General features: G+C 73.0%; 37 protein-coding genes. 9 read left to right on the top strand and 28 right to left on the bottom strand.

Annotated elements, in window-relative coordinates:
- Window positions 1-180 precede the first annotated feature (180 nt).
- On the bottom strand, window positions 181-786 hold the full coding sequence (locus tag ACZ4U4_RS30265) for a dienelactone hydrolase family protein (RefSeq protein WP_467880952.1): 606 nt from the start codon (window positions 784-786) through the stop codon (window positions 181-183).
- A 170-nt stretch (window positions 787-956) separates the two neighbouring features.
- Between ACZ4U4_RS30265 and ACZ4U4_RS30260 the strand changes: the two genes are divergently transcribed.
- The gene (locus ACZ4U4_RS30260; RefSeq protein ID WP_467880955.1) at window positions 957-2,039 is read left to right on the top strand and encodes a mechanosensitive ion channel family protein; all 1,083 of its coding nucleotides are present in this window, start codon (window positions 957-959) and stop codon (window positions 2,037-2,039) included.
- 43 nt (window positions 2,040-2,082) lie between these two features.
- Here the strand turns inward: ACZ4U4_RS30260 and ACZ4U4_RS30255 are convergent, their stop codons facing one another.
- From ACZ4U4_RS30255 to ACZ4U4_RS30240, 4 genes are all read right to left on the bottom strand, one after another.
- Window positions 2,083-3,690, bottom strand: coding sequence for a Na+/H+ antiporter (locus ACZ4U4_RS30255; protein ID WP_467880949.1), 1,608 nt, complete (start codon window positions 3,688-3,690; stop codon window positions 2,083-2,085).
- 114 nt (window positions 3,691-3,804) lie between these two features.
- Window positions 3,805-4,746 carry an RluA family pseudouridine synthase gene (locus ACZ4U4_RS30250; RefSeq protein ID WP_467880946.1) on the bottom strand — a complete coding sequence of 314 codons (942 nt, stop codon included), beginning with the start codon at window positions 4,744-4,746 and terminating at the stop codon, window positions 3,805-3,807.
- A 78-nt stretch (window positions 4,747-4,824) separates the two neighbouring features.
- Window positions 4,825-5,427: a signal peptidase II gene (lspA, locus tag ACZ4U4_RS30245; protein ID WP_467880943.1), complete on the bottom strand. Its 603-nt coding sequence runs from the start codon at window positions 5,425-5,427 to the stop codon at window positions 4,825-4,827.
- Between the two features lie 219 nt (window positions 5,428-5,646).
- On the bottom strand, window positions 5,647-6,462 hold the full coding sequence (locus ACZ4U4_RS30240; RefSeq protein WP_467880940.1) for a TraR/DksA family transcriptional regulator: 816 nt from the start codon (window positions 6,460-6,462) through the stop codon (window positions 5,647-5,649).
- Between the two features lie 514 nt (window positions 6,463-6,976).
- Between ACZ4U4_RS30240 and ileS the strand changes: the two genes are divergently transcribed.
- Window positions 6,977-10,132, top strand: coding sequence for an isoleucine--tRNA ligase (ileS, locus tag ACZ4U4_RS30235; RefSeq protein WP_467880937.1), 3,156 nt, complete (start codon window positions 6,977-6,979; stop codon window positions 10,130-10,132).
- 361 nt (window positions 10,133-10,493) lie between these two features.
- Here the strand turns inward: ileS and ACZ4U4_RS30230 are convergent, their stop codons facing one another.
- The 16 genes from ACZ4U4_RS30230 to rsmH form a co-directional block, all read right to left on the bottom strand.
- Window positions 10,494-11,603: a DivIVA domain-containing protein gene (locus ACZ4U4_RS30230; protein WP_467880934.1), complete on the bottom strand. Its 1,110-nt coding sequence runs from the start codon at window positions 11,601-11,603 to the stop codon at window positions 10,494-10,496.
- 49 nt (window positions 11,604-11,652) lie between these two features.
- On the bottom strand, window positions 11,653-11,946 hold the full coding sequence (locus ACZ4U4_RS30225) for a YggT family protein (protein WP_405741102.1): 294 nt from the start codon (window positions 11,944-11,946) through the stop codon (window positions 11,653-11,655).
- A gap of 68 nt (window positions 11,947-12,014) precedes the next feature.
- Window positions 12,015-12,635 (bottom strand): cell division protein SepF, encoded by a 621-nt coding sequence (locus ACZ4U4_RS30220; protein WP_467880930.1) that lies wholly within the window; start codon window positions 12,633-12,635, stop codon window positions 12,015-12,017.
- 124 nt (window positions 12,636-12,759) lie between these two features.
- Window positions 12,760-13,479, bottom strand: a complete 720-nt coding sequence (locus tag ACZ4U4_RS30215) for a YggS family pyridoxal phosphate-dependent enzyme (RefSeq protein WP_467880927.1) — start codon at window positions 13,477-13,479, stop codon at window positions 12,760-12,762.
- The gene (gene pgeF, locus ACZ4U4_RS30210; RefSeq protein ID WP_467880924.1) at window positions 13,476-14,213 is read right to left on the bottom strand and encodes a peptidoglycan editing factor PgeF; all 738 of its coding nucleotides are present in this window, start codon (window positions 14,211-14,213) and stop codon (window positions 13,476-13,478) included. The genes ACZ4U4_RS30215 and pgeF overlap by 4 nt, the downstream gene beginning before the upstream one ends.
- Before the next feature lie 13 nt (window positions 14,214-14,226).
- Window positions 14,227-15,453, bottom strand: a complete 1,227-nt coding sequence (ftsZ, locus tag ACZ4U4_RS30205) for a cell division protein FtsZ (protein WP_467880922.1) — start codon at window positions 15,451-15,453, stop codon at window positions 14,227-14,229.
- A 283-nt stretch (window positions 15,454-15,736) separates the two neighbouring features.
- Entirely contained in the window at window positions 15,737-16,561 is an 825-nt protein-coding gene (locus tag ACZ4U4_RS30200) for a cell division protein FtsQ/DivIB (protein ID WP_467880919.1), read from the bottom strand.
- A 21-nt stretch (window positions 16,562-16,582) separates the two neighbouring features.
- Complete coding sequence (murG, locus tag ACZ4U4_RS30195) at window positions 16,583-17,674, bottom strand: undecaprenyldiphospho-muramoylpentapeptide beta-N-acetylglucosaminyltransferase (RefSeq protein WP_467880918.1); 1,092 nt, start codon at window positions 17,672-17,674, stop codon at window positions 16,583-16,585.
- A gap of 6 nt (window positions 17,675-17,680) precedes the next feature.
- On the bottom strand, window positions 17,681-19,042 hold the full coding sequence (ftsW, locus tag ACZ4U4_RS30190) for a putative lipid II flippase FtsW (RefSeq protein WP_467880915.1): 1,362 nt from the start codon (window positions 19,040-19,042) through the stop codon (window positions 17,681-17,683).
- A 54-nt stretch (window positions 19,043-19,096) separates the two neighbouring features.
- Window positions 19,097-20,542, bottom strand: coding sequence for a UDP-N-acetylmuramoyl-L-alanine--D-glutamate ligase (murD, locus tag ACZ4U4_RS30185; RefSeq protein ID WP_467880912.1), 1,446 nt, complete (start codon window positions 20,540-20,542; stop codon window positions 19,097-19,099).
- Window positions 20,539-21,603, bottom strand: a complete 1,065-nt coding sequence (gene mraY / locus ACZ4U4_RS30180) for a phospho-N-acetylmuramoyl-pentapeptide-transferase (protein WP_030281734.1) — start codon at window positions 21,601-21,603, stop codon at window positions 20,539-20,541. The genes murD and mraY overlap by 4 nt, the downstream gene beginning before the upstream one ends.
- Before the next feature lie 5 nt (window positions 21,604-21,608).
- On the bottom strand, window positions 21,609-23,096 hold the full coding sequence (locus ACZ4U4_RS30175) for a UDP-N-acetylmuramoyl-tripeptide--D-alanyl-D-alanine ligase (protein ID WP_467880908.1): 1,488 nt from the start codon (window positions 23,094-23,096) through the stop codon (window positions 21,609-21,611).
- A 62-nt stretch (window positions 23,097-23,158) separates the two neighbouring features.
- Window positions 23,159-24,871 (bottom strand): UDP-N-acetylmuramoyl-L-alanyl-D-glutamate--2,6-diaminopimelate ligase, encoded by a 1,713-nt coding sequence (locus tag ACZ4U4_RS30170; protein WP_467880905.1) that lies wholly within the window; start codon window positions 24,869-24,871, stop codon window positions 23,159-23,161.
- A gap of 18 nt (window positions 24,872-24,889) precedes the next feature.
- Complete coding sequence (locus tag ACZ4U4_RS30165) at window positions 24,890-26,926, bottom strand: peptidoglycan D,D-transpeptidase FtsI family protein (protein WP_467880902.1); 2,037 nt, start codon at window positions 26,924-26,926, stop codon at window positions 24,890-24,892.
- A 97-nt stretch (window positions 26,927-27,023) separates the two neighbouring features.
- Window positions 27,024-27,644 (bottom strand): cell division protein FtsL, encoded by a 621-nt coding sequence (gene ftsL, locus ACZ4U4_RS30160; RefSeq protein WP_467880900.1) that lies wholly within the window; start codon window positions 27,642-27,644, stop codon window positions 27,024-27,026.
- Window positions 27,641-28,600, bottom strand: a complete 960-nt coding sequence (gene rsmH, locus ACZ4U4_RS30155; RefSeq protein ID WP_467880897.1) for a 16S rRNA (cytosine(1402)-N(4))-methyltransferase RsmH — start codon at window positions 28,598-28,600, stop codon at window positions 27,641-27,643. Before rsmH ends, ftsL begins: the two co-directional genes overlap by 4 nt.
- Window positions 28,601-29,087: 487 nt before the next feature.
- Between rsmH and ACZ4U4_RS30150 the strand changes: the two genes are divergently transcribed.
- From ACZ4U4_RS30150 to ACZ4U4_RS30135, 4 genes are all read left to right on the top strand, one after another.
- Window positions 29,088-29,645, top strand: a complete 558-nt coding sequence (locus ACZ4U4_RS30150; RefSeq protein ID WP_467880894.1) for a beta-class carbonic anhydrase — start codon at window positions 29,088-29,090, stop codon at window positions 29,643-29,645.
- 282 nt (window positions 29,646-29,927) lie between these two features.
- The gene (locus ACZ4U4_RS30145; RefSeq protein ID WP_467880891.1) at window positions 29,928-30,950 is read left to right on the top strand and encodes an AAA family ATPase; all 1,023 of its coding nucleotides are present in this window, start codon (window positions 29,928-29,930) and stop codon (window positions 30,948-30,950) included.
- On the top strand, window positions 30,950-32,347 hold the full coding sequence (locus tag ACZ4U4_RS30140) for a DUF58 domain-containing protein (RefSeq protein WP_467880888.1): 1,398 nt from the start codon (window positions 30,950-30,952) through the stop codon (window positions 32,345-32,347). Before ACZ4U4_RS30145 ends, ACZ4U4_RS30140 begins: the two co-directional genes overlap by 1 nt.
- Before the next feature lie 121 nt (window positions 32,348-32,468).
- The gene (locus tag ACZ4U4_RS30135; protein ID WP_467880885.1) at window positions 32,469-34,868 is read left to right on the top strand and encodes a transglutaminase TgpA family protein; all 2,400 of its coding nucleotides are present in this window, start codon (window positions 32,469-32,471) and stop codon (window positions 34,866-34,868) included.
- Window positions 34,869-35,182: 314 nt separating this feature from the next.
- On the opposite strand, the gene ACZ4U4_RS30130 is transcribed toward ACZ4U4_RS30135, so the two are convergent.
- The 3 genes from ACZ4U4_RS30130 to ACZ4U4_RS30120 form a co-directional block, all read right to left on the bottom strand.
- On the bottom strand, window positions 35,183-35,602 hold the full coding sequence (locus ACZ4U4_RS30130; protein WP_467880882.1) for a DUF3040 domain-containing protein: 420 nt from the start codon (window positions 35,600-35,602) through the stop codon (window positions 35,183-35,185).
- Window positions 35,603-35,859: 257 nt separating this feature from the next.
- On the bottom strand, window positions 35,860-36,615 hold the full coding sequence (locus ACZ4U4_RS30125; RefSeq protein WP_467880879.1) for a class I SAM-dependent methyltransferase: 756 nt from the start codon (window positions 36,613-36,615) through the stop codon (window positions 35,860-35,862).
- 265 nt (window positions 36,616-36,880) lie between these two features.
- Window positions 36,881-37,366, bottom strand: coding sequence for an SAV_6107 family HEPN domain-containing protein (locus tag ACZ4U4_RS30120; protein ID WP_467880876.1), 486 nt, complete (start codon window positions 37,364-37,366; stop codon window positions 36,881-36,883).
- Between the two features lie 187 nt (window positions 37,367-37,553).
- On the opposite strand from ACZ4U4_RS30120, the gene ACZ4U4_RS30115 reads away from it, so the two are divergent.
- The 3 genes from ACZ4U4_RS30115 (at window position 37,554) to ACZ4U4_RS30105 (ending at window position 40,762) form a co-directional block, all read left to right on the top strand.
- Window positions 37,554-38,168, top strand: coding sequence for a TetR/AcrR family transcriptional regulator (locus tag ACZ4U4_RS30115; RefSeq protein ID WP_467880873.1), 615 nt, complete (start codon window positions 37,554-37,556; stop codon window positions 38,166-38,168).
- Window positions 38,169-38,587: 419 nt separating this feature from the next.
- A complete protein-coding gene (locus ACZ4U4_RS30110; protein ID WP_467880871.1) occupies window positions 38,588-39,208 on the top strand; it encodes a DUF4126 domain-containing protein in 621 nt (206 codons plus the stop codon).
- Between the two features lie 57 nt (window positions 39,209-39,265).
- Window positions 39,266-40,762 carry a phytoene desaturase family protein gene (locus ACZ4U4_RS30105; protein ID WP_467880868.1) on the top strand — a complete coding sequence of 499 codons (1,497 nt, stop codon included), beginning with the start codon at window positions 39,266-39,268 and terminating at the stop codon, window positions 40,760-40,762.
- 40 nt (window positions 40,763-40,802) lie between these two features.
- Here the strand turns inward: ACZ4U4_RS30105 and ACZ4U4_RS30100 are convergent, their stop codons facing one another.
- The 4 genes from ACZ4U4_RS30100 to thiE form a co-directional block, all read right to left on the bottom strand.
- Window positions 40,803-41,237 (bottom strand): nuclear transport factor 2 family protein, encoded by a 435-nt coding sequence (locus ACZ4U4_RS30100; RefSeq protein WP_467880866.1) that lies wholly within the window; start codon window positions 41,235-41,237, stop codon window positions 40,803-40,805.
- Between the two features lie 185 nt (window positions 41,238-41,422).
- A complete protein-coding gene (locus ACZ4U4_RS30095) occupies window positions 41,423-42,457 on the bottom strand; it encodes a hypothetical protein (RefSeq protein ID WP_467880863.1) in 1,035 nt (344 codons plus the stop codon).
- A 35-nt stretch (window positions 42,458-42,492) separates the two neighbouring features.
- Window positions 42,493-43,410, bottom strand: coding sequence for a methylenetetrahydrofolate reductase [NAD(P)H] (metF, locus tag ACZ4U4_RS30090; protein ID WP_467880860.1), 918 nt, complete (start codon window positions 43,408-43,410; stop codon window positions 42,493-42,495).
- Window positions 43,411-43,568: 158 nt separating this feature from the next.
- The gene (gene thiE, locus ACZ4U4_RS30085; RefSeq protein WP_467880858.1) at window positions 43,569-44,234 is read right to left on the bottom strand and encodes a thiamine phosphate synthase; all 666 of its coding nucleotides are present in this window, start codon (window positions 44,232-44,234) and stop codon (window positions 43,569-43,571) included.
- Window positions 44,235-44,385: the final 151 nt, after the last annotated feature.

Raw genomic sequence — 44,385 nt, 5'->3', positions numbered from 1 at the left:
AAAAGTGGGCCACGGCGACAACAACAGGCTGGGTTCCCTCCCAGGGGGCGGGTGGGCACCCATGGGGGGGGGGGGGGAGGGGGGGGGGGGGGGGGGGGTCGGGGGGGGGGGGGGGGGGGGCCCCCCCCCCCCCCCCCAAGGCCGCGCGCCCGCCCCGGGCGCGTCTTCCGGCCTCTCTCCTCAGAGCGTCTCCAGGAAACCGAGCGCCGTCCGCCAGGCGCTCTCCGCCGACTCCTCGTCGTGGTCGGGCAGGTCCGGGTCGGTGAAGAGGTGGCCGGCGCCCGGGTAGCGGTAAATCTCGACGTCGGCGCCGGCCCGCTGCATCTGGAGGTACCACGCGGTCAGCCAGTCATGCGGCTCGAACGGGTCCGGGTCCGCGACGTGCAGCTGGACCGGCAGGTCGTCGGCGGTGGCGTCCTCGGCGATGTCCGAGGTGCCGTGCATCAGCAGCAGCCCGCGGGCCTTCTCGTCGGCGAGCGCCAGATTCTGCGCCACCGCGCCGCCGAAGGAGAAACCGGCGTAGACCAGACCGCGGTCGGAGTACGGCGCCGCCGCCGTGACCGCGCGCCGCAGCAGCGTCTCCTTGCCGATCTCCTCCTTGATCTCCATGCCGTCACCCACCGAGTCCGCGGTTCGTCCCTCGAACAGATCGGGGACGATCACCTCATGGCCCGCGGCCCGCAGCCGGTCGGCGGCCGCATGGACCGCAGGGCGCAGCCCGCACACCGAGTGGAACAGCACAATCGTCGAGGAACCGCTGGTGGCGGGCTCGGTGGTGAGCGGCACGTACATCACTTCCCTGTCGTCGGACGGCAGCCTCCCATCCTGCCAGGCCGAGTCGCGGCCCCCGTCACAGCCGCCCCGCGCCGGGTGCCGTACCGTGCCCTGATGCCGTACGCCGACCACCGGGGTACGGCGGACGGGCACCCGAGCCGAGGAGGAATCGCGACGTGTCCCTGGAGGACGTCCTGCGCCCGCTGAGCGTCATCGGCGGTTCGGTCGTCGTCACGGCCGTCCTGGGCTGGCTCGCCGACCGCGTCCTGCGCCGGATCGACGCCGCCCACCCGGAGACCCCGCTGTGGAACGCGCTGCGGCGCTGCCGGATACCGCTGCAGGTGCTGCTCTGCGCGGCGCTGCTGCGCGGGTCGTACAACGCGACCGGCCTCGACCTGGTGCGCGACCACCGCGTGGGCATCGGCCGGACGCTGACCCTGGTGCTGATCGCGGCCTCCGCGTGGCTGACGGTGCGCGCCGCGGCGGCCATCGTCCAGTCGTCGTACTCGCGCTACGCCGCCAATGCGCACGACGCGGCGCGGGTGCGGCGGGTGCGGACGCAGATCACGCTGATCCAGCGGGTGGTCACCGCGATCGTGATCATCGTGGCGGCCGCGGCGATGCTGCTGACCTTCCCGGCGATGCGGGCGGTCGGCACCTCCGTCCTGGCCTCGGCCGGACTGCTGGGCATCGTCGCCGGTGTCGCCGCCCAGTCGACGCTGGGCAATCTCTTCGCCGGGCTGCAGATCGCCTTCGGCGACATGGTGCGCATCGGTGACACGGTCGTGGTCAACGGTGAGATGGGCACGGTCGAGGAGATCACCCTGACGTACCTGACCGTGCGGACCTGGGACGAGCGGCGGATCACCATGCCGGTGTCGTACTTCACCGGCACCCCGTTCGAGAACTGGTCGCGCGGCGGCGCCCAGCTGACCGGCACGGTCTTCCTCCACCTCGACCACTCGGCGCCGCTGGAGAAGATGCGCGAGCAGCTGCACGAGATCCTCCAGGAGTGCCCGGAGTGGGACGGCCGCGCCTGGAGCCTGCTGGTGACGGACACGACGCCGTCGACGCTGGTGGTCCGTGCGCTGGTCACCGCGCGCGACGCGGACGCGCTGTGGCAGGTGCGCTGCCGGGTCCGCGAACGGCTGGTCGCCTGGCTGGCGGCCGAGCACCCCTACGCACTGCCGAGGATCACCACCACGGCGGCGCCCGACGGCCGTCCGCCGGCGCCGGTCCGCCAGCGCACCCGCGAGGAGCGCTGACCGCGCGGGGCCCGGCCCGTTCCCGGACCGGGCCCCGCGGGGATCAGTCGTGGACCTCCGGCGTACCGCGCAGGCTGCGCATGTCGAGCTGGCGCAGCACCCGGTCGACGATCTCCGGGTCCGCGCCCGGCTCGTTGCGGGCGGCGAGCACCTCGTGGCGGGCGGCGGAGAGCATCTCGTTCTGGATGCGCTGCACCTTCTTCATCCGGGTGATGCGCTTCTCGAAGTGCTCGCGCCGGTCGTCGTCGACGATGTCCGGCGAGATCCGCGCCCCGATGTCGTACGCGCGGCGGGCCAGCTGCTCGTTGACCTCCTCGGGCAGCTCCTCGACCTCCAGGATCTCCTTGAGGCGGTGCTTGGACGCCTTGATGACGCGGAGCGCCAGCGCCCGCTCCTGCTCCTCCTCGGCCTCCGTGTCGGCCTTCACCCGCAGCTTGCGCACCAGCCACGGCAGCGTGAGGCCCTGCACGATGAGGGTGGTGAGGACCACCGCGAAGGCGATGAAGAGGATCTCCTCGCGCGCCGGGAAGTCCCCGCCGTCGTCGACGGTGTACGGAATGGCCAGCGCCAGCGCGACCGACGCCACCCCGCGCATACCCGACCACCACATGATGATCGTCTCCCGCCACGACATCGGGATGTCCTCGTCGATGTCGCGCCGCTTGTGCATCCGCTTGGCCAGCCAGGCCGCGGGAAGCAGCCACACCAGCCGGACGACGACCACCACGGCGACGACGGCGGCACCGGCCCGCAGCAGTTCGGTCCAGTGACCGGAGGCGGCGCCGACGACGTTGTGCAGCTCCAGGCCGATCAGCCCGAAGGCGACACCGGTGACGAGGGTGTCGACGATCTCCCAGAAGGTGTAGCCGGCCAGCCGGCCCATCACGTCGTCGGCGTCGACCGCGTACTCGGCGAGGAAGAGTGCGCAGGTCAGCACAGCCAGCACACCGGAGCCGTGGAACTCCTCGGCGACGACGTAGCCGACGAACGGGACCAGCAGCGTCAGGCCGATCTGCAGCGTCGGGTCGCCGAGTATGCCCATCAGCTTGTTGGCGACCCAGCCGATGACCAGGCCGACGGCGACGGCGACGACGGCGGAGAGCACCAGGGAGCTGACGGCGCCCGGTGCGGAGAAGGTGCCGCTGACGGCCGCGGCGAGGGCGACGTGGTAGAGGACGATCGCGGTGACGTCGTTGAAGAGGCCCTCGCCCTCCAGGATGGAGACCATACGGCGGGGCAGCCCCAGCTTGCCGGCGACCGCGGTCGCGGCGACCGGGTCGGGCGGGGCGACGAGCGCGCCGAGCACCACGGCGGCGGCCAGCGGCATCCCCGGCACGACGGCCTGCGCGACCGCCGCGACCGCCGCGGTGGTGGCGAAGACCAGCGCGACGGCGAGCAGGAAGATCGGGCGGATGTTCGCCGTGAACTGGCGCCAGGAGGTGCGCTGGACCGCCGCGTAGAGCAGCGGCGGGAGCACCAGCGGAAGGATGTACTCGGGCGGGATGTCGACGTTCGGGACGAACGGCAGGAGCGCGAGGACACCGCCGGCGAGGGTCATCAGCACCGGCGAGGGCAGGCCCAGCCGGTCACCGAGGGGGACCGTGACCACCGCCCCCAGGAGAAGCACGAACAGCAGGGCGAGCTGGTCCACGGGGTTACGCTCCGGGGTCGGGATCAATCACTTTTCGCCCCAAGCCTGCCATGCCCGGACAGAAAGCGGATGATCACATTCCACCGCTGACCGGGCCCGGCACCCGTCGGACCGTCAGGAACTCTCGTCCCGCACGGTGTCCAGCGCCCGCTGGAGATCCTCGGGATAGGCGCTCTCGAATTCGACCCGGCGGCCGTCCGAGGGGTGCTCGAACCCGAGCCGCATCGCGTGCAGCCACTGCCGGGTCAGCCCCAGCCGCTTGGCCATCGTCGGGTCCGCGCCGTACGTCAGGTCGCCGACGCAGGGGTGGCGGTGGGCGGACATGTGCACCCGGATCTGGTGGGTGCGGCCGGTCTCCAGCTTGATGTCGAGGAGGCTGGCGGCGCGGTACGCCTCGATGAGGTCGTAGTGGGTGACCGACGGCTTGCCCTCGGCGGTCACCGCCCACTTGTAGTCGTGCTGCGGGTGACGGCCGATGGGGGCGTCGATGGTGCCGCTCATCGGGTCCGGGTGGCCCTGCACCAGCGCGTGGTAGCGCTTGTCGACCGTCCGCTCCCGGAACTGCTGCTTGAGCAGGGTGTAGGCGCGCTCGGACTTGGCGACGACCATCAGGCCGGAGGTGCCGACGTCCAGGCGGTGCACGATGCCCTGGCGCTCGGCGGCGCCGGAGGTGGAGATGCGGTAGCCGGCGGCGGCCAGCCCGCCGATGACGGTGGTGCCGGTCCAGCCGGGGCTCGGGTGCGCGGCGACGCCGACGGGCTTGACGATCACCACGATGTCGTCGTCGTCATGGACGATCTCCATGCCCTCGACGGGCTCGGCGACGATCTCGGCCGGCGCCGCCGCCTGCGGCATCTCGACCTCCAGCCAGGCGCCGCCGTGCACCCGCTCGGACTTCATCACCTCGGAGCCGTCGACCCGGACCTTGCCGGCGGCCGCCAGCTCGGCGGCCTTCGTACGGGAGAAGCCGAACATGCGGGCCAGCGCGGCGTCGACGCGCTCGCCCTCCAGGCCGTCCGGTACGGGCAGGGTGCGGATATCGGGAAGCGTGCTCACCCCACGAGTATGGCAGTCCGACCGGGGTGGCCCGCCCGGCGGCCGGGGGCGGGCGCCGAGGCCCCTTCCGCAGGGGGTTCAGTCCTTGTGGACCGTGCCGTCCGGGTCCAGGCCGCGGAAGGAGAGGATCACGATCAGGATGCCGCCGCAGACGATCGCGGAGTCGGCGAGGTTGAAGACCGCGAAGTGCGCCGGGGCGATGAAGTCGACCACCGCACCCTCGAAGACGCCCGGCGAGCGGAAGAGCCGGTCGGTGAGGTTGCCGAAGGCGCCGCCGAGCAGCAGGCCCAGCGCGATGGCCCAGGGCAGGCTGTAGAGCTTGCGCGCGATCCGGAAGATCACCACGATCACCGCCACCGCGATGATGGTGAGGAAGATCGTCAGCGCCTCCCCCATGCTGAACGCCGCCCCGCGGTTACGGATCACCGTGAGCTGCAGCAGCGTCCCGATGACCTCGACCGGCGCATGGTGCTCCAGCTTCGCGACCACCAGCAGCTTGCTGCCCAGGTCCAGCAGGTAGGCGACGAGCGCGACCAGCAGCAGGGCCGGGATGCGCCGCTTGCCGCGGCTCTCGGCCTGCTCCGGCTCCGCCGGACGTCCCCCCTCCGAACCCGCGTCGGACTCCGTCCCGGAACCCGATCCGGATTCCGGTGTACCGGTGATGCGTTCCGCCTCTGCCACTGTGTGCGTCCCTCAGCCCGTAGCGTCCCCGCCAGGCCACGCCTGGCTGAGGAACGAGGGTACGACACACACCTGGACCGGCGCCGGGGCCGGGGGCATCGGGCGACAGCCCTGCGCGGGACGGGACGGACGGGGGCCGGGCGGCCGGTACGGGCAAGGGCCCCGGCCCCGCTCGCGCACCGCGAGGGACGGCGCCGGGGCCGCCCGGCCCGCGCCCCGTCAGCCCCGCCGCTCCTGTTTCTGCTTGCACTCCACACAGAGGGTGGCCCGGGGGAACGCCTGCATCCGGGCCTTGCCGATCGGGTTGCCGCAGTTCTCGCAGAGGCCGTACGTGCCCGCGTCCAGGCGGCCCAGCGCGCGTTCGGTCTGGAGCAGCATCTCGCGGGCGTTGGAGGCCAGCGCCAGCTCGTGCTCGCGGGTGATGTTCTTGGTGCCGGTGTCCGCCTCGTCGTCGCCCGCACCGTCCCCGGAGTCGCGCATCAGCCCCGCGATGGCGTCCTCGGAGGCGGCGATCTCGGCCCGCAGCCGCACCGCCTCGCCCAGCAGCCCGGTCCGCGCCTCGTCGACCTCCTCCGGTGTCCAGGGCTCCTCGCCCGGCCGGACGGCCAGGTCGTCGGGGGCGGCCACGAGTGCCGTGGGTACCGCCGGTTCCGTGCCGTGCGCCGCGGCCGCGGTCTTCTTCGCCACCACCGTCTTGGCTCCCGTCTTTTTCGCCGTCGCCTTCGCGGCGGTCGCCTTCTTCGCCGGGGCCTTGGCCGCGGCCGTCTTCCGCGCCGTGCTCTTACCGGCCGCCGCCTTCCGGGCAGGGGCCTTCGCGACCGCGGTCTTCTTGGCCACCGCCTTCTTGGCGGGGGCCTTCTTCGCCGCGGTCTTCTTCGCCGTGCTCTTCCTCGCCGCGGCCTTCTTGGCCGGGGCCTGCTTCTCCGGGGTGCCCGAAACGGGCGCACCGGCCTCCTGGGGAGCGGCGGTACGTGCCGTACCGGGCTCCTCGGCGGGTGCCGTGCTCTTCTTCGCGGCGGACTTCTTCGCCACCATGGCCGCGACCCCTTCACATATGTGATTTAGTTCGCGAATCGTGACGGGAACGATAAATCGCCACACGAGCCGCGGCAATGGGACGCACCGCCCGTACCCCCGCTCCGCCCCGCTCCCACCCCGCCGCCGCCCGGTGCGCCAAGGGGCCCGGCCGCCCGCCCGCCCCGGCCGCGTTCGGGTGGCCCCCGCGGCCGGGGCCACCGGAAATCCGGTCGGTCACCGTTCCGGTCGCCCCGTACACTGGGCGCAGCGACAGGCGTCGATGGGACGAGTAGCGTCGTAGGCAGCCAGCAGCGATCCGGGGACGGTGGGAGCCCGGAGGCGTGCGCGACGTGAAGATCACCCCGGAGCCGCCGGAAGAAAGCCCGCGCAGTGCCGTGGGTGAGTAGAACCGGCAGCGCGACCCCAATGAGGGGGCGGTGGCAGGGCCACCGCCAAGGAGGGTGGTACCGCGGGAGCAGCGCTCTCGTCCCTCCGGACGGAGAACGCAGCAGGTGTCCGCCGGAGGAACCCGATGAGTGAGCAGCCGCAGTACCGCCAGGTGCCCGCGCAGGTCGACCTACCCGCCCTTGAGCACGCCGTGCTCGATTTCTGGCAGGAACAGAAGGTCTTCGCCCGCACCCTCCAGCAGTCCGAGGGCCGGCCCGAATGGGTCTTCTACGAGGGCCCGCCGACCGCCAACGGCATGCCCGGCGCCCACCACATCGAGGCCCGCGTCTTCAAAGACGTCTTCCCCCGCTTCCGCACGATGCAGGGCTACCACGTCGACCGCAAGGCCGGCTGGGACTGCCACGGCCTCCCCGTCGAGCTGGCGGTCGAGAAGGAGCTGGGCTTCAACGGCAAGAAGGACATCGAGGCGTACGGCATCGCCGAGTTCAACGCCAAGTGCCGTGAGTCGGTGACCCGGCACACCGACGCCTTCGCCGAGCTGACGACCCGCATGGGGTACTGGACCGACCTCGACGCCCCGTACCGCACCATGGACCCCGACTACATCGAGTCGGTGTGGTGGTCGCTGAAGGAGATCTTCTCCAAGGGCCTGCTGGTCGAGGACCACCGCGTCGCCCCCTGGTGCCCCCGCTGCGGCACCGGCCTGTCCGACCACGAGCTGGCGCAGGGCTACGAAACGGTCGTCGACCCGTCCGTCTACGTCCGGCTGCCGCTGACCTCCGGCCCGCTCGCCGGCGAGGCCGCACTCCTGATCTGGACGACCACGCCCTGGACGCTGGTCTCCAACACCGCGGTCGCCGCCCACCCGGACGTCACCTACGTCGTCGCCACCGACGGCTCGGAGAAGCTGGTCGTCGCCGAGCCGCTGCTGGAGAAGGCGCTCGGCGAGGGCTGGACCGCCACCGGCCAGTCGTTCACCGGCCGCGAGATGGAGCGCTGGGCCTACCAGCGCCCGTTCGACCTCGTCGATCTCGAAGGCGCCAACTTCGTCGTCAACGCCGAGTACGTCACCACCGAGGACGGCACCGGCCTCGTCCACCAGGCCCCCGCCTTCGGTGAGGACGACCTCAAGGTCTGCAAGAGCTACGGCCTGCCGGTGGTGAACCCGGTCCGCCCCGACGGCACCTTCGCCGAGGAGCTGCCGCTCGTCGGCGGCGAGTTCTTCAAGAAGGCCGACGAGGCGCTCGTCGCCGACCTCGACGCCCGCGGCCTGCTCTTCCGTCACCTCGCCTACGAGCACAGCTACCCGCACTGCTGGCGCTGCCACACCGCGCTGCTCTACTACGCGCAGCCCTCCTGGTACATCCGCACCACCGCCGTCAAGGACGCCCTGCTCCGCGAGAACGAGAACACCAACTGGTTCCCGGACTCCGTCAAGCACGGCCGGTTCGGCGACTGGCTGCAGAACAACATCGACTGGGCGCTGAGCCGCAACCGCTACTGGGGCACCCCGCTGCCCATCTGGCGCTGCGAGGAGGGCCACCTCACCTGCGTCGGCTCGCTCGCCGAGCTGACCGAGCTGACCGGCGCCGACCAGTCGGGCCTGGACCCGCACCGCCCGTTCATCGACGCCGTCACCTTCGGCTGCACCCACGAGGGCTGCACGCTGACCGCCACCCGCGTCCCCGAGGTCATCGACGCCTGGTACGACTCGGGCTCGATGCCGTTCGCGCAGTGGGGCTACCCGTACCGCAACAAGGAGCTCTTCGAGAAGCGGTACCCGGCGCAGTTCATCTCCGAGGCCATCGACCAGACCCGCGGCTGGTTCTACACGCTGATGGCCGTCGGCACCCTCGTCTTCGACAAGTCGTCGTACGAGAACGTCGTCTGCCTGGGCCACATCCTCGCCGAGGACGGCCGGAAGATGTCCAAGCACCTGGGCAACATCCTCCAGCCGATCCCGCTGATGGACCAGCACGGCGCCGACGCGGTCCGCTGGTTCATGGCGGCCGGCGGCTCGCCCTGGTCCGCCCGCCGGGTGGGCCACACCACCATCCAGGAAGTCGTCCGCAAGACCCTGCTGACGTACTGGAACACCGTCGCCTTCCAGGCGCTCTACGCCCGCACCTCGAACTGGGCGCCCTCCGCCGCCGACCCGGCCCCGGCCGAGCGCCCGCTGCTCGACCGCTGGCTGCTCGGCGAGCTGAACACCCTCGTCGAGGGCGTCACCGAGGCGCTGGAGGCGTACGACACCCAGCGCGCCGGCAAGCTGCTGTCGTCCTTCGTCGACGACCTCTCCAACTGGTACGTGCGCCGCTCCCGCCGCCGCTTCTGGCAGGGCGACCCGGCCGCGCTGCGCACCCTGCACGAGGTGGTCGAGACGGTGACGCGGCTGATGGCGCCGGTGACGCCGTTCATCACCGAGCGGGTCTGGCAGGACCTCGTCGTGCCGGTCACCCCGCAGGCGCCGGACTCCGTGCACCTGGCGTCGTGGCCGCTGGCCGACCCGGGGCTGATCGACCCGGAGCTGTCCACGCAGATGCAGCTGGTGCGCCGGCTGGTCGAGCTGGGCCGGGCCACCCGCGCCGAGTCCGGGGTGAAGACGCGTCAGCCGCTGTCCCGCGCACTGGTCGCGGCGCACGGCTTCGCCGCTCTCTCCGACGACCTGCGCGCGCAGATCGCCGAGGAGCTGAACGTCACCTCGCTCGCCGCCCTCTCCGACATGGGCGGTTCGCTGGTCGACACCTCCGCCAAGGCCAACTTCCGCGCGCTGGGCAAGCGGTTCGGCAAGGGCGTCCAGGCGGTCGCCAAGGCCGTCGCCGCCGCCGACGCCGCGGCGCTCTCGCTGGCGCTGCGCGACGGTGAGGCCACGGTCGAGGTCGACGGCGAGACCGTCACCCTCACCCCGGACGAGGTGATCATCACCGAGACCCCGCGCGAGGGCTGGTCGGTGGCGTCCGACGCCGGTGCGACCGTCGCCCTGGATCTGGAGATCACCCCGGAGCTGCGCCGCGCCGGTCTGGCCCGTGACGCGATCCGGCTCATCCAGGAGGCGCGCAAGAACAGCGGTCTGGACGTCTCCGACCGGATCGCCCTGCGCTGGGAGTCCGCCGACGAGGAGCTGCGCACGGCCCTGGCCGAGCACGCCACCCTGATCGCCGACGAGGTGCTGGCCACCGCCTTCACCGCCGAGCAGGAAGCGGCCGACGACGCCGCCACCTACGGCGAGCTGTTCACGGACGAGCCCCTGGGCCTCTCCTTCCGCCTCCGCAAGGCGTAACCCTCCGGCGGCACCGCCCGCCGTACGCCACCGGGCCCCCGGCACACCGCGCGTGTGCCGGGGGCCCGGCGCATTTCCCGTCCGGCAGGGCTGGACCCGCCGGTGCGATTTCCGGCCCGGCGAGCCCGTGACCGGTGCGATTTCCCGCCCGGCGTCGCCGCGCCACCCCGGGCCACCGCCCCCCGAAAGAGCGCCGCACGAACGGGGGACGGCAGACAGCCACCGGCTGACGGCGCCTCGGCCGAGCGGTGTTCAGGGGGCTTCAGGGCCACGCAAAAGGGCCGGGCCCCGGGGGAACATCTCCCTCGGGGCCCGGCCCTGATTGCCGAACGTGTAGTGCGACGCGGCGCGCCGGTCTACGTCAGTTGTCGTCCTCGTCGATGAGGAAGCCGCGCATCGGCGACGGCGCCTGCCCCATCGGCTGCGGGCTCTGCGGCCGGACCGGAGCCATCGGCTGCGTCATCGCGGGCGCCATCTGCTGCTGGCCGCCGTAGGACGGGCCGTTGCCGGAGCCGCCGCTGTGGCTGCCCATCGACTGACCGCCACCCATGGTGTGGTTGCCACCGCCCATGGAGCCCGCACCGGCCGACGCCATCGAGGGCGACGGCGGCAGCGACGCGGTCGCCGGGGTCCGCGGCGGGGCCAGCGAGTCGTCCGCCTGGTTCTCCAGCTGACGCAGCTGGCTCTCCAGGTACGACTTCAGGCGGGTGCGGTACTCGCGCTCGAAGCCGCGCAGGTCCTCGACCTTGCGCTCCAGCGTGGCGCGGGCGGACTCCAGCGAGCCCATCGCGACGCGGTGCTTCTCCTGCGCGTCCCGCTCCAGCGCGTCGGCCTTGGCACGGGCGTCCCGCTCCAGGCCCTCGGCGCGCGAACGCGCCTCGCCGACAATCTTGTTGGCCTCGGAACGGGCCTCCGCGATCGCCTGGTCAGCGGTCTGCTGCGCCAGCGACAGCACGCGTGCCGCGCTGTCACCGCCGGGACCGCCCTGCTGCTGCCCACCCTGGGGCAGCTGCTGCTGCGGACCGCCGGGGCCGCCCATCGGGCCGCCACCCATCGGACCGCCGGGGCCCATCGGGCCGGGGCCGTGCGGACCGGACTGCGGGCCGTGTCCACCGGGACCTGCGGGCAGCTGGGGTGCGCCACCGGGAAGCTGGGGAGGGCCACCCATCCCCGGCTGCTGCGGCTGCACCGGCTGCGGACCCGATATGGCGGCGGGCACCGGTGCCCCTCCGCGCTGCTGCTGCTCCTGCTGCTGGTCGGGTCCCTTACGGAGACCCTGCTGCTGGTTCTGGGCGGCGGCTCGCGTGGCGGCGGCCAGCTTCGCGCGCAGATCCTCGTTCTCCCGCAGCAGACGGGTCAGTTCAGCTTCCACCTCGTCGAGGAAGGCATCGACCTCGTCCTCGTCATAGCCTTCTCGGAGGCGGACGGTTGTGAACTGCTTGTTCCGCACGTCCTCGGGGGTCAACGGCATCTCTACTTCACCTCAACGTAGTCGTCGGCAATCGGCAAGACCGTATCGTTCACACCAACAACACCGACCTCACGACGGTGATCAGGATGTATACGATGATCATCAATACGAAGAAGGACAGGTCAAGCGCCACGCCCCCGAGACGCAGCGGCGGGATGACCCGCCGCAGAAGCTTGAGTGGCGGATCAGTGATGGTGTAAGCGGCTTCGAGAATGACGACCATTGCCTTGCCGGGTTGCCATGAACGGGCGAACTGGAACACGTAGTCCATCACCAGCCGGAAGATCAACACGATCAGGAAGCAGTACAGCGCGATGTAGATCACCTGCCCAAAGACACTCATCTTCGCGCGTCCCTCTCCCCTGATCCCTCGTGTCGGCCTCGCGGCCTCGGTGTGCCCGGTGTTGCGTCTCAGCTCTGGTTGAAGAACCCACCCTCTGCGATACGGGCCTTGTCCTCCGCCGTGACATCGACGTTAGCAGGCGACAACAGGAACACCTTCTGCGTCACGCGCTCGATGCTGCCGTGCAGACCGAAGACTAGCCCGGCGGCAAAGTCGACAAGTCGCTTCGCGTCGGTGTCGTCCATCTCCGTGAGATTCATGATCACCGGAGTGCCCTCACGGAAGTGTTCCCCGATGGTACGGGCTTCGTTGTAGGTCCGGGGGTGCAGTGTGGTGATGCGGTAAGGCTCCCGCTCGGACACAACTTTGGGCATGATCACCGGTGCGTTCTTCTCCAGATTCGGACGGTCGGGTGTGATGGATGCCACGGGGGCGATTCGGGCGGGTCGTCCGTTTTCCACGGGCAGCGGAGTGGGCTCACGCTGCGCGGGCGGCTGAACGGATCTGACCGGCTCCTCCCGCTCCGGGCGTGTCTCCGGCTGCACTTGCTGCTGTTGCCGCCGTCCGCGGTCGGGCTCCGGGTCGAGCTCGGGCTCGAATTCGTCATCGGGGTCGAACCCCCGGCCGTCGTACCCATCGTCCTCCACGAGGCCGAGGTAGACCGCCATCTTGCGCATCGCGCCGGCCATTCTCTGCGTCCTCCGCTCTGTGGTGGATCGGCTCCGTCACCGGGCGCCCTGGATCCACTGGGCCTGTCCCATTTCTTACGGGAATGACCATATTTTGTGCTGTGGTCCGACTTGCTTGGCGACGTTACCCGAGGCGTGGACGGACTCCGAGTACCGCAGTGCCGACGCGCACATGTGTCGCTCCGGCCGCCACGGCGTCCTCCAAGTCCGCGCTCATGCCTGCCGACACCATGGTGGCAGCAGGATAAGCGGCGCGCAGGTCGGTTGAGATTTCCATGAGCCGCTCGAAAGCGGCCCGTTGGCGCCCGGCGTACGGCCCCGCCAGCGGTGCGACCGTCATCACACCGTCCAGGCGCAGCCCTTGGGCGCCGTCGACCGCCGCGGCCAGCGCCGCGACGCCGTCCGGCGCCACCCCGCCACGGTCGCCCCGCTCCCCCGCCTCGGCGTCGAGCGCCACCTGGATCAGGCACCCCATCTCCCGCTCCGCGCGCACCGCTTCCCTCGAGAGCGCGGTGACCAGACGGGCGCGGTCGACGGACTGGACGAGCCCGGCGTACCCGGCGACCGATCGGACCTTGTTGGTCTGCAATTGACCAACAAAATGCCAAGTCAGTGGCAGATCGGCACATTCGGCGGCTTTGGGTGCCGCGTCCTGATCGCGATTCTCCGCCACCTGACGCACACCCAGCTCGGCGAGGAGCCGTACATCGCTCGCCGGGTAGGTCTTGGTGACCACGATCAGCGTGACCTCGTCCCGCCGGCGCCCGGCGGCGTCGCAGGCGGCGGTGATGCGCTCCTCGACCCGCGCCAGATTGGCGGCAAGTTCCGTCTTCCGGTCCGTCACAACGCGCCGTCCAGCCATACGTAGCTCGCGAGCCGCCCGGTGGTGCGGTCGCGCCGATAGGAGAAGTGGTCCGCCGATTCCATGGTGCAGATGTGGGAATCTTCACGGGCCGGTACGCCGGCGGCGGCGAGTTGGGCCGCGACGCCCGCGGTGACGTCCACCGCCGGAGTGCCCCACGAGGTGGTGGCCCATGCCTCGGGCACCACGGCCGCGACCTCGTCCCGCATCGCGGCGGGCACTTCGTAGCAGCGGCCGCACACGGACGGTCCGGTGTGGGCGACGATCCGGTCGGGGCGGGCGCCCAGTCCGGTCATGGCGCGGACCGTTTCGGGCACCACACCGGCCACCATCCCGGGCCGTCCCGCGTGTGCGGCGCCCACGACCCCGGCGACCGGGTCGGCGAGGAGTACGGGGGTGCAGTCGGCGGTGAGCACCGCGAGGGCCAGGCCCCGACGGGTGGTCACCACCGCGTCCACGCACGGGACGTCGCCGTCACGCCACGGTCCGTCGACCACGGCGACGTCCTTGCCGTGCACCTGGTTCATCCAGACGACGGAGTCCGGGGCGAGGCCCAGCTCCCGGGCCGCGCGGGCGCGGTTCTCGTGGACGGCCGCGGGGTCGTCGCCGACCGCGCCGCCGAGATTGAGCTGATCGTACGGAACGGCGCTCACCCCGCCCCACCTGTCGGTGAAGGCGAAGTGCGCGCCGCTCGCGTACCGCTGGTGCCCTATCACTGCTGTGCTTCGGCTACTTCAGGAAGTCCGGGACGTCCAGCTCCTCGGCCGCGGTGTCCGAGTACGGGCGGGCCGGGGGCACCTGCGGGGTGGTGGGCTGCGACGACAGGACGTCACTGAACGAGGACGGCTCGGCCGGAGCCGGCTCCTCGTCCCGCGCCGGGACCGCGCCGAGGCCGCCGAAGGACGACGAACGCGGCTCGGGCGGGGTGACCGGACGGCTCGGGGCCGGGGCCGGCTCCTCGCGCTTGGTCGAGGAGGAGCCGATGACCGTGTCGCGGCGGGCCGGCGGCTGACCGCCGTCGAAGCCCGCGGCGATGACGGTGACGCGCACCTCGTCGCCGAGCGCGTCGTCGATGACCGCGCCGAAGATGATGTTCGCCTCGGGGTGGGCCGCCTCGCTGACCAGCTGCGCGGCCTCGTTGATCTCGAAGAGACCGAGGTCCGAGCCACCGGAGATGGAGAGCAGCACGCCGCGGGCGCCGTCGATGGACGCCTCCAGGAGCGGCGAGGAGATCGCCATCTCCGCGGCGGCCACCGCGCGGTCGTCGCCGCGCGCCGAGCCGATGCCCATGAGCGCCGAACCGGCCTCCGACATCACGGACTTGACGTCGGCGAAGTCGAGGTTGATCAGGCCGGGCGTGGTGATCAGGTCGGTGATGCCCTGGACACCGGAGAGCAGCACCTGGTCGGCCGACTTGAACGCGTCCAACACGCTCACCTGGCGGTCCGAGATGGACAGCAGGCGGTCGTTGGGGATGACGATGAGGGTGTCGACCTCTTCACGGAGGCTGGCGATGCCGTCCTCGGCCTGGTTGGCCCGCCGACGGCCCTCGAAGGTGAACGGCCGGGTGACCACACCGATCGTCAGGGCGCCCAGCGAACGGGCGATGTTGGCGACGACCGGGGCGCCGCCGGTGCCGGTGCCGCCGCCCTCGCCCGCGGTCACGAAGACCATGTCGGCCCCCTTGAGGACCTCCTCGATCTCCTCGCGGTGGTCCTCGGCCGCCTTGCGGCCGACGTCCGGGTTGGCGCCGGCGCCGAGTCCGCGAGTCATTTCGCGGCCGACGTCGAGCTTGACGTCGGCGTCGCTCATCAGCAACGCCTGCGCATCGGTGTTGATCGCGATGAACTCGACGCCCTTGAGCCCGACCTCGATCATCCGGTTGATGGCGTTCACGCCACCGCCGCCGATGCCGACGACCTTGATGACTGCGAGGTAGTTCTGCGGTGCTGCCACGTCGAAGGCCTCTCGCCTCGAGTTACGTGTCGCCGCCTCACATTCCTTGTGGACGCCGACTGATGCCGATGGGACGGTCCGTTTCGCCGACCCGAACCCTAACGTTGAAGTTTAGGGTTACTTGTATCCGTGTTCCTTGGAAGCAAAGTCCCTTTGGAACGAGACACTAAGTCGACAAGTGGCGCACGTTCAACGAACACGCCGAACCTCCCGTTTTTCTTTTCACCCTATGTGATCACCCGCGGTGATAGCCATCCAGGGTGCTGGCCTGCGAGAACGGCCGTCAACTCCCGGACACCGCAGGCGCACTGGGAACGGACACATCGAAGTGGTGTGCGTCACGCGCGGCTTTGAGAAGAGCGGTCAGTACCGCTGCCTTCCGGTGACCGTGTTCACCGCTCCCCCACACCACCGTGCGCTTCCCCGTCAGTTCGAGCGTGATCGCATCGTACGACGTCACGCGCAGGGTTTTGACCTGATTGTGAATGCTTTTGGGAAGATCTGACGCCACCTCGACCGCGGCCCGGCGCAGCCGTGCGGGGCCGAAACGGTCCAGGCTCGGGGCCTTGTCCGCCACCAGCTGAAGTGCGGGAACGCCCTTGGGCGGCGCGGGCACGGTCGCGAAACGGACACCTTCGGCGTCGACTTCGACGTACTTGCCGCCCTCCGGCATGACCAGTTCCGGCTCCCTCTCGGTCACCTTCAGGGCGATCGTGTGCGGCCAGGAACGGACCACGTCCACGGACTTGATCCGGGGCAGCCGGTGGCGCAGCCGGGCGGCGATGGCGTCGGTGCCGACCGATGCGAGGGGGGTGTGCAGCGGAACCTCGGCCGCCTCGACGACCTCGCGGGAGGTCAGCACCCGGGTGCCGGACGTCTTGACGCCCGTCACCCGCAGCCAGTCCGAGCCGTAGAGGGCCCAGATGCCGAAGCCGCCGAGGAGGAGCACCAGGATCGAAGTGATGATCAGACCGCGGCGTCCGGGACGGCGGAAGCGGAAGGGGAGGCGTGGCCACAAGCGCCGTCCGGCGCGGGCCGGTTCGGCGGGGGCCCGGCCGGATGCCGGCGCCCCCTTTCTGCCACTGCGGGTGGCGGTCGGTCCGGCCACGCTCCCCCTGCCTTTCGTCGTCTAGCTGTTCCGCTGGGCAATCGCCTCGTACACCATGCCGACGAGGAGTTCATCGGCGTCCCGGCGGCCGAACTCGGCGGCCGCGCGGGACATCTCGAACAGCCGGTGCGGGTCGGCGAGGACCGGCAGGACCGTGGACTGCACCCACTCCGGGGTCAGCTGGGCGTCGTCGACGAGGAGTCCGCCGCCGGCGTTGACCACCGGCTGGGCGTTGAGCCGCTGTTCGCCGTTGCCGATCGGCAGCGGGACGTAGGCGGCGGGGAGCCCGACGGCGGAGAGTTCGGCGACGGTCATCGCACCCGCGCGGCAGAGCATCATGTCGGCCGCGGCGTAGGCGAGGTCCATCCGGTCCACGTACGGTACCGGGACATAGGGGGGCATGCCCGGCATGTTGTCGACATGCGGCAGTTCGTTCTTCGGGCCGACCGCGTGCAGGACCTGGATACCGGAGCGCTGGAGCGCCGGGACCGCGGCCTGGATGACCTCGTTGAGGCGGCGCGCGCCCTGGGAACCGCCGGAGACCAGCAGCGTCGGGAGGTTGGGGTCGAGCCCGAACGCCGCGCGCGCCTCGGGGCGGACCGCCGCCCGGTCGAGGGTGGCGATGGTGCGGCGCAGCGGGATGCCGACGTAGCGGGCACCGCGCAGCTTGCTCTCCGGGGTGGAGACCGCGACGTACTTGGCGTACCGGGAGCCGATCTTGTTGGCCAGACCGGGGCGGGCGTTGGCCTCGTGGACGACGATCGGCACGCCCAGACGCTTGGCGGCGAGGTAGCCGGGCAGCGCGACATAGCCGCCGAAGCCGACGACGCAGTCCGCCTTCGTCCGTTCCAGGATCTGCTCGGCCGCCTTGATGGTGCCGCGCAGCCGCCCGGGGACGGTGATGAGTTCGGGGGTGGGCTTACGGGGCAGCGGCACGGCCGGGATCAGTCCCAGTTCGTAGCCGCGCTCCGGGACGAGCCGGGTCTCCAGACCGCGTTCCGTGCCGAGTGCCGTGATCCCCACGGTCGGGTCCTGCCTCCGCAGTGCGTCCGCGAGGGCGAGCGCGGGCTCGATGTGGCCGGCGGTCCCCCCACCGGCGAGTACGACATGCACCGAAATTCACCGCTCTCCGGACGGTCGCCTCGTGACGCGCCGTCTCATCGTCTTCCATCTCACCCCGACCGATTTCCTTCCGGAACCCGGTCGCCGCGTGGCCTGTGCGGCCAGTGCCGCCCGTGCCGCGGGCTCGTCACGCGCGAAGGCGATCAGCAGCCCGACGGCGAACATCGACGGCAGCAGGGCGGAGCCTCCGTAGGAGAACAGCGGGAGCGGGACGCCGGCGATCGGCAACAGGCCGAGCACCGCACCGATGTTGACCATGGTCTGGGCCATGATCCAGGTGGTCACACCTCCCGCGGCGTACCTCACGAAGGGGTCCTCCGTGCGTCCGGCCACGCGGATACCCGCATAGCCTAGAGCCGCGAACAGGGCGAGTACCGACAGCGTCCCCGCCAGTCCCAGTTCCTCCCCGGTGATGGCGAAGATGAAGTCGGTGTGCGGTTCAGGGAGTTCACCCCATTTTTCCATACTCGCGCCGAGCCCGGAACCGAAGAGTCCGCCGGAGGCCAGCGCGTAGATGCCGTGCACCGCCTGCCAGCACTGGTCACTGGGCCCCGGATCGGTCGCGCCGAGGCAGGCGAGACGGGACATCCGGTTGGCGCTGGTCTTGATCAGCAGGGCGCCGATGACCGCCGCGACGCCCAGCACCCCGGCGAACAGCCGGGTCGGGGCGCCCGCCAGCCACAGCAGTCCGAAGAGGATCGCCGTGAGAATGATCGCGGTACCCATGTCGCCGCCGAGCATGATCAGCCCGAGCAGCAGGAAGGCCACCGGGATCAGCGGCACCAGCAGATGCTTCCACTGCGCCAGCAGCTTCTTCTCCTGCTTACGGGCGAGCAGATCGGCGCCCCACAGGACGAGCGCCAGCTTCCCGAACTCGCTCGGCTGCATCTGGAAGGCGCCGCCGAGGTTGATCCAGTTCTGGTTGCCGTTGACCGCGACCCCGATCCCCGGCACCTGCACCAGGCACATCGCGAACACCGAGACGGCCAGCAGCGGATAGGCGAACGCCCGGTGCAGCCGCACCGGCAGCCGGGCGGCGAGGAGGAGGAGCACCCCGCCGATGACCGCGGCCATCAGCTGTTTGCGGAAGAAGAAGCTCGGTGCGAGACCGGACTGCAGCGCCTTGATCTGCGAGGCCGAGTAGACCATCACCAGACCGAGGACGATCAGCAGCATGCTGCCGCCGAGGATCAGGTAGTACGCCGTCAGCGGACGGTCCCACGCCCGCCGGAGACGGGTGTGCAACCGTCGCGGGGCGCTGCCGGTCGGGCGGCCGCCGCGCGGCTTCCGCGGGGTCCGCGGCGCACTCACGGTGCGCCGCGGACGCGGTGGCGCCGCCTTCGCCGATCGGGCCGTCATCTCGTCCCCTCCACAGTGCGGGCCGCAGATCCCCGACGGGAGCGGGACGAGCGGCTACCGGCCAGATGCGCTCAGGTCGCGCACCGCGTCGGCGAAGGCGTCGCCGCGCTTGTTGTAGTTCGTGAACATGTCCATCGAGGCGCAGGCCGGGGCCAGGAGCACCGTGTCGCCGGGCTCGGCGAGGGCGGCCGCCTCGCGGACCGCCGCGGACATCGCCCCAGTGTCGGTCCGGTCGAGGTCGACCACCGGGACATCGGGGGCGTGTCGCGCCAGAGCTTCGCTGATCAGCGCACGGTCGGCGCCGATCAGCACCGCTCCGCGCAGCCTCCCCGCGGCCCCGCGCACCAGCTCGTCGAAGGTGGCTCCCTTGGCGAGCCCCCCGGCGATCCAGACGATGGGTTCATACGCGGCCAACGACGCCTCGGCCGCGTGGGTGTTGGTCGCCTTGGAATCGTCGATGTACGCCACACCGGCGACATCCGCGACGTGCTGGATGCGGTGGGCGTCCGGGTGGAACGCCCGCAGCCCCTCGCGGACCGCCGCGGGCCGCACACCGTACGCCCGGGCCAGCGCCGCCGCCGCGAGGGCGTTGGCGATGTTGTGCGGGGCCGGCGGCGTGACATCCGCGACCTCGGCCAGTTCCTGGGCCTGCTTCTGGCGGTTCTCGACGAAGGCGCGGTCGACGAGGATGCCGTCGACGACGCCGAGCTGCGAGGGGCCGGGGGTGCCGAGGGTGAAGCCGATCGCCCGGCAGCCCTCCTCGACGTCGGCCTCGCGGACCAGGTCCTCGGTCGCCTTGTCGGCCACGTTGTAGACGCAGGCGACGGTGTTGCCCTCGAAGATCCGGCCCTTGTCGGCGGCGTACGCCTCCATGGAGCCGTGCCAGTCGAGGTGGTCGGGGGCGAGGTTGAGGACCGCCCCGGAGTGGGCCCGTACGGACGGGGCCCAGTGCAGCTGGTAGCTGGAGAGCTCCACGGCGAGGACGTCGTAGCGCTCGGTGTCCTGGGCGAGGACCAGGTCGATGATCGGGGTGCCGATGTTGCCGGCGACCGTGGCGCGCAGGCCCTCGGCCTCCAGGATCGCGGCGAGCATCCGCACGGTGGTGGTCTTGCCGTTGGTGCCGGTGACCGCCAGCCAGTCGGCGGCGTCCGGGCCGCGCAGCCGCCAGGCGATCTCGACATCGCCGACGACGTCCACCCCGGCCGCGGCGGCCGCGGTGAACAGCGGGCTGTCCGGCTTCCAGCCGGGCGAGGTGACGACGAGGCCGGTGCCCTCGGGGAGGGTGGCGCCGTCGCCGAGGCGGACGGTCACCGACCCGCCGGCGGCCTCCCGGGCCGCCCACTCCTCAAGCTCCGCGGCGGCGGCCCGCTGCCGCTCGCCGTCGCCGCCGTCGACGACCGTGACATGGGCGCCGCGGCCGGCCAGGGCGCGGGCGGCACTGCTGCCGCTCACGCCCAGACCGGCGACGGTGATGTACGCGCCTGCGAATTCGGCGGTCACTTGGCGGCCTGCCAACCGCCGTAGAAGAGGCCCAGACCGACGATCACGCACATGCCCTGGATGATCCAGAAGCGGACCACGACAAGGACTTCGGACCACCCCTTGAGTTCGAAGTGGTGCTGGAGTGGCGCCATCCGGAAGACCCGCTTGCCGGTCAGGCGGAACGAGCCGACCTGGATGACCACGGACATCGTGATGAGGACGAAGAGACCGCCCAGGACCGCCAGCAGCAGCTCGGTGCGGGAGCAGATCGCGAGACCGGCGAGCGCGCCGCCGAGCGCCAGCGAACCGGTGTCCCCCATGAAGATCTTGGCGGGCGAGGTGTTCCACCACAGGAAGCCGAAGCAGGCACCCATCAGGGCGGAGGCGACGACCGCGAGGTCGAGCGGATCGCGCACCTCGTAGCAGCCGGGGCCCGCGGTGATCGCGTTGGCGCAGGACTCCTGGTGCTGCCAGATGCCGATGAAGGTGTACGCGCCGAAGACCATCACCGAGGCGCCGGTGGCCAGACCGTCGAGGCCGTCGGTGAGGTTCACGCCGTTGGACATCGCCAGGATCATGAACAGGGCCCAGATGACGAAGAGCACCGGGCCGATCTGCCAGCCGAAGTCCTGGGTGAAGGAGAGCCGGTCGGAGGCCGGGGTCGCGCCGCGCAGGTCGGCGAATTGCAGCGAGAGCACCGCGAAGGCGATACCGACGATCAGCTGACCGGCCATCTTCGCCTTGGCCCGCAGCCCCAGCGACCGCTGCTTGACGATCTTGATGTAGTCGTCGAGGAAGCCGACCAGGCCCATGCCCGCGAAGAGGAAGAGGACCAGCACACCGGAGAAGGTCGGGTCGCTGGAGGTGATCACCTTCGTCAGGGCGTACGCGATGATCGTGGCCAGGATGAAGGAGATACCGCCCATGGTGGGCGTGCCCTTCTTGCTGCCGTGGGTACGGGGGCCGTCATCGCGGATGAACTGCCCGTAGCCCTTCTTGGCCAGCAGCTTGATCAGCAGCGGGGTACCGATCAGGGTCAGGAAGAGCCCGATCATTCCGGAGAAGAGGATCTGCTTCATGGAGTTCATCGGGTCGCGGACCCGCTCTCGGCGCCCTGTACGCCCTCGTCCAGCAATGCCGCCGCGACCCGTTCGAGCCCCACCGACCTGGACGCCTTCACCAGCACGACGTCCCCCGGACGCAGCTCGCTGCGCAACAGGTCGACCGCCGCCCGCGCGTCGGACACGTGCACCGACTCCTCACCCCACGAACCCTCGTTGTAAGCGCCCATTTGCAGCCAGGCGGCTTCCCTGCCACCGACCGCCACGAGCTTGCTGACGTTGAGTCGGACGGCCAGGCGTCCGACCGCGTCGTGTTCGGCGAGGGCGTCCTCGCCCAGCTCGGCCATCTCTCCGAGCACCGCCCACGTGCGCCCGCCCCGCGCCTTGCCGGCTTCGCCCATCGCGACCAGCGCTCGCAGCGCCGCTCGCATGGACTCGGGGTTCGCGTTGTAGGCGTCGTTGACGACCGTCACGCCGTCCGCGCGCTCGGTGACCTCCATCCGCCAGCGGGAGAGCGTGCCGGCTTCGGAGAGCGCGGTGGCGATCTCGTCCACGGACATGCCCGACTCGTGGGCGACGGCGGCCGCGGCGAGCGCGTTCGACACGTGGTGCTCACCGTACAGCCGCATGGTCACCTCGCTGCACCCGGAGGGTGTGTGGAGCGTGAAGGCGGGCTGTCCGAGCGCGGTCAGCCGGACGTTCTCGGCACGGATGTCGGCCTCCGGCGCCTCGCCGAAGAGGACCGTACGGGCCTTGGTGCGGTGCACCATCGCGCGGACGTAGGAGTCGTCGGCGTTGAGGATCGCGACGCCGCCCGCCCGTCGCCCGCCACCACCCTCCTGCGGAAGCCCTTCGGGCTCTTCTGCTGCCGCGGAGGGCAGCGCCTCGACCAGTTCGCCCTTTGCCAGCGCAATCTGCTCGCGGCCGCCGAACTCGCCGATGTGCGCGCTGCCGACGTTGAGGACCACACCGATCCGCGGCGGGGTGAGCGCCGCGAGGTAGCGGATGTGGCCGACACCGCGCGCGCCCATCTCCAGGACGAGGTGGCGGGTGCTCTCGTCGGCGCGGAGCGCGGTGAGCGGCAGGCCGATCTCGTTGTTGAGGTTGCCCTCCGGCCAGACCGTCGGGCCGTTGCGCCGCAGCAGCTGGGCGATCAGGTCCTTGGTGCTGGTCTTGCCGGCGGAGCCGGTGAGGGCGACGACGTTGGTGCCCAGCCGGCCGACGACGGCGCGGGCCAGCGCGCCGAGCGCGGCGGTGACGTCGTCGACGACGATCGCCGGGACGCCGACCGGGCGGGCGGCGAGCACGGCCGTCGCACCGGCGGCGACCGCACCGGCGGCGAAGTCGTGACCGTCGGCCCGTTCACCCGCGAAGGCCACGAAGAGGCTGCCGGGGCGTACCTGCCGGGAGTCCTGCACGACCGGGCCGGTGACCTGGAGCTCCAGGTCCGGTATGTCGTGCGGCTGCCCGCCGGTGATGCTCGCGATCTCGGCGAGGGTCAGGGAGATCACAGGTCACCCCCGGCGAGCGGCGGAAGGTACCAGCGGAAAGGTTGTGCGCGCATGGCGGTGTGTCATCCCTGGTGGTTCGGCTGTTGCTCGGACTGCGCGGTCTCGATGGCCGCGCGCAACACCTGACGGTCGTCGAAGGGGCGGACCACTCCGGCGATGTCCTGGCCCTGTTCGTGGCCCTTGCCGGCGACGATCACGGTGTCGCCCGGTTCGGCGCGGGCGACGGCGGCAGCGATGGCCGCGCCGCGCTCCTCCTCGACGAGGACGGTGCCGCGCTCGTGGATCGGGACCTCGGCGGCGCCCGCGAGCATGGTCGCGAGGATCGCCAGCGGATCCTCGGAGCGCGGGTTGTCGGAGGTCAGTACGGCGGTGTCGGCGAGGCGGGCCACCGCGGCGCCCATGGGGACGCGCTTGTGCGGGTCACGGTCGCCGCCGCAGCCGAGGACGGCGTGCAGCTTGCCGTCGGTGACCTTGCGCAGCGCCCGCAGAACCGATTCGACGGCGTCGGTCTTGTGCGCGTAGTCGACGACGGCGAGGTACGGCTGACCGGCGTCGACGCGCTCCAGCCGGCCGGGGACGCCGGGGACGGCCGCGACGCCGTCGGCGGCGGTCTGCGGGTCGATCCCGGCGACGACCAGGGCGGTGATCGCGGCGAGCGCGTTGGCGACGTTGAAGGGGCCGGCGAGCGGCGAGGCGGCCCGCACCTTCTCGCCGTTCGGGCCGTGCACGGTGAAGGTCGAGCCGAGCGCGCCGATCTCGACGTCGGAGGCGCGCCAGTCGGCGTCCGGGTGGCCCTCGGCGGAGAAGGTGGTCACCGGGACCTCGGAGAGGCCGCGGGCCAGGCGCTTGCCGTACTCGTCGTCGAGGTTGACGACACCGGCGCGGCTGCGGGCCCGGGTGAAGAGCCGGGCCTTGGCCTGGAAGTAGTCCTCCATGCCGGAGTGGAACTCCATGTGCTCCGGGCTGAGGTTGTTGAAGACGGCGACGTCGAAGACGCAGCCGTCGACCCGGCCGAGGACCAGCGCATGGCTGGAGACCTCCATGGCGACGGAGCGGACGCCCCGCTCGCGCATGACGGCGAAGAGCGCCTGGAGGTCGGTGGCCTCGGGGGTGGTGCGCTCGGACTTGATGCGCTCGTCGCCGATACGGGTCTCGACGGTGCCGATCAGCCCGGTCAGCGCGCCCTCGGCGGCGGCCGCTGCCTTGAGGCCCCCCTCCATCAGGTACGCCGTCGTGGTCTTCCCGGAGGTCCCCGTGATGCCGATCTGGAGGAGGTCCTCGCCCGGCGCGCCGTAGATGGAGACGGCCAGGCCACCCATCCGGGCGCGCGGGTCCTCGGTGACCAGGACCGGCAGGCCCGTTCCGGCGGCGCGCTTCTCGCCCGTCGGGTCGGTCAGGATCGCCGCGGCGCCGAGGTCGGCGGCCTGGGCGACGAAGTCTGCGCCGTGCAGACGGGCCCCGGGCAGTGCCGCGTAGACATCACCGGGGCGTACCGCCCGGGAGTCGTGGGTGATGCCGGTGACCTGGACGTCTGCCGCGTCGGAAGCGGTGGTGCCCAGCTGCTCGGCGAGGACCGCCAGAGGGGTGGGACGGACCACCTCGGGGCGGGGCGCTCCCGGGTACGTTCCGGAGGCGTCCTTCTGGGCGTTGGGGGACTGTTCAGCATGTGACACGGCGGTGAGCGTACCGGGCGCGGCGGCTCCGAGGCGAAGTGAGGGTTTTGTGCGCGAGCGGTGCGCCGGCTCGGGTGTTCCGTGGGGAGTGATGGTCGTCACGGCGATGTTGCCTCGTTTTCAGTCGCCTGGCGTGAAGGTGACGGGCAGCCTCGGGGACGCGCTGCCGCTGGGCGGGACCTGCAGGGTTTTGAGCGCGAACTTCATCACCTGCTGGTAGACGGGGCCGCAGACCTGGCCGCCGAAATAGCTGCCCTTGGTGGGGTTCTGGACCGCGCAGTAGACGGTGATGCGGGGGGTGTCGGCGGGGGCGAAACCGGCGAAGGAGGCGGTGTAGCCGTGGTAGCGGCCGGTCTTGGGATCCACCCGGTTGGAGGTGCCGGTCTTGCCGCCCACGCGGTAGCCGTCGATCTTCGCGGCGGCGCCGGTGCCCTCGCGGTCGTCGACGACGGATTCGAGCATGGTGGCGAGCTGCCGGGCGGTCTTGGCGCTCACCACGCGGTTCTTCTCGGGGGCGGGCGCCGGGCGGTAGTGGCCGTCGGGTCCGGTGGTGCCGCGGACGAGGGTCGGCGCGATGCGCTCGCCGCCGTTGGCGATGGTGGAGTACACGGAGGCGGCCTGGACGGCGTTGAGGGAGAGGCCCTGGCCGAACGGGATCGTGTACTGCTGCGAAGTGTTCCAGTCCTTCGGCTTGGCCAGGATGCCGTCGGTCTCGCCGGGGAAGTTGAGCCCGGTGGGGCGGCCGATGCCGAACTTGTCGAGGTACGAGTGGAGCACCCGGTTGGCCTCGGGCTGGGTCTTCCCGAGCTGGCCGGTGGCGAGGATGGTGCCGATGTTGCTGGACTTGGCGAGGACGCCGTTGAGCGTCAGGTGCCAGGTGTCGTGGTCGATGTCGTCGGCGAAGAGCCGGTCGCCGCGGTGCAGCCGGTTGGGGACGGTGACGCGGGTCGCGGGGGTGGCGGCGCCCTCCTCCAGGACGGCGGCCATCGACATGAGCTTGCTGGTGGAGCCCGGTTCGAAGGCGTCGGTGAGGGCGGCGTTGCCGAGGGCCTCGGGGTCGGCCCGGTCGAGGTGGTTGGGGTCGAAGCCGGGGGCGTTGGCGAGGGCGAGGATCTGGCCGGTGCGGGTGTCCTGGACGACGACGTAGCCGCGGTCGGCCTTGGACTTGGTGACCTGCTCGGTGATGGCCTTCTGCGCCTCCCACTGGATGTCGCGGTCCAGGGTGAGACGGACGTCGGTGCCGGGGACGGCGGGGTGTTCCTGGGTGTCGGCGGTGGGCACCCGGCGGCCGCCGGACTGGGCGTAGACGAGCTTGCCGTCCTTGCCCGCCAGCTCCTTGTTCAGCTGGGCCTCCAGGCCGCCGCCGCCCCTGCCCTCGCTGTTGACGAAGCCGAGGACGCCGGCGGCGAGGGCGTCGTTGGGGTAGACGCGCTTGCTGTGCTTGTCGGCGAAGATGCCGACGAGGACGTTGGGGGCGGGCGCCTTCTTCGGCGCGGCGGCCGCCTTCTTGTCCTGCTCCGCCCGCATGTCCTTGATCTTCTTCCAGACCTGCGGGGTCTGCTGCCGGGCGAGGACGACGTACCGGGAGGAGGGCTTGGACAGCTTGGTGGCGAGGGTGGCGCGGTCCTCGCCGAGGACCGGCGCGAGCAGCGCGGCGGCCCGCTGCGGGGCGTCCCCGATCTTGGTCTTGTCGGGCGCCAGCAGGCTGGGGTCGGCGGTGATGTCGTACGCGTCGACGGTGGTGGCGAGGTCGGTGCCCGAGCGGTCGGTGATGGCGCCGCGCTCGGCGGCCAGGGTCACCGGGACGTAGCGGTTGACGTTGGCCTTGGCGGCGTACGCGGCGGCGTCGACGGCCTGCACCTGGAAGAGGCGGACGACGAAGACCAGCATCACCAGCGTCAGCGCGAGGGCGACCAGCCGCAGCCGGGGCCGCGGGCTGCCCAGCCGGAGCGCGGGCGCGGGCCGCGGGGCCGGGCGCGGCCGGGCGGGGCGCCGCGGCGGCGCGGCCTTGGCGGGGCGGCGGCCGGCCGGGGGGCGGCCCGCGGCGGCGCGGCCGTTCTTCGGCGCCGGGCGGCCGCTCTTCGGGGCGGGGCGGCGGGCGCCGCCGCTCTGCGCGGGGCGCGGGACACGGCGCCGGGGGTCCTTGGGCGCGGTCATGACACGGCCCTCCGGTGCGGGACGCCGGTGCCCGTGGCCGCCGGGGGCCGCGGGTCTCCTGCGTCGTACGGCTGGGGGGCCTGGTACGTCACCGGGTTCACCTGCCGGAGGTCGTCGGGGCGGGGGCGGTCGCGGCGGGCGGCGGAGCGGCCGGTGCCGCACGGCCGTCCGGGGCGGGTGAGCCGGGCGGGCGGGGCGTGGCGGTCGGCGCGGGGGCACCGGCGGCGCCCGGGGACGGGGCGCCGGACGCACCGGGTGCGGCGGCGTCCGGGGAGGCCGTCGCACCCGGCGAGGCGCCGCCGAGCGCCCCGGGGAGCGACGGACCGGCCGGGGCGTGCTGCGGGTGCGGCTCCTCGGTCGCCTCGCTGGGCCTGCCGCGGACCGTGCCGTCCGGGGCGAGGAAGGCCGGGTTGCCGCCCGGCACCATGCCCAGCCGCCGGGCGCGCCGTTCGAGGGCGCCCGGCGCGGAGACCGCGTCCACCTCCTGCTGGAGCTCCTGCTGGTCGTCGGTGAGTTCGTCGGTCCGCTTCTCCAGCCGGCTCAGTTCGAACGAGCCCTGGTTGAGCGCGGAGTTGAGCAGCAGCAGGGCGAGCAGCCCGGAGCCGAGGAGGACGACGACCAGCAGGACGAAGGGCGTTCGCGCGGCGGAACTGCTCCCGCCGGGGAACAGCGCCGCGAGACGGGAAGGCCCCTTCGGCGAACGCCCCCGGGGGGTCACGCGATGTCCTCACGGATGCGTTCGGCACCGCGCAGCCGGGCCGGGGCCGCCCGCCGGTTCTCGGCGACCTCTTCCTCCGTGGGGAGTTCGGCGCCCCGGGTGAGCAGTTTCAGCCGCGGCTGGTACTGCTCGGGGACGACGGGCAGGCCGGGCGGCGCGGTGTTGGCGGCACCGGCGGCGAAGACCTGCTTGACGATCCGGTCCTCCAGCGAGTGGTAGGCGAGGACCGCGATCCGGCCGCCGACCGCCAGCGCCTTGACCGCGGCGGGCACGGCCCGCTCCACGCTCGCCAGCTCGCCGTTGACCTCGATGCGCAGCGCCTGGAAGGTGCGCTTGGCGGGGTTGCCGCCGTGCCGCTTGGCGGCCTGCGGCAGCGCCTCACGGATCAGCTCGACCAGCCGGGCGCTGTGGTGGAACGGCTCCTTCGCCCGCTCGCGCACCACCGCCTCGACGATCCGCTTGGCCTGCTTCTCCTCCCCGTAGGAGCGCAGGATCCGCACCAGCTCCCCGGGGGCGTAGGTGTTGAGGACGTCGGCGGCGCTGATGCCGGTCGTCTGGTCCATCCGCATGTCCAGCGGCGCGTCCTGGGCGTACGCGAAGCCGCGGTCGGCCTCGTCGAGCTGCATGGAGGAGACGCCGAGGTCGAAGAGGACGCCCTGGACCTTGGGCACGCCGAGGCGGTCGAGGACCTCGGGGAGTTCGTCGTAGACGGCGTGCACCAGGGTGGCGCGGTCGCCGTACGGGGCGAGCCGCTCGCCGGCCAGGCGCAGCGCGGAGGGGTCGCGGTCGAGGGCGATGAGCCGGGCGGCGGGGAAGGTGGCGAGCAGCGCCTCGCTGTGGCCGCCGAGGCCGAGGGTGCAGTCGACGACGACGGCGCCCGGCTCGGCGAGGGCGGGGGCGAGCAGGTCCAGGCAGCGCCGGAGCATGACGGGGACGTGGCGAGTGTTGCCGCTCATGCGCGGACCTCGCTTCGCCGGGCGGACCCGCATCCGGGGCGGGCGCACCTCTTTCTGATTCGCTCGCTGCGCTCGCTCATAAGCCTTCCGATGGGTGAGCGGCAGGTGGGTCCCCGGCCGCTGGCGGGGTGCCGCACGTACCGCTTGGTCCCCGCCCGCTCTGAAGGGGAAGTGGCTCTCCGGCGACGGGAATTGGCGCCGGAAGGCCGCTGGAGCGGGAGGAGGCCGAGCCGCACGTGTGGTGGACACGCGAGGGCTTCGGGGACCGAGGAGAGCGTCACGCCTCCCACTTCGCGCCACTTTAGTCCACCGCCTTCCCCGGTCAATCAACCGGTTCCGCGCGTCCCGGAGCGGCTGTTCGGGCCATCGCCCACCCGAACGGGGGCACCGTAACGCTCCATGTGGATTACGTCACAAGGGGTGAGGTTGGGCGCTGTGACCACGCCCAGGTGCGGCCGGATCCGGCCGCCGGCGCTACCGTGAGGCCATGTCCATATCTGCCTCACAGTCGCCCTCCCCGGCCGCCGACGGCACCACGCCCGCCGGGACCACCGTCACCGACCGCCTCGTCGCGGCGAACGCGGAGTACGCCGAAGCGTTCGGCGACCCCGGCATGGATGCCCGGCCGGTCCTCAAAGTCGCCGTCGTGGCCTGCATGGACGCCCGCCTCGACCTGCACGCGGCGCTCGGTCTGGAGCTGGGTGACTGCCACACCATCCGTAACGCGGGCGGTGTGGTCACCGACGACATCATCCGTTCCCTGACCATCAGCCAGCGCGCGCTGGGCACCCGTTCGGTGGTGCTCATCCACCACACCGACTGCGGTCTGCTGGGCCTCACCGAGGACTTCCGCCACGATCTGGCGGCCGAGGTCGGCCAGCGTCCCACCTGGGCGGTCGAGGCGTTCAAGGACCTCGACGAGGACGTCCGCCAGTCGATGGAGCGGGTGCGCACCTCGCCGTTCCTGCTGCACAAGGACGACGTCCGCGGCTTCGTCTTCGACGTCACCACCGGTCTGCTGCGGGAGATCTCCCCCCAGCGCTGACCTCGCACCACCGCCGGGTGCGGGACCCGTGTCCCGTGCCCGGCTTCGTGCTGCCCGGATGCGGGTGGGCCGGCGTCACCCGCCGGGGCGAAACGCCGTCAGTTGTCCACAGGCCATGACGCGGAGTGCGCGCGGCGGTGAGAATGCGGGGGTGGCGTCGCCGCGGCTCCGGCCGGGTGCGACGCCGCATCCGGGGGCGGGCCGGGCCGTACGGAAGGCGCCGGTCCGGTGATGAGGAATCCTCTGTTCAGCGCGGGCACGGGGAAGGGCCGAGGAGGGCCGGTGACGACGTATGACGAGCGAGCGAGCCTCGTTGATGTGACCACCACTGCCGAACGGGTGCAGCGGTCGGTCGAAGGTGTCATCGAGGGCAAGCCGGAGGTCGTACGGCTGGCGCTCACGGTGCTGCTCGCCGAGGGGCACCTGCTCATCGAGGACGTGCCGGGCGTCGGCAAGACGATGCTGGCCAAGGCGCTGGCGCGGTCCCTGGACTGTTCGGTGCGGCGCATCCAATTCACCCCGGATCTGCTGCCGTCCGACATCACCGGTGTCGGCGTCTTCGACCAGCAGAGCAAGGAGTTCGAGTTCAAGCCCGGCGCGATCTTCGCCCAGTTCGTGATCGGCGACGAGATCAACCGCGCCTCCCCCAAGACGCAGTCGGCACTGCTGGAGTCCATGGAGGAGCGGCAGGTCACGATGGACGGGCGGACGTACGAGCTGCCCAGCCCGTTCATGGTCGTCGCCACCCAGAACCCGATCGAGATGGAGGGCACCTACCCGCTGCCGGAGGCGCAGCGGGACCGCTTCATGGCCCGGGTCTCCGTGGGCTATCCGAGCCCGGCGGCCGAGCTGCGGATGCTCGACGCGCACGGCGCGGCATCGCCCCTGGAGGGGCTGCGGCCGGTGGCGCGCGCCCAGGACGTGGACCGGCTGACCGCGGCGGTGCGGGCCGTCCATGTGGCCGAGGCGGTGCGCCGGTACGCCGTGGAGCTGGTGGCGGCCACCCGCGCCCACCCGGATCTGCGGCTGGGCGCCTCCCCGCGGGCGACGCTGCACCTGGTGCGCGCGGCGAAGGCGTCCGCGGCGCTCGCCGGGCGGGAGTACGTCCTGCCGGACGATGTGCAGGCGCTGGCCGTCCCGGTCCTGGCGCACCGGCTGCTGCCGACCTCGCAGGCGCAGCTGAACCGCCGCGGCGCGGAGCAGATCGTGCTGGAGATCCTGCACCGCGTCCCGGTGCCGGACCCGGCGCGGCAGGCCCGGGCGGACGCCCCGGACCGCCGCCCGCCCGGCCTCCGGGAGCGGTGATGTCCGACGGGAGCGAGGCCGCCGGGCGGGGCGGGCTGCGGGCGGCCTTCGCCGGGCTGACGACGCGCGGCCGTTCGTTCCTCGCCGCCGGCGTCGCCGCCGCGGTCTGCGCGTATCTGCTGGGCCAGGCGGATCTGCTGCGGGTGGGGCTGCTGCTGGCGGCGCTGCCGCTGGTCTGCGTCCTGGTGCTGCACCGCACGCGCCACCGCGTCGCCGCGCACCGCACCCTCGCACCCGCCCGGGTGCCGGTGGGCGCCGAGGCCCGGGTGCGGCTGTCGGTGGAGAACCTCTCCCGGCTGCCCACGGGCGTGCTGATGCTCCAGGACCGGGTTCCGTACGTGCTCGGGCCGCGGCCGCGGTTCGTGCTGGACCGCGTCGAGGCGGGCGGGTACCGGGAGGTGTCGTACCGCGTCCGGTCGGACCTGCGGGGGCGCTTCCCGCTCGGGCCGCTGGAGCTGCGGTTGGCGGACCCGTTCGGCATGTGCGAGCTGACCTGCGCCTTCGGCGCTGCGGACACGCTGACGGCGGTGCCCCGCACGGAGCCGCTGCCGGCGGTGCGGATGGCCGGGGAGACGGCCGGGTTCGGCGACGGGCGGCGGCGTTCGGCGGCGCTGGCGGGCGAGGACGACGTCATCCCGCGCGGCTACCGCCACGGCGACGATCTGCGCCGCGTCCACTGGCGTTCCACGGCGCGCCATGGCGAGCTGATGGTGCGCCGGGAGGAGCAGCCGCGGCGGACGCGGTGCACGGTCCTGCTCGACACCCGGGAGGCGGCCCACCGCGGCACCGGTCCGGAGTCGGCGTTCGAATGGGCGGTGGCGGCCGCCGCGTCCACCGCGACGCATCTGCTGGAGCGCGGCTTCCCGGTACGGCTGCTGACGGACACCGGCACCTCGGTGCCCGGCCCGGAGGGCACCGCCGCCGGGCCGGGCGGTACGGAGACCGGTGAGGCGGCCGGGCTGTTGCTGGACGTCCTCGCCGTGGTGGAGCCGTCCGGGCAGCCGGACCTCTCGGCGGCCTACGAGGCGCTGCGCGGCGGCGAGGGGTTGCTGATCGGCTTCTTCGGGGAGCTGGACGAGGCGGCGGTCGAGGCGGCGGCGCGGATGCGGCGGCGCGCCGCGGCCGCGGTCGCCTTCGTCATGGACGGCGACGCCTGGGCCCAGCACTCCCGGCAGACCCGCTCCGGCGCCGGTCCGGGGAGGCTCGACGACCGGCTGCGGATGCTCCGCGAGGCGGGCTGGACGGCCCTGCCGGTGGCGCCGGGCGCCTCGCTGCCCGCGCTGTGGCGAGCGGCCGACGGGACGGGCGGCATACCCTCCGATGGTCCCCGGGCCGGCGCGGCGTACGCCCCGGCGGACCCGGACGGCGCGGCAGCGGGGGCGGGGAGCGGCACATGAGGCGGGACATGAGCGGGCGGCAGCACGGCGGAGGGGCGTCCGGTCGGCGCGCCGCGGCGGACGGGGCGCCGGGCGGCGGGCGTGCCGCGGGCGGCCGGGCCGGGCGAGCGGGAGGGCGCGGATGAGCGGGCGGGGGCCCGCCCTGTGGGCGGCGGTGGCGACGCTCTGCGCTTCCTGTGCGCTGGTGCCGCTGGTCGATCCGGTCAGCTGGATGGTGCAGGCGGCGCTGCTGGTGGTGCTGGTGACGGCGGCGGGTGCCGGGGCGCGGCTGCTGCCGTGGCCCCGGCCGGTGGTCGTCGTGGCCCAGGTCGTGGTGGCGGCGTTGACGCTGACCGCGCTGTACGCGGGTGAGCAGGCGCTGCTCGGGGTGGTGCCGGGCCCGGACGCCGTCGCGGAGCTGGTCCGCCTCGGGCAGTCCGGGGTCGCGGATGTGAGCCGGTACGCCAGTCCGGCGCCGCTCACGCCGGGCATCCGGCTGCTGCTGGTCGGCGGGGTGACGCTGGTCGGCCTGGTCGTGGACGCGCTGGCGGTCACCTACCGCAGCGCCGCGCCCGCCGGGCTGCCGCTGCTGGCGCTCTACTCGGTGGCCGCGGGGCTGACCACGGGCGGCACGGGCCGGCTGTGGTTCCTGATCGCCGCCGCGGGCTATCTGCTGCTCCTGCTGGCCGAGGGCCGCGACCGGCTGTCGCGGTGGGGCCGGGTGTTCGGCGGCACGGCCGGCCGGGCCTCCCGGTGGTGGCCGCGTCCCGGGAAGAAGGCGTCCGGGCCGGCGCCGGTGCGGCACGGGCGGCGGATCGGCGCGCTGGCGCTCGGTGTCGCCGTCGCCGTCCCCGCGGCGCTGCCGTCGCTGGGCACCGGGCTGCTCGGCACGGGCGGCCGGGACGGGGGCTCCGGCGGCGGCACCATCTCGGCCGTCAACCCGCTGGTCTCCCTCCAGAACAGCCTGAACCAACCCGAGGACAAGGAGGTCCTCAACTACCGCACCACGGCGGACGACACCCGCGATCTGTATCTGCGGATCGTGGCGCTCGACCAGTTCGACGGCGCGGCCTGGAAGCCGTCCGAGCGGACGGTGACCGATGTGCCCGAGCAGCTGCCGCGGCCCGCGGGGCTCTCCCCGGAGGTCGCCACCACCCAGGTCAACACCTCGATCTCGACCGCCGAGTGGTACGGCCAGAACTGGCTGCCGATGCCGTTCCCGGCGTCCCGGGTCGGCATCGCCGGGCGGTGGCGCTTCGAGGAGCAGGGCCGCACCCTGGTGGGCGACCGCGGCCAGAACACCCGTGGCCTGCAGTACCAGGTGGCGAGCCTGCGGGTGCGGCCCACGGCCCGGCAGCTCGCCGAGGCCCCGGCGCCGCCCGCCGCGCTGCGCCGCGAGTACACACGGGTCCCCGCCGAACTGCCGCCCGTGGTCGCGGCGACGGCCCGCAAGGTGACCCGCGGCGCGGCCACCCCGTACGCGAAGGCCGTCAAGCTCCAGGACTGGTTCGCGACCGACGGCGGCTTCCGCTACGACACCGAGGTGCAGGCGGGCAGCGGTGTGAAGGCCATCGCGCGGTTCCTGGAGCAGAAGGAGGGCTTCTGCGTCCACTTCTCGTTCTCGATGGCCGCGATGGCGCGCACCCTGGGCATCCCGGCGCGGGTCGCCGTCGGTTTCACACCGGGCACCAAGCAGCCCGACGGGACGACCTCGGTCGGCCTGCGGGACGCCCATGCCTGGCCCGAGCTGTACTTCGAGGGGATCGGCTGGACGCGTTTCGAGCCCACGCCGAGCCGCGGCAACGTCCCGGAGTACGCCCTGCCGGACACCTCCCAGGACCACACGCCGGGCTCCCCCGCGCAGGAGCCGACCCGGCCCACGCCGCCGACCGGCGGCCCGCGGCCGGATCCGACCTGCGGCCCCGGTCAGCGCGCGGGCGCCACGGGCTGCACGGCGGCGGCGCCCACGGCGCAGGATCCGGGCTCGCCGGGCGGCGGCCCGTCCGTCCTCGGCGCCGTCGGCCTCGTGCTGGGCGGTCTGCTGCTGCTCTCGGTGGCCACGCTCCCGGCGCTCTGGCGGCGCCGGCTCCGGACCCGGCGGCTCTCGGCCGAGGGCCCGGCGGCCGTCCTCGGCGCCTGGCAGGAGCTGACCGACACCGCCCGGGACCTGGGCATCGCACCGGACGAGGCGCTCACCCCACGCCGGACGGCCGTCCGGCTGGCCGACACCGCCGCGCTGCCGCCCGAGGCCGCCGAGGCCGTGCACCGGGTGGCCGGCGCGGTCGAGGAGTCCCTGTACGCGGCGCGGCCGCGGCCCGCACCGCAGGTGGCCGCGGACGCCCGTCTGGTCTGTGCCGCGCTGCGCGCGCAGGCGTCCCGCGGGGCCCGATGGCATGCGGCCCTGGCGCCCCGCTCCGCGGACCGGCAGGTCAAGGCGTACGCGGCCCGGTGGACGGCATTCCGCCGCCGCGCCGGTGGCCGCACGGCCGCCGCCGTACGCCGTCTCACCACGGCACTCCAGCCGGGCGGCCGACGGCCCTGAGCCGGGCGGAACCGCCGTACGCCGGGGCGGGCCGGGCGTACGGCGGTGAGGCGGGTGTACCGGCCCGCGTGGCCGCTTGGTCCGCCGCGCGGGCCCGGCATTCCGCACGGGGCGCAGGATCAGACCCGGCCCAGGGGGCGGCACCCGCACCGACCGAGACTCCCGCCCCGCCCGGTTCCGTCACGGCCGACAGCGGCTCAACGCAACTGACGCTCAACGCAACTGACGGGGCCGCCCGAGCGTCGGACGGCCCCGTCAAGGGCTCAGTGTGTGTTCGGCTCCGGGAGCCGTTCAGGACCGGGGACGGTGCGGGCTCAGTGGCCCTGTTCGTCGCGGCGGCGCTGCCAGCGGTCCTCGATGCGGTTCATCATCGAGCGGCGGCCGCCGGACTGGCGCCGGGCCGGCGCTCCGCCCGCCCTGCCGCGCTTCCCCGGGGCCGCGCCGGGCCGCTGTTCGCCGGGCTTGGGGGCCTTGCGCCAGCCGGTCACGGCGAGGACGGCGCAGCCGAGCATCACCAGGAAGCCGACGACGCTGATCCAGATCTGCTGGGCGACCATGCCGGCCATGAGCAGGCCGATACCGACCAGAAAGCCGACGACCGCTTGGTAGACCCGTCGCCGGGTGTACGTGCGCAGCCCGCTTCCCTCAAGCGCTGTCGCGAACTTGGGATCTTCGGCGTACAGCGCTCGCTCCATCTGCTCGAGCATGCGCTGCTCGTGCTCCGAGAGCGGCACGGAGTCCTCCTACTCGTCGGTCGCGGGGGCGACCGGGTGCGGCCCTTTCAGGATAGGCAGGGATTCGCCCCCGTGAAACCCGCCCCTCTGCGCCAGTCCACTGTCCTGGCCGCCAGGGCGGCCGATGGTGATGCTGCCTGCATTCCCCACCGGCCTATCCGTCATGCCGGAACGTCGTCCCTCGATCATACGGGGAGAAGAGGCTGATCGGGTGGGCTGTGGCCGACCGCACCCGGCGGTCGGCCACCGGTCGGTGATCAGCCGCGTCGGCCCAGAACGTGCAGCTGGGTGGCGACCGAGTGGAACGCGGGCTGCTCGGCGGCGGCCGCCTCCAGTTTCAGCAGCGCCTCCATCGCCCCGGGCTCGGTGTCGACGAGCACCCCGGGGACGAGGTCGGCGAAGACCCGCACCCCGTGCACCGCGCCGACCTGCAACCCGGCGCCGGTGACCAGCCCGGACAGCTGGTCGGCGGTGAACCGGCGGGGCACCGGGTCGCCCTCGCCCCAGCGTCCGGCCGGGTCGATGAGGGCCTGGTGGGCCTCGGTGAAGTGCCCGGCGAGGGCGCGGGCCAGCACGGCGCCGCCGAGACCGGCCGCGAGAAGGCTCAGGGTGCCGGACTCGCGCAGCGCGGCGACGACGTTGCGGACGCCCTCGGCCGGGTCGTCGACGTACTCCAGGACGCCATGGCACAGCACGGCGTCGTAGCCGCCGCGCTCGACGACGTCGAAGAGGCCGTGGGCGTCGCCCTGGACGGCCCGTACCCGGTCGGCGACGCCCGCCTCGGCGGCCCGGCGCTCCAAGGCGAACAGAGCGTTGGGGCTGGGGTCGACAACGGTGACGCGGTGGCCGAGGCGGGCGACCGGCACGGCGAAGTTGCCGGTGCCGCCGCCGGTGTCGAGGACGTCGAGGACTTCGCGCCCGGCAGCCTCGGCCCGGCGCTCCAGGGCGTCCTTGAGAACCTCCCAGACCACGGCAGTACGAAGGGATGCGCGCGGGCGCAGCGGGTCAGACACGGCGGGTGGCTCCTCGGAGGGGCAGATCAACTAGGCGCCCACCACCCTATTGCGTCGCGCACCGTCCGCGGCCTGCGGCGCCACCTGCGACTTCCGTGGCTTCCACGGCTTCCGTCACGCCCGGGCCGGGCGGACGGGGCCGGGCACCGTGACGGGAGGCACCGGGCGGCGACGGCCCCGCGCCCGCACACGCCGTGCGGGGCTCGCGGTGCCGCCCGCCGCCCGGCCGGACGCAGGCGCCCGGTCCGCGTACCGCCCCTCCCGCTCACCCCACCCGCTGATCCGGCAGGGACGGCTGGAGCAGCAGCATGCGCTCGACCAGGCGGTGGAAGTGGAGGGCGGCGCGGATGAGGTCGTCGGCGTCCCGTCGGCCGGCCGCGCCGGGTATGCCGGCCTCGGCCCGAGCCCGGCGCTCGGCCCCGGCGGCGAAGAGGGCGCTCCACTCGGTCAGTTCCGGTGCGACCTCCGGCAACACCTCCCAGGCGCTGCGGATACGGCGGCGCCGGTGCGGGGTGGTCTCGGGCCTGCCGCGGACGGCCAGCACCGCGGCGGCGGTGCGCAGCGCGGCGAGATGGGCGGTGGCGAAGCGCTCGTTCGGAGACTGCAGGGTTTCGGCTTCGCTGAGGCCCCGGCGGGCCTGGGTGAGCAGGGTGAGGGCGGCGGGTGGCGCTGCCGAACGCCGCAGAACGGGGTGGACATCGCTCGGGGGACCGTACGCAGCGGAGCTGCCCGTTGCGGGACGAGCTGCCATGACGAACCTCCAGTCGTCGCAAACCGGTTCGGAACCGTTGCCCCCATCGTGCGGCACACCACTGACAATCGGCCCTGACCTGGTCTTTCACGGAGAAGTACGGCGGCAGGGAGGCAATTCGCCCACCGGTCGCTCCCGGGCCGCGCCCTGGAGCGGGCAGGCGTCGCGGACCGGCACAATCACCTGCATGGACAGCTCCCACTCACGCCGCGACGCCACCCGGCGCAAGCTCTTCGACGCCGCGGTCACCCTCATCGCCGAACAGGGCTTCTCCTCCACCACGGTGGACGAGATCGCCGAGCGGGCGGGGGTCGCGAAGGGCACGGTCTACTACAACTTCGCGAGCAAGAACGTTCTCTTCGAGGAACTGCTGCGGCACGGCATCGAACTGCTGGCGGCCTCCCTCCAGGAGGCGGCCGAGAAGGTGACCGCCCGCGGCGGCTCCCGCATCGACGCGCTGGACGCGATGGTCCGCGCCGGTCTGGACTTCATCTCCCGCTACCCGGCGCTCACCCAGCTCTACGTGGCCGAACTGTGGCGCACCAACAGAGCCTGGCAGTCCACCTTGATGGTGGTGCGCCAGCGGGCCGTGGCCGTGGTGGAGGACGTACTCCAGGAGGCCGTCGCCGAGGGCGAGCTGAGCGAGGAGATCGATGTGCCGCTGACGGCGTCCGCGCTGTTCGGCATGGTGCTGGTGGCGGCGCTGGACTGGCAGTCGTACCAGCCGGACCGCTCCCTCGACGAGGTGCACGCGGCGCTGTCCCGGCTGCTCCAGGGGCGGGTGAGCGGCCACCGCAGCTGATCCACGGCCCGAACGAGCCGTTGCCCGGCGGACGTCGGCCGGGCGTACCGCCCGTGGCGCGCGCCCCATGGTGCGTCGCCGGGAACCGTCCCGCCCGGTGAACCGCGGTTCACCGCCGTCCCCCGGAGGCCGGACGCGGAAAGCGCGCTGCCCTGGCGCGGATCGTTCCCCCACCGATCCGACCAGGGCAGCGCTTCCCCCGTATCCCCCGTACTTCCCCCGTGCTTCCCCCGTCACGTCCGGGATGCCGCGCCGCTCCGCCGCCCCGTGCCGGCGGTGCGGCGCCGCGTCCCTTCGGTGCACCCCACTCTGTCGTTCCGGCAGGGTGCGGCCCATCCGCGTACCTACTCATCTCACCGCCTGAGTACGCGTACTCACTCGTGAGCACCCCGTCCCCACGCTGCTCTACGATCTCCGGCATGTCCGTACTCCCGTTGGTGTTCACCAGTGGCTGGGCGAGCGGGATCAACGCCTACGCCGTCGTGCTGCTCCTCGGCCTGCTCGGCGCCACCGGCGTCACCGACGAGGTGCCGGACGCACTGCAGCGCCCCGATGTGCTGATCGCCGCCGCGGTGCTCTTCCTCTTCGAGACCGTCGCCGACAAGGTCCCGTACGTGGACTCCGTCTGGGACGCCGTGCACACCGTCGTACGGCCCGTCGCCGGCGGCGTCGTGGCGGCGCTGCTGGCCGGGCACGACGGATCGCTGCCGCAGCTGGCGGCGGGGGCGGTCGGCGGTTCCACGGCGCTGCTGAGCCACCTCGTCAAGGCAGGGGCACGGATCGCGGTCAACACCTCGCCGGAGCCGGCGAGCAACATCGTGGTGAGCGTCGTCGAGGACCTCGGGGTCGCCGGGCTGATCGCGTTCGCGGTGTTCCACCCGGTCATCGCCGCCGTCATCGCCGCCACGCTGCTGCTGGCCGGGCTGGCGCTGGTGATCCTGCTCTGGTCGCGGATCCGCCGCTACCTGCGACGGCGGCGCGAACGCCGCGAGGAGAAGCGGCTCGCGGCCGCCACCGAGGCGGATCCCGTACCGCGCTGAGGCCGTCCGGCGGGCGGGGTACGGGCGTTGTCGGTGGCGGCGGATACAGTCGCGGACATGGCACGGATTGCGGTGATCGGGGCGGGCGCGGGCGCGATGGCGGCCGCCGCGCGGCTGGCCGTCGCGGGCCACCGGGTGGTGGTCTGCGAGCGGGAGGCGACGTACGGCGGGGCGCTGAGGCGCTTCGAGCGGGAGGGGTTCGGGTTCGACACCGGGCCCGCGCTGCTGCACCTCCCCGCCGTCTACCGCGATCTCTTCATCAAGACCGGCCGGGAGCCGCTGGAGAGCGTGCTGACGCTCACACAGGTCGATCCCGCGAGCCGTCATGTCTTTCCGGACGGCACCGCGGTGTCGCTGCCGAACGCCTCGCGCGGCGGCGTCCTCGCGGCGCTGGACGGCGCGCTGGGCGCGGGCGCCGGGGAGCGCTGGAGCGACTTCCTGGGGCGCGCCCGGGACGCCTGGGACGCCACCCGCAGACCGCTCCTGGAGGAGCCGCTGTGGGCGGACTGGCAGGTGCTGGGGCGCGATCCGTATCCGGCGGTGCGCCGCCGTGGCCTGTTCGGCCGGGGCAAGGGCCCGACGACCGCGACGCTCGCGGAGGTCGCCCGCCGCGAGCTGTCCGACCCGCGGCTGATCGCCCTGCTGGAGAGCCATGCCATGGCGTACGGCTTCGATCCGCGCGCCGTCCCGGCGAGCGCGGCGGTGCTGCCGTACATGGAGCAGACCTTCGGCACCTGGTATCCGGCCGGCGGTATGCGGGCGCTGGCGGACGCGGTGCATGCGCGGTGTGTGGAGCGGGGCGTGGAGTTCCGGTTCGGGACGCCGGTCGAGCGGATCGTGGTGGCGGACGGCCGGGCGGCGGGTGTCGTCACGGCCGACGGCGAGGTGACGGAGGCGGACCACGTGGTCGCCGGGGTCACCCCGCAGGCGCTGGCGGGGCTGGTGCCCGGCGGGGCGCCGTGGGAGGCGTCGGATGCCCCGGCCGGTCCGCCGCCGGGTCCGGTGCCCGCCCGGATGACGGTGGCGCTGGCGCTGCGCGGCGCCCGGCCGGACGGCACCGCGCACCGCACGGTGGTGCACCCCGACGACCGCGCGGCGGAGCTGGCCGCGGTGTTCGGCGGCGGCGCACCGGCCGCGCCGACGGTGACGGTGCTGCGGCCCGACGATCCGGCCACCCGCCCCGACGACGCCCATGAGGCGGTGACGCTGACGGCGACGGTGGCGGCACCCGGCCCCGGCGGCCTCTCCGCGGACGCGGCCGAGGCGCTGGCCGAGCGGATGTCGGAGCGCGCCGAGGCCGCGGTGCCGGGGCTGCGGGAGCGGCTGCTGTGGCGCGAGGTGCTGCCGCCCACCGGCGAGGCGCTGCTGCCCGGCCCTGCGCTGGCCGGTGGCGGCGGCCGGTTCCTGCGCCCCGCCAACCGCACCCGGATACCCGGGCTTTACGCCGTCGGCGGCTGGTCGCACCCGGGCGGCGGCCCGGCGCACGCCGGGATGTCCGGGGCGATCGTCGCCGGACTGATCGTCAACGGCGACGACTGGCACGGCTCGACCTGAGGCGCGCGCGGGGAGTATGCGGCGCGCCCGCGCCGCCAGCTCAGCGCGCCTCCGCCCCGTCCGTCGTGAACGCCGCGGCCACGGCGAGGCTGTCCTCGTAGACGTGGTGCCGGGTGATCAGGCCGTGTGCGACGGTGAGATGCAGGGCGAAGCGTGCGCGGTAGGCGCGGCCCGTGGGGCGGGCGGTCTGGCGGATCTCGCCGAGCACGACGGCGTCGGCGCCGTCCACCAGGAGGCGTTCGATCTCGGTGGCCGCCTGCCCGGGCACATGGTGTGCCGCCAGTTCGCGGTAGTGGGCGGCGGCGTCGGCGCGGGTGGTGCGGTGACGGATCCACGGGGTGGCGGTGCGGCCGTGCTCGGCCTCGGGCCAGTCCAGCTTCCAGTCGACGCGCTCGGCGTACAGCTCGGCGATGCGCTCCGGGTCGCCCTCGCCGATGCGGCGCAGCAACTCCTCCACCACGGCACGGGTGCTCATGGACACGGCCGTCCCCCTCTGTTGCGGAACCCGCGCCCCACCGGCGCGGAGAGAGCACCTTTGTACCAGCGCCGAACGCCCGTGGCGCCTGCTTTCCGGGAGGCCGCCGGGCAGACGGACGACAGGCCCCGGACCGCGTGGTCCGGGGCCATGTCACCGCAGTTCCAGCCGTAACTGACTCGGCGTCAGTAGCGGTACTGCTGTTCCTCGTGGCCGTGGTGCGAGGTCGGCGGGTACGGCGGTTCGCCGGGCGGGTGGACGCCGTCGCGCTGTTGCGGCACCCAGACCCCGCCGGGCGGGGTGTCGCCGTAGTCCTGGAGCGAGGTGCCGTACGTCGGCCCGTAGGGCTGCTGGGCATACGGATCGACCGGCGCGTAGGGGTCGTGCGGCGGGTACGGCTGGGCGCCGTAGTGAGAATCGGGGGCCGCACCCTGGTCGGTGCCGTACGCGGCGTAGGAACCGTAGGGGTCGGCGTAGGCGTCGTGGGCGCCGGGGCCGTAACCGCCGCCGTGGCCGTAGGGGTCGGGGTCCGCCGGCTGGTGGCCGAAGGCCGGGGCGTAGGCGTCGGAGCCGTGCGGGGCGGAGCGGGCGTCGGGACTGTAGACGCCGTACTGGCCGGTCTCGTCGGGGAGCGGCTGCGGGGCGTAGACGTCCTGGGTGTAGGCGTCCTGGGCGTAACCGTCCTGGCCGCCGAAGACCGGGGCGGCGCCCTGGCCGTCGAGGGTCCAGCCGCCGTCCTGGTCGGGCTGCGGGGAGGTGCCGTAGCCGTCGTGGGACGGATAGCCGTCGGGGGCGGCGTGGGGCGCGGCGGCGTCGTACGGGCCGGGGGCGTCGGCTCCGTCCGGGGCGGCCGGGGTGTCCGGGGTGTCGGCGGGGCCGGTCGTCTCCTCGATGTCGGAGACGTGCAGGGCGGGGCGGCGGCCGGTGGACTTGGCCCGGCGGCGCCGGTTGTTGTTCTCCGGCGGTGCCTTCCGCAGCGACCAGCCGGTGGTGAAGCCGCGGCGGAAGGAGAGGGTCACATAGGTCTGGCCGGTGGCGAACGCGGCGGCGCCCAGGGCGATGACGATCACCGACGGGAGGAGCACGCCCACCACCACACCGAGGAATCCGGTGAAGGCCAGCAGCCGCCAGCGGAGGCGGGCCTTGTGCTGGAGGAGGACCTCGCCCAGCAGCCACAGCGCGACGCAACCGAATGCGATGTAGAGGACCGCCCAGCCCATGTACGCCCCTCTTCCGCCGCGCTGCGGCACCGTGATCAGGGCCGCTGATGCAGCCCCAGATTCTCGTAGATCTCCAGGGTCGCCGTGGAGTGGTTCAGGGTGATGAAGTGCAACCCGGGAACGTCCTCGGCCCTCAAGCGCGCGCACAGTTCCGTGGCGTACTCGATGCCAATGGAGCGTACAGCGGACGGGTCGTCCTTGACGGCCAGGATGCGCTCCGCGAGCTCAGGTGGGAATGCGGCATTGCTCAGTTGGGCGAACCGCTCGATCTGCCGGACGTTCGTGACGGGCATGATCTCGGGGATGATCGGCGTCGAGCATCCGGCGGCGGCGACGCGGTCGCGCAGCCGGAGGTAGTCCTCGGCGTAGAAGAACATCTGGGTGATGGCGAAGTCGGCGCCCGCGCGGCACTTGTCGATGAAGTGCGTGACGTCGGTGTCCCAGTCCGTGGAGCGCGGGTGCATCTCGGGGAAGGCGGCGACGCCGACGCAGAAGTCGCCGGACTCCTTGATCAGGCGGACCAGTTCGGCGGCGTAGGTGATGCCCTCCGGGTGACGGACCCAGTCGCCCATCGGGTCGCCGGGCGGGTCGCCGCGGAGCGCGAGCATGTTGCGGATGCCCGCGTCGGCGTACTGCCCGATGATGTTGCGCAGTTCGGCCACGGAATGGTTGACGGCGGTGAGGTGGGCGACCGGCGTCAGCGTGGTGTCGGTGGCGATCCGCTCGGTGGCGCGGACGGTGCCCTCACGGGAGGTGCCGCCGGCGCCGTAGGTCACGGAGACGAAGGTCGGGGCGACGGCTTCGATGCGGCGGATGGCGTTCCACAGCGTCCGCTCGCCCTTCTCGGTCTTCGGGGCGGCGAACTCGAACGAGTACGACTGTTTGCCGGAAGCGAGCAGGTCGCGGACGGTGCTCGCGCGATCAGTCCTGGTGGAAGCGGTACCTAGGGCCATACCGGAAGGTTATCCACCTGTGGGTCGGGCACCAACCGGCTCCGGTCGAATGCCGGAATAGGGCTGGTTCCCGTCCACGGGCTGGGACGGGAAGGCGGGCAGGGGCCGCCGGGGCACCGGGAGCAGGCCCCGTCGGGCGGGGCCGGGCGTCCGGCGGATCAGGCGGTCCGCTCACGTATGCGCTTCGCGAGCGAGGCGGCGGCCGCGGCGGGGTCGTCCGCCTCGGTCAGGGCGCGGACGACGACGATCCGGCGGGCGCCGGCGTCGAGGACCGCGTCGAGGTTGCCGGCGTCGATGCCGCCGATGGCGAACCAGGGGCGCTCGGGGGCCCGGGCAGCGGTGTACCGGACGAGGCCGAGGCCCGGGGCGTGGCGGCCCGGTTTGGTGGGCGTGGGCCAGCACGGTCCGGTGCAGAAGTAGTCCACGCCCGGCTCGGTGAGGGCCGCGTCGGCCTCGGCCTCGGCGTGCGTGGAGCGGCCTATGAGGACGTCCGGGCCGAGGAGGGCGCGGGCGGCGGGCACCGGGAGGTCGCCCTGGCCGAGGTGGAGGACGTCGGCGCCGGCGGCGTGGGCGACGTCGGCGCGGTCGTTGACGGCGAGGAGCGTGCCGTGGCGGCGGCAGGCGTCCGCGACGGTCTCCAGATGGCGCAGCTCCTCGGCCGCCTCCATGCCCTTGTCACGCAGCTGGACGATGTCCACCCCACAGGAGAGCACCGCGTCGAGGAACTGCGGCAGGTCGCCCTGGCGGGTGCGGGCGTCGGTGCAGAGGTAGAGCCGGGCGTCGGCGAGGGCCGCGGCGCGGGCGGCGTGGGTCCGGGTCGTCATCGGGTGCTCCCCCAAGGCGGTGGGGGGGGGGGGGGGGGGGGGGGGGGGGGGGGAGGGGGGGGGGGGGGGGGGGGGGGGGGGGGGGGGGGGGGGGGGGGGGGGGGGGGGGCAAGGGGGGGGGGGGGGGGGGGGGAGAAGAAGGGGAGGGGGA

It is taken from the genome of Streptomyces sp. NPDC029159 (assembly GCF_055564055.1).
Note: the sequence above shows the minus strand (reverse complement) of the source record. Positions and strands in the feature narration are given on the sequence as shown.

Excerpts from the sequence above, each read along its gene's own strand:
- ACZ4U4_RS30165 (WP_467880902.1), bottom strand. The coding sequence starts at position 26,926 with ATGACCGCGCCCAAGGACCCCCGGCGCCGTGTCCCGCGCCCCGCGCAG.
- mraY (WP_030281734.1), bottom strand. The coding sequence starts at position 21,603 with ATGAAGCAGATCCTCTTCTCCGGAATGATCGGGCTCTTCCTGACCCTG.
- ACZ4U4_RS30095 (WP_467880863.1), bottom strand. The coding sequence starts at position 42,457 with ATGGGCTGGGCGGTCCTCTACATCGCATTCGGTTGCGTCGCGCTGTGG.
- ACZ4U4_RS30150 (WP_467880894.1), top strand. The coding sequence starts at position 29,088 with ATGTCCATATCTGCCTCACAGTCGCCCTCCCCGGCCGCCGACGGCACC.
- ileS (WP_467880937.1), top strand. The coding sequence starts at position 6,977 with ATGAGTGAGCAGCCGCAGTACCGCCAGGTGCCCGCGCAGGTCGACCTA.
- ACZ4U4_RS30105 (WP_467880868.1), top strand. The coding sequence starts at position 39,266 with ATGGCACGGATTGCGGTGATCGGGGCGGGCGCGGGCGCGATGGCGGCC.
- ACZ4U4_RS30115 (WP_467880873.1), top strand. The coding sequence starts at position 37,554 with ATGGACAGCTCCCACTCACGCCGCGACGCCACCCGGCGCAAGCTCTTC.
- ACZ4U4_RS30120 (WP_467880876.1), bottom strand. The coding sequence starts at position 37,366 with ATGGCAGCTCGTCCCGCAACGGGCAGCTCCGCTGCGTACGGTCCCCCG.
- ACZ4U4_RS30100 (WP_467880866.1), bottom strand. The coding sequence starts at position 41,237 with ATGAGCACCCGTGCCGTGGTGGAGGAGTTGCTGCGCCGCATCGGCGAG.
- ACZ4U4_RS30240 (WP_467880940.1), bottom strand. The coding sequence starts at position 6,462 with ATGGTGGCGAAGAAGTCCGCCGCGAAGAAGAGCACGGCACCCGCCGAG.
- rsmH (WP_467880897.1), bottom strand. The coding sequence starts at position 28,600 with ATGAGCGGCAACACTCGCCACGTCCCCGTCATGCTCCGGCGCTGCCTG.
- ACZ4U4_RS30225 (WP_405741102.1), bottom strand. The coding sequence starts at position 11,946 with ATGAGTGTCTTTGGGCAGGTGATCTACATCGCGCTGTACTGCTTCCTG.
- ACZ4U4_RS30110 (WP_467880871.1), top strand. The coding sequence starts at position 38,588 with ATGTCCGTACTCCCGTTGGTGTTCACCAGTGGCTGGGCGAGCGGGATC.
- thiE (WP_467880858.1), bottom strand. The coding sequence starts at position 44,234 with ATGACGACCCGGACCCACGCCGCCCGCGCCGCGGCCCTCGCCGACGCC.
- metF (WP_467880860.1), bottom strand. The coding sequence starts at position 43,410 with ATGGCCCTAGGTACCGCTTCCACCAGGACTGATCGCGCGAGCACCGTC.
- ACZ4U4_RS30140 (WP_467880888.1), top strand. The coding sequence starts at position 30,950 with ATGTCCGACGGGAGCGAGGCCGCCGGGCGGGGCGGGCTGCGGGCGGCC.
- ACZ4U4_RS30135 (WP_467880885.1), top strand. The coding sequence starts at position 32,469 with ATGAGCGGGCGGGGGCCCGCCCTGTGGGCGGCGGTGGCGACGCTCTGC.
- ftsW (WP_467880915.1), bottom strand. The coding sequence starts at position 19,042 with ATGACGGCCCGATCGGCGAAGGCGGCGCCACCGCGTCCGCGGCGCACC.
- ACZ4U4_RS30220 (WP_467880930.1), bottom strand. The coding sequence starts at position 12,635 with ATGGCCGGCGCGATGCGCAAGATGGCGGTCTACCTCGGCCTCGTGGAG.
- ACZ4U4_RS30230 (WP_467880934.1), bottom strand. The coding sequence starts at position 11,603 with ATGCCGTTGACCCCCGAGGACGTGCGGAACAAGCAGTTCACAACCGTC.